The sequence below is a fragment of the Tsukamurella pseudospumae genome, from assembly GCF_001575205.1.
Classification (GTDB): domain Bacteria; phylum Actinomycetota; class Actinomycetes; order Mycobacteriales; family Mycobacteriaceae; genus Tsukamurella; species Tsukamurella pseudospumae.
On sequence record NZ_LSRE01000010.1, the window covers coordinates 56,664 to 112,019 of the forward strand.

Annotated in this window: 57 protein-coding genes (2 of these 57 running past the window's edge); 32 read left to right on the forward strand and 25 right to left on the reverse strand. The window is 71.3% G+C overall.

Annotation, left to right across the window (positions count from 1 at the left end; genetic code table 11):
• On the forward strand, window positions 1-560 hold the 3' portion of the coding sequence (locus AXK61_RS07610) for an ACT domain-containing protein (RefSeq protein WP_068744606.1). The gene continues 94 nt to the left of window position 1, outside the view; the window shows 560 of its 654 coding nt (coding positions 95-654); its start codon lies off the left edge, out of view; it ends in the stop codon at window positions 558-560.
• Here the strand turns inward: AXK61_RS07610 and ligA are convergent.
• Both ligA and AXK61_RS07620 read right to left on the reverse strand, forming a co-directional pair.
• A complete protein-coding gene (gene ligA / locus AXK61_RS07615; protein WP_068744609.1) occupies window positions 553-2,679 on the reverse strand; it encodes an NAD-dependent DNA ligase LigA in 2,127 nt (708 codons plus the stop codon). The two genes, AXK61_RS07610 and ligA, sit on opposite strands and share 8 nt — an antisense overlap.
• Before the next feature lie 45 nt (window positions 2,680-2,724).
• Window positions 2,725-3,108, reverse strand: a complete 384-nt coding sequence (locus AXK61_RS07620) for a glyoxalase superfamily protein (protein WP_068744610.1) — start codon at window positions 3,106-3,108, stop codon at window positions 2,725-2,727.
• Between the two features lie 45 nt (window positions 3,109-3,153).
• On the opposite strand from AXK61_RS07620, the gene AXK61_RS07625 reads away from it, so the two are divergent.
• A complete protein-coding gene (locus tag AXK61_RS07625) occupies window positions 3,154-4,407 on the forward strand; it encodes an NAD(P)/FAD-dependent oxidoreductase (protein WP_068744612.1) in 1,254 nt (417 codons plus the stop codon).
• On the opposite strand, the gene AXK61_RS07630 is transcribed toward AXK61_RS07625, so the two are convergent.
• Entirely contained in the window at window positions 4,379-5,242 is an 864-nt protein-coding gene (locus AXK61_RS07630; RefSeq protein WP_068744614.1) for a TIGR03619 family F420-dependent LLM class oxidoreductase, read from the reverse strand. The genes AXK61_RS07625 and AXK61_RS07630 overlap by 29 nt on opposite strands.
• A 57-nt stretch (window positions 5,243-5,299) precedes the next feature.
• On the opposite strand from AXK61_RS07630, the gene AXK61_RS07635 reads away from it, so the two are divergent.
• Window positions 5,300-5,719, forward strand: a complete 420-nt coding sequence (locus AXK61_RS07635) for an MmcQ/YjbR family DNA-binding protein (RefSeq protein WP_068744616.1) — start codon at window positions 5,300-5,302, stop codon at window positions 5,717-5,719.
• Between the two features lie 6 nt (window positions 5,720-5,725).
• Here AXK61_RS07635 and AXK61_RS07640 read toward each other — a convergent pair whose 3' ends face one another.
• The 9 genes from AXK61_RS07640 to AXK61_RS07680 form a co-directional block, all read right to left on the reverse strand.
• Complete coding sequence (locus AXK61_RS07640) at window positions 5,726-6,247, reverse strand: hypothetical protein (RefSeq protein ID WP_068744617.1); 522 nt, start codon at window positions 6,245-6,247, stop codon at window positions 5,726-5,728.
• A 106-nt stretch (window positions 6,248-6,353) separates the two neighbouring features.
• Window positions 6,354-7,682, reverse strand: coding sequence for an ammonium transporter (locus AXK61_RS07645; RefSeq protein ID WP_068744618.1), 1,329 nt, complete (start codon window positions 7,680-7,682; stop codon window positions 6,354-6,356).
• A gap of 17 nt (window positions 7,683-7,699) precedes the next feature.
• Entirely contained in the window at window positions 7,700-8,707 is a 1,008-nt protein-coding gene (locus AXK61_RS07650) for a uroporphyrinogen decarboxylase/cobalamine-independent methonine synthase family protein (RefSeq protein WP_068744621.1), read from the reverse strand.
• Window positions 8,700-9,797 (reverse strand): tRNA 2-thiouridine(34) synthase MnmA, encoded by a 1,098-nt coding sequence (mnmA, locus tag AXK61_RS07655; protein ID WP_068744625.1) that lies wholly within the window; start codon window positions 9,795-9,797, stop codon window positions 8,700-8,702. Before mnmA ends, AXK61_RS07650 begins: the two co-directional genes overlap by 8 nt.
• Window positions 9,797-11,002 carry a cysteine desulfurase family protein gene (locus AXK61_RS07660; protein WP_068744627.1) on the reverse strand — a complete coding sequence of 402 codons (1,206 nt, stop codon included), beginning with the start codon at window positions 11,000-11,002 and terminating at the stop codon, window positions 9,797-9,799. Before AXK61_RS07660 ends, mnmA begins: the two co-directional genes overlap by 1 nt.
• A gap of 63 nt (window positions 11,003-11,065) precedes the next feature.
• Complete coding sequence (locus AXK61_RS07665; protein WP_068744628.1) at window positions 11,066-11,947, reverse strand: lysophospholipid acyltransferase family protein; 882 nt, start codon at window positions 11,945-11,947, stop codon at window positions 11,066-11,068.
• 3 nt (window positions 11,948-11,950) lie between these two features.
• Window positions 11,951-12,751: a GNAT family N-acetyltransferase gene (locus AXK61_RS07670; protein WP_068744629.1), complete on the reverse strand. Its 801-nt coding sequence runs from the start codon at window positions 12,749-12,751 to the stop codon at window positions 11,951-11,953.
• Window positions 12,752-12,853: 102 nt separating this feature from the next.
• A complete protein-coding gene (locus AXK61_RS07675; RefSeq protein ID WP_068744631.1) occupies window positions 12,854-13,669 on the reverse strand; it encodes an NUDIX hydrolase in 816 nt (271 codons plus the stop codon).
• A 39-nt stretch (window positions 13,670-13,708) separates the two neighbouring features.
• Window positions 13,709-14,038, reverse strand: a complete 330-nt coding sequence (locus AXK61_RS07680) for a hypothetical protein (RefSeq protein ID WP_156485601.1) — start codon at window positions 14,036-14,038, stop codon at window positions 13,709-13,711.
• 94 nt (window positions 14,039-14,132) lie between these two features.
• On the opposite strand from AXK61_RS07680, the gene AXK61_RS07685 reads away from it, so the two are divergent.
• Window positions 14,133-14,555, forward strand: a complete 423-nt coding sequence (locus AXK61_RS07685) for a MarR family winged helix-turn-helix transcriptional regulator (RefSeq protein ID WP_082789268.1) — start codon at window positions 14,133-14,135, stop codon at window positions 14,553-14,555.
• Between the two features lie 102 nt (window positions 14,556-14,657).
• On the opposite strand, the gene mftR is transcribed toward AXK61_RS07685, so the two are convergent.
• On the reverse strand, window positions 14,658-15,275 hold the full coding sequence (mftR, locus tag AXK61_RS07690; protein WP_156485602.1) for a mycofactocin system transcriptional regulator: 618 nt from the start codon (window positions 15,273-15,275) through the stop codon (window positions 14,658-14,660).
• Window positions 15,276-15,427: 152 nt separating this feature from the next.
• On the opposite strand from mftR, the gene mftA reads away from it, so the two are divergent.
• The 13 genes from mftA (at window position 15,428) to AXK61_RS07755 (ending at window position 29,129) form a co-directional block, all read left to right on the forward strand.
• On the forward strand, window positions 15,428-15,520 hold the full coding sequence (gene mftA, locus AXK61_RS07695) for a mycofactocin precursor MftA (protein ID WP_156485603.1): 93 nt from the start codon (window positions 15,428-15,430) through the stop codon (window positions 15,518-15,520).
• Complete coding sequence (gene mftB, locus AXK61_RS07700) at window positions 15,520-15,876, forward strand: mycofactocin biosynthesis chaperone MftB (RefSeq protein WP_068744644.1); 357 nt, start codon at window positions 15,520-15,522, stop codon at window positions 15,874-15,876. The genes mftA and mftB overlap by 1 nt, the downstream gene beginning before the upstream one ends.
• Complete coding sequence (gene mftC, locus AXK61_RS07705) at window positions 15,873-17,111, forward strand: mycofactocin radical SAM maturase (RefSeq protein WP_068744645.1); 1,239 nt, start codon at window positions 15,873-15,875, stop codon at window positions 17,109-17,111. Before mftB ends, mftC begins: the two co-directional genes overlap by 4 nt.
• Window positions 17,112-17,128: 17 nt before the next feature.
• A complete protein-coding gene (gene mftD, locus AXK61_RS07710; protein WP_068744753.1) occupies window positions 17,129-18,346 on the forward strand; it encodes a pre-mycofactocin synthase MftD in 1,218 nt (405 codons plus the stop codon).
• Between the two features lies 1 nt (window position 18,347).
• The gene (gene mftE, locus AXK61_RS07715) at window positions 18,348-19,064 is read left to right on the forward strand and encodes a mycofactocin biosynthesis peptidyl-dipeptidase MftE (protein ID WP_068744646.1); all 717 of its coding nucleotides are present in this window, start codon (window positions 18,348-18,350) and stop codon (window positions 19,062-19,064) included.
• Window positions 19,065-19,102: 38 nt separating this feature from the next.
• Entirely contained in the window at window positions 19,103-20,488 is a 1,386-nt protein-coding gene (gene mftF / locus AXK61_RS07720; RefSeq protein WP_231855471.1) for a mycofactocin biosynthesis glycosyltransferase MftF, read from the forward strand.
• The gene (gene mftG / locus AXK61_RS07725; protein WP_068744648.1) at window positions 20,485-21,801 is read left to right on the forward strand and encodes a mycofactocin system GMC family oxidoreductase MftG; all 1,317 of its coding nucleotides are present in this window, start codon (window positions 20,485-20,487) and stop codon (window positions 21,799-21,801) included. Before mftF ends, mftG begins: the two co-directional genes overlap by 4 nt.
• A gap of 158 nt (window positions 21,802-21,959) precedes the next feature.
• On the forward strand, window positions 21,960-23,231 hold the full coding sequence (gene mdo / locus AXK61_RS07730) for an NDMA-dependent methanol dehydrogenase (protein WP_068744650.1): 1,272 nt from the start codon (window positions 21,960-21,962) through the stop codon (window positions 23,229-23,231).
• 18 nt (window positions 23,232-23,249) lie between these two features.
• Window positions 23,250-24,299 (forward strand): MadB family AAA-type ATPase, encoded by a 1,050-nt coding sequence (locus AXK61_RS07735; protein ID WP_068744652.1) that lies wholly within the window; start codon window positions 23,250-23,252, stop codon window positions 24,297-24,299.
• A complete protein-coding gene (madC, locus tag AXK61_RS07740) occupies window positions 24,286-25,791 on the forward strand; it encodes a MadC family VWA domain-containing protein (RefSeq protein WP_068744654.1) in 1,506 nt (501 codons plus the stop codon). Before AXK61_RS07735 ends, madC begins: the two co-directional genes overlap by 14 nt.
• A 178-nt stretch (window positions 25,792-25,969) precedes the next feature.
• The gene (locus AXK61_RS07745; protein ID WP_068744756.1) at window positions 25,970-27,142 is read left to right on the forward strand and encodes an iron-containing alcohol dehydrogenase; all 1,173 of its coding nucleotides are present in this window, start codon (window positions 25,970-25,972) and stop codon (window positions 27,140-27,142) included.
• The gene (locus AXK61_RS07750) at window positions 27,139-28,473 is read left to right on the forward strand and encodes a MadS family sensor histidine kinase (RefSeq protein ID WP_068744656.1); all 1,335 of its coding nucleotides are present in this window, start codon (window positions 27,139-27,141) and stop codon (window positions 28,471-28,473) included. Before AXK61_RS07745 ends, AXK61_RS07750 begins: the two co-directional genes overlap by 4 nt.
• A complete protein-coding gene (locus AXK61_RS07755) occupies window positions 28,470-29,129 on the forward strand; it encodes a MadR family response regulator transcription factor (protein ID WP_068744658.1) in 660 nt (219 codons plus the stop codon). Before AXK61_RS07750 ends, AXK61_RS07755 begins: the two co-directional genes overlap by 4 nt.
• On the opposite strand, the gene mftM is transcribed toward AXK61_RS07755, so the two are convergent.
• Entirely contained in the window at window positions 29,126-29,926 is an 801-nt protein-coding gene (gene mftM / locus AXK61_RS07760; protein ID WP_068744758.1) for a mycofactocin oligosaccharide methyltransferase MftM, read from the reverse strand. The genes AXK61_RS07755 and mftM overlap by 4 nt on opposite strands.
• Window positions 29,927-30,076: 150 nt before the next feature.
• A complete protein-coding gene (locus AXK61_RS07765; RefSeq protein WP_068744661.1) occupies window positions 30,077-30,577 on the reverse strand; it encodes an HXXEE domain-containing protein in 501 nt (166 codons plus the stop codon).
• Window positions 30,578-30,599: 22 nt separating this feature from the next.
• Between AXK61_RS07765 and AXK61_RS07770 the strand changes: the two genes are divergently transcribed.
• Entirely contained in the window at window positions 30,600-31,223 is a 624-nt protein-coding gene (locus AXK61_RS07770; protein ID WP_068744663.1) for a TetR/AcrR family transcriptional regulator, read from the forward strand.
• On the opposite strand, the gene AXK61_RS07775 is transcribed toward AXK61_RS07770, so the two are convergent.
• On the reverse strand, window positions 31,180-32,388 hold the full coding sequence (locus tag AXK61_RS07775) for a DUF418 domain-containing protein (RefSeq protein ID WP_068744665.1): 1,209 nt from the start codon (window positions 32,386-32,388) through the stop codon (window positions 31,180-31,182). The two genes, AXK61_RS07770 and AXK61_RS07775, sit on opposite strands and share 44 nt — an antisense overlap.
• Before the next feature lie 80 nt (window positions 32,389-32,468).
• Window positions 32,469-34,088, reverse strand: a complete 1,620-nt coding sequence (locus tag AXK61_RS07780; protein ID WP_068744668.1) for a multicopper oxidase family protein — start codon at window positions 34,086-34,088, stop codon at window positions 32,469-32,471.
• A 161-nt stretch (window positions 34,089-34,249) separates the two neighbouring features.
• On the opposite strand from AXK61_RS07780, the gene AXK61_RS07785 reads away from it, so the two are divergent.
• Entirely contained in the window at window positions 34,250-35,365 is a 1,116-nt protein-coding gene (locus AXK61_RS07785; protein WP_068744759.1) for a sensor histidine kinase, read from the forward strand.
• Window positions 35,366-35,372: 7 nt separating this feature from the next.
• On the opposite strand, the gene AXK61_RS07790 is transcribed toward AXK61_RS07785, so the two are convergent.
• The 3 genes from AXK61_RS07790 to AXK61_RS07800 form a co-directional block, all read right to left on the reverse strand.
• Complete coding sequence (locus AXK61_RS07790; protein ID WP_197466770.1) at window positions 35,373-36,017, reverse strand: response regulator; 645 nt, start codon at window positions 36,015-36,017, stop codon at window positions 35,373-35,375.
• Between the two features lie 76 nt (window positions 36,018-36,093).
• Window positions 36,094-37,050: an electron transfer flavoprotein subunit alpha/FixB family protein gene (locus AXK61_RS07795; RefSeq protein ID WP_068572089.1), complete on the reverse strand. Its 957-nt coding sequence runs from the start codon at window positions 37,048-37,050 to the stop codon at window positions 36,094-36,096.
• 36 nt (window positions 37,051-37,086) lie between these two features.
• Window positions 37,087-37,866, reverse strand: a complete 780-nt coding sequence (locus AXK61_RS07800) for an electron transfer flavoprotein subunit beta/FixA family protein (protein ID WP_068744669.1) — start codon at window positions 37,864-37,866, stop codon at window positions 37,087-37,089.
• A gap of 206 nt (window positions 37,867-38,072) precedes the next feature.
• Between AXK61_RS07800 and AXK61_RS07805 the strand changes: the two genes are divergently transcribed.
• The 5 genes from AXK61_RS07805 (at window position 38,073) to AXK61_RS07825 (ending at window position 42,546) form a co-directional block, all read left to right on the forward strand.
• Window positions 38,073-38,819 carry a class I SAM-dependent methyltransferase gene (locus tag AXK61_RS07805; RefSeq protein ID WP_068744670.1) on the forward strand — a complete coding sequence of 249 codons (747 nt, stop codon included), beginning with the start codon at window positions 38,073-38,075 and terminating at the stop codon, window positions 38,817-38,819.
• 44 nt (window positions 38,820-38,863) lie between these two features.
• A complete protein-coding gene (locus AXK61_RS07810; protein ID WP_068744761.1) occupies window positions 38,864-40,369 on the forward strand; it encodes a 1,4-alpha-glucan branching protein domain-containing protein in 1,506 nt (501 codons plus the stop codon).
• Between the two features lies 1 nt (window position 40,370).
• Window positions 40,371-41,678 (forward strand): glycosyltransferase family 4 protein, encoded by a 1,308-nt coding sequence (locus AXK61_RS07815; RefSeq protein WP_068572086.1) that lies wholly within the window; start codon window positions 40,371-40,373, stop codon window positions 41,676-41,678.
• A gap of 74 nt (window positions 41,679-41,752) precedes the next feature.
• The gene (locus tag AXK61_RS07820; protein ID WP_068572085.1) at window positions 41,753-42,016 is read left to right on the forward strand and encodes a hypothetical protein; all 264 of its coding nucleotides are present in this window, start codon (window positions 41,753-41,755) and stop codon (window positions 42,014-42,016) included.
• Window positions 42,017-42,018: 2 nt separating this feature from the next.
• Entirely contained in the window at window positions 42,019-42,546 is a 528-nt protein-coding gene (locus AXK61_RS07825) for a GNAT family N-acetyltransferase (RefSeq protein WP_068744671.1), read from the forward strand.
• A gap of 15 nt (window positions 42,547-42,561) precedes the next feature.
• Here AXK61_RS07825 and AXK61_RS07830 read toward each other — a convergent pair whose 3' ends face one another.
• Complete coding sequence (locus AXK61_RS07830) at window positions 42,562-43,317, reverse strand: acyltransferase (RefSeq protein WP_068572082.1); 756 nt, start codon at window positions 43,315-43,317, stop codon at window positions 42,562-42,564.
• Between the two features lie 106 nt (window positions 43,318-43,423).
• On the opposite strand from AXK61_RS07830, the gene AXK61_RS07835 reads away from it, so the two are divergent.
• Window positions 43,424-44,752 (forward strand): outer membrane protein assembly factor BamB family protein, encoded by a 1,329-nt coding sequence (locus AXK61_RS07835; RefSeq protein WP_197466771.1) that lies wholly within the window; start codon window positions 43,424-43,426, stop codon window positions 44,750-44,752.
• Window positions 44,753-44,773: 21 nt separating this feature from the next.
• Here the strand turns inward: AXK61_RS07835 and AXK61_RS07840 are convergent, their stop codons facing one another.
• From AXK61_RS07840 to AXK61_RS07850, 3 genes are read right to left on the reverse strand one after another with little or no spacing between them, the layout of a single operon-like run.
• Entirely contained in the window at window positions 44,774-45,409 is a 636-nt protein-coding gene (locus AXK61_RS07840; RefSeq protein ID WP_068744673.1) for a 3-oxoacid CoA-transferase subunit B, read from the reverse strand.
• Entirely contained in the window at window positions 45,406-46,101 is a 696-nt protein-coding gene (locus AXK61_RS07845) for a 3-oxoacid CoA-transferase subunit A (RefSeq protein WP_068572076.1), read from the reverse strand. Before AXK61_RS07845 ends, AXK61_RS07840 begins: the two co-directional genes overlap by 4 nt.
• Window positions 46,098-47,282 (reverse strand): thiolase family protein, encoded by a 1,185-nt coding sequence (locus AXK61_RS07850; RefSeq protein ID WP_068572074.1) that lies wholly within the window; start codon window positions 47,280-47,282, stop codon window positions 46,098-46,100. The genes AXK61_RS07845 and AXK61_RS07850 overlap by 4 nt, the downstream gene beginning before the upstream one ends.
• A 71-nt stretch (window positions 47,283-47,353) precedes the next feature.
• Between AXK61_RS07850 and AXK61_RS07855 the strand changes: the two genes are divergently transcribed.
• Window positions 47,354-48,241, forward strand: coding sequence for a LysR substrate-binding domain-containing protein (locus AXK61_RS07855; RefSeq protein ID WP_068572072.1), 888 nt, complete (start codon window positions 47,354-47,356; stop codon window positions 48,239-48,241).
• 6 nt (window positions 48,242-48,247) lie between these two features.
• On the opposite strand, the gene AXK61_RS07860 is transcribed toward AXK61_RS07855, so the two are convergent.
• The gene (locus AXK61_RS07860; protein WP_068572842.1) at window positions 48,248-49,273 is read right to left on the reverse strand and encodes a helix-turn-helix transcriptional regulator; all 1,026 of its coding nucleotides are present in this window, start codon (window positions 49,271-49,273) and stop codon (window positions 48,248-48,250) included.
• 198 nt (window positions 49,274-49,471) lie between these two features.
• Between AXK61_RS07860 and mhpA the strand changes: the two genes are divergently transcribed.
• The 6 genes from mhpA to AXK61_RS07890 all read left to right on the forward strand — a co-directional run.
• A complete protein-coding gene (mhpA, locus tag AXK61_RS07865; RefSeq protein WP_068572070.1) occupies window positions 49,472-51,082 on the forward strand; it encodes a bifunctional 3-(3-hydroxy-phenyl)propionate/3-hydroxycinnamic acid hydroxylase MhpA in 1,611 nt (536 codons plus the stop codon).
• Window positions 51,079-52,134: an alpha/beta hydrolase gene (locus AXK61_RS07870; protein WP_231855473.1), complete on the forward strand. Its 1,056-nt coding sequence runs from the start codon at window positions 51,079-51,081 to the stop codon at window positions 52,132-52,134. The genes mhpA and AXK61_RS07870 overlap by 4 nt, the downstream gene beginning before the upstream one ends.
• A complete protein-coding gene (locus AXK61_RS07875; protein WP_068572068.1) occupies window positions 52,131-53,186 on the forward strand; it encodes a maleylacetate reductase in 1,056 nt (351 codons plus the stop codon). The genes AXK61_RS07870 and AXK61_RS07875 overlap by 4 nt, the downstream gene beginning before the upstream one ends.
• 8 nt (window positions 53,187-53,194) lie before the next feature.
• The gene (locus AXK61_RS07880; RefSeq protein ID WP_068572066.1) at window positions 53,195-54,124 is read left to right on the forward strand and encodes a dioxygenase family protein; all 930 of its coding nucleotides are present in this window, start codon (window positions 53,195-53,197) and stop codon (window positions 54,122-54,124) included.
• A gap of 151 nt (window positions 54,125-54,275) precedes the next feature.
• Complete coding sequence (locus tag AXK61_RS07885) at window positions 54,276-55,238, forward strand: acyl-CoA thioesterase (protein WP_068572064.1); 963 nt, start codon at window positions 54,276-54,278, stop codon at window positions 55,236-55,238.
• 17 nt (window positions 55,239-55,255) lie between these two features.
• Window positions 55,256-55,356: the start of a helix-turn-helix domain-containing protein gene (locus AXK61_RS07890; RefSeq protein WP_068744675.1), read on the forward strand. The gene runs 166 nt beyond the window's last position; 101 of the gene's 267 nt are visible here — the first part of the coding sequence; it begins with the start codon at window positions 55,256-55,258; its stop codon lies off the right edge, out of view.

A 55,356-nucleotide genomic window follows, 5' to 3' on the forward strand; every position in this document is an offset into this window, starting at 1 on the left:
CGCTCGACGTCGTGGAGCGCGGTGAGGGCTTCGCCGTCGACGACATCGTCGTCGACCTGGGGCCGCAGTCGCTGCCGGACACGCTGATCACCGCAGCGGAGGCGCTCGACGGCATCACCGTCGACTCGATCCGCCCGTACGCGGACGTCTTGGACACGCACCGCGAGCTGGAGCTGATCGACCACGTGGCGGCCGCGAAGCACGACCAGCTGCAGATGCTGGTGGACCAGGTCCCCCGCGTCCTGCGCGTCGGCTGGTGCGCCGTTCTCACCAACAGCCCCGACACACCGTGGCCCGCCCACGGCTCGTCCGGCCTGCCCGAGACGCCGCCGACGGACTTCGGCTTCCTCCCGCTGAGCGGCCCCGTCGCCTTCGACGGCGAGGCCGACTGGGTGCCGCAGGCCTGGCAGCAGATGGACACCAAGCTGGCCGCCGCGCCGCTCGGCGCCATCGGCAAGGTGGTGCTCGTCGGCCGCCCGGGCGGACCCGACTTCCGCCCCTCGGAGGTCGCCCGGCTCGGCTACCTCGCCGGGATCGTGGCGACGGTGCTGGTCAAGTAGCGTCCGGCTGCTCCGCGGCGTCCGGCTCCTCCGCGTCCGGCTCCTCCGCGTCCTCCGGCCGCACCGCCTCCGGCCCCTCGGCCAGCAGCTTCGTGAAGCCCGCCTCGTCGAGGATCTGCACCCCGAGCTGCTCGGCCTTCTCGGCCTTGGACCCCGGCGCGTCACCGATCACGACGAACGCCGTCTTCTTCGAGACGCTGCCGGCGGCCTTGCCACCGCGCACCAGGATGGCCTCCTTCGCCTCGTCGCGCGAGAAGTTCTGGAGCGAACCGGTGACCACGATCGACAGGCCCTCGAGCGTGCGCTGCACGGACTCGTCGCGTTCGTCCTCGAGGCGCACGCCCGCGGCGCGCCACTTCTCCACGATCTCGCGGTGCCAGGCGACGGTGAACCAGTCGATGACCGCCTCGGCGATCGTGCGACCGACACCGTCGACCTCCGCCAGGCGGTCCACGTCGGCCTCGGCGATGGCGTCGAGGCTGCCGAACTCCTGCGCGAGCGCCCGCGCGGCCGACGGGCCGACATGCCGGATGGACAGGGCGACGAGCACGCGCCACAGCGGCTTGTTCTTCGCCACCGCGAGATTGGCCAGCAGGCGCTGGGCGTTCGCCGACAGCGCGCCGCCGTCGTTGGTGAACAGCGGGACCTGCAGCAGCTCCTCGGCCGTGAGCGAGAAGACATCCCCCTCGTTGTGCAGCACCGGCGAAGCGGTGAGCGCCGACGCCGCCTCGTAGCCGAGGCCCTCGATGTCGAAGCAGTTCCGCCCGGCCAGGTAGAACAGCCGCTCGCGGAGCTGGGCGGGGCAGGTCTCCGTGTTGGGGCAGCGGATGTCGGCGTCCCCCTCCTTGGAGGGGGCGAGGGTCGCGCCGCACTCGGGACAGGTGACGGGCATGACGAAGGGACGCTCGGTGCCGTCGCGCAGGTCGACTACGGGGCCGAGCACCTCCGGGATCACATCGCCGGCCTTGCGGATGGTGACCGTGTCGCCGATCAGGACGCCCTTGCGCTCCACCTCGGAGGCGTTGTGCAGCGTCGCGAACTCGACCGTGGAGCCGGCCACGGTGACCGGCGCCATGTAGGCGTACGGCGTGACCCGCCCGGTGCGACCCACGTTGACGCGGATATCGAGGAGCTTGGTCGTCACCTCCTCGGGCGGGTACTTGTAGGCGATGGCCCAGCGCGGCGCCCGGGACGTGGCGCCCAGGCGGCGCTGCAGGGAGATCTCGTCGACCTTCACCACCAGGCCGTCGATCTCGTGCTCGGGGTCGTGCCGGTGCTCGCCCCAGTAGAAGACGCGCTCGACCACCGCGTCGGCCCCCGACACCTGCTTCGTGTACTGCGAGACCGGCAGGCCCCACGCGCCGAGCGCCCGGTACGCGTCGTGCAGGCTCGACGGTGACCACTGCCCCTCGATCCGGCCGAGGCCGTGGCAGATCATGCCGAGCCTGCGGCGGGAGGTGATCTGCGGGTTCTTCTGCCGGAGCGATCCCGCGGCGGAGTTACGGGGGTTGGCGAAGGGCGGCTTGCCCTCGGCGACGAGCCCGGCGTTGAGCTCCTCGAAATCTGCCAGCCGGAAGAAGACCTCGCCGCGCACCTCGAGGACCTCGGGTATCGGGAACTCGTCCGACGGGGTGAGGACGTGCGGCACGTCCCGCAGGGTGCGCGCGTTGAGCGTGACGTCCTCGCCGGTACGACCGTCGCCACGGGTGGCGCCGCGCACCAGGGAGCCGTTCTCGTAGACGAGGTTGAGGGCGACGCCGTCGATCTTGAGCTCGGTGAGGAAGACGACCTCGCCCCCGACGTCCTTCTGGACGCGGGCGACCCAGTCGCGCAGCTCCCCCTCGTCGAAGACGTTGTCGAGCGACATCATCCGCTCGAGGTGGTCCACCGCCGTGAACTCGGTGGAGAAACCGCCGCCCACCAGTTTGGTGGGCGAATCGGCGACGGCGAGCTCGGGGAACGCCGTTTCCATCTCCTGGAGGCGGCGCAGCAGTGCGTCGAACTCGCCGTCGGAGAGCACCGGCGCGTCCTGCACGTAGTACCGGAACTGGTGCCCGCGCACCTCCTCCGCGAGCTCCTGCCACGCGCGGCGGTCGTCCTCGGTCAGCTCCTTCGACATGGGAGCCAGATTAGTCGAGGGCACCGACAGCTCCGCGCCGCCGATTCACCGCTCCTTCTCACGCGGAGGCTGCGCGAAGCGCAGCTCGTTGCCGGACGGGTCGATGACGGTCACCGTCGGGCCGCCGGGGCCGCCGGGGTCGAGGCCGGGCCGGGACCGGGGATGACGGTGCGCCGCCAGCTCGGCCTGCAACGCGGCGGCGTCGGCGACCGGGATCCACACGACCGAGTTCGGGCTGCCGTCGCCGAAGTGCTCCGACAGGTGCAGTACCACGCCGCCGCGGCGAACCGCGACGTACGCGGGGAGGTCCGGCTCGAACCGGTGCTCCCACGCCAGCGTGAAACCCAGGTAGGCAGTGTAGAACTCGACCGCCGCGTCCCGGTCGAACATGCGCAGCACCGGCACCGCGGGCCCGCCGAACTCGGTCATGGGACCAGACTACGCACGCCGCGGGCCGTCGACTCGGCGAGCGTGATGTCCCATTCGTGCCGATTCGCCTCCGGGGCCGGGATCGTCGGCCTGTCCACCGCTTTCAGCCTGCAGCAGCGGGGTGTGCAGGTGACTGTCGTGGACCGGATCGGTCCCGCCGCGGGCGCGTCCTGGGGCAACGCGGGCTGGCTGAGCCCGGCGTTCACCATCCCACTTCCCGAGCCGGCGCTCCTCAAGCAGGGACCGCGCGCGCTGCTGTCGCCGTCGTCGCCGGTGGCGCTGGCACCGTCGGCGGACCCGGCGGTGGCCAGGTTCATGGCTGCGTTCGCCCTGAACTGCACGCCGCACAAATGGGCCTCATCGATGCGGACCTACGCCACACTCAACGCCCACATCTACGACTCCTTCGAGCGGCAGATCGCCGCCGGCGTCCGCGGCGAGCTGCACGCGTACGACATGACGGTGGGCTTCGCGAGCCTGCACGACGCCACCGGGATCCTCGACGAGCTGGCCCGCGTCTCCGCGGCCGGCCAGCAGATCGACGTCACCCTCCTCGACCCCCGATCGGCCCGCGAGTACGAGCCGCACCTCACCGAGAACGTCGCTCTCGCACTGCGACTGCGCGGACAGCGATACCTGAACCCCGGCGCGTACGTGCAGGCGCTCGCCGACGCGGTGATCGCGGGCGGTGGAGAGCTGCGCACCGGCATCGACGTCACGGAGGTCCGGCGCGACGGCGCCCGCGCCCGCGTGATCGGCACGGGGATCGACGAACTGACCGACGCGGCGGTCCTGTGCTCCGGCGCATGGCTGCCCCGGCTCGCGTCGGCGCACGGTGTGCGGATCCCCCTGTTCGCCGGCCGCGGCTACAGCTGCTCGGTCCCCATCGACACCCCGCTGCAGGGCGCGACCTACTTCCCCGCGGCGCGTGCGGCGATCACGCCCCGGCCCGACGGTGCCGACGGCCGACCCCGCATCCGAGTGGCCGGGATCATGGAGTTCGCCGACCCCGACAAGCCGCTGAACCCCAAGCGGATCCGGGTGACCAACGACGCCGTCCGGCCGCTGCTGCGCGGGATCGACTGGTCGGGCATCGACGAGCAGTGGGTGGGCTCACGCCCGCTCTCGGCCGACGGCCTGCCGCTCATCGGCGGCACCGCGACACCGGGCGTCTACGTCGGCGGCGGGCACGGCATGTGGGGGCTGACGCTCGGCCCGCTCACCGGCGAGCTGCTGGCCGAACAGATCACCACAGGCCGCACGCCCGCGCTCACCGCGGGCCTGGACCCACTGCGGTAGCCAGCCGCTCGAGGTACGCGGTGGCCGCCTCGACACTCGAATCATCCACCGGGAAGAGCACATCGGTGATGCCCGCCGCGCCCCACCGGGCGAGGCGGTCACCGTCGGGCACGGAATCGAGGGCGACGATGCGGGGCGCGCCCGAACGGCCGTGCTCGCGCCAGATCTCCTGCAGGCGTACGGCCGCGGTGGTGATCCCGCGGTCGCGCGGGGTGGTGATCCAGCCGTCGGCGTTCTTGGCGATCCACGTGAAGTTCTTGTCGGTCGCGCCGGCACCGACCAGGACGGGCACCGCACCGGGCGGCTTGGGCCAGGTCCAGCTGGGGCCGAAGGAGACGAATTCGCCCTCGTAGGAGGCCTCCTCGTCGCGCCACAGGGCGCGCATCGCCTCGAGGTATTCGCGGAGCATGGTGCGGCGACGACCGGCGGGGACGCCGTGGTCGGCGAGTTCATCGAGATTCCAGCCGAATCCGACGCCCAGGGAGACCCGTCCGCCGGACAGGTGGTCGACGGTGGCGATCGTCTTGGCGAGCGTGATCGGGTCGGACTGGACCGGCAGCGCCACCGCCGTCGACAGCTCGATCCGCTCGGTGACTGCGGCCGCGGCGGCCAGCGAGGTCCACGGGTCGAGCGTGCGCAGGTAGCGGTCGTCGGGCAGCTCCGCCGTGCCGGTACCCGGGTGCGCGGCATCGCGCCGGGTGGGGATGTGGCCGTGCTCGGGGACGAAGTACGAGGCGAAGCCCGCCGCCTCGATGAGCGGCGCCAGCCGGTGCGGGGGCACCCCGCGGTCGGAGGTGAACTGGACGATGCCGACCCGGACTTCCTGCGTGATCACCCTCAAAGTAGAACACGTTCCATCGACGGGCGCGGGTATTCCGCCTACGTTGAAGGAATGCCGCACCCGATCATGTTCGCCGACGACGACCCCGTCCTCGCCCGCGTCCGCGCGATCGCTCTCGCCTTCCCGGAGGCGACGGAGAAGGTGGCGCACGGCCGTCCGACCTTCCGCTGCGGCAAGATGTTCGCGATGTACGGCGGCGGCACGAAGAAGACCGAGCACCGCCCGCACGAGCAGCGGAACACGAGCGTGCTGTTCATCGCCGACCCGGCCGAGCGCGCCGCGCTGGAACAGGACGAGCGGTTCTACCTGCCCGCCTACATGGCATCGGCGGGGTGGCTGGGCCTCGACCTGACGATCGGCACCGTCGACTGGGACGAGGTGCGCGAGCTCGTGGACGCGAGCTACCGGACCATCGCACCGAAACGGGCCCTCGCCCTGCTCGATGAGCAGGGCGAGGGCCCGTCGGACTAGACCTCGCTACAGCTGCGGCCCCTGCTCGCGCAGGTCGTCCACGTCCTTCATCGCCTTACGCAGCTCGCCGAGCCAGTCGTCGGCGTGGTCGCCGACCAGGCGCACGCACCAGGCGAGCGCGTCGGCCCGCGATCGGGCGACACCGGCGTCGACCAGCGTGTCGAGCACGAGCCGCTCGGGCTGCCGGAGCCGCGACATCACCGGTACCGCCTGATGCGTGAACAGGATCGTCTCGTCGCCCGCCGTCACGCCCCACGACACTCGCCGGCGGTAGCGCTCCTGTGCCTCGTCGGCGACCCGCATGCGCTGCTCCCGAGTGTCCTCGCGGAACCGGGCGGCGCGCCCCTCGCGCTGCGCGGCCGACTGCTCCCCGTCCGTGGGGAGCTGTCCCACCACCACGATCTCGTCGCGGTCGACGGTGACCCGCGGCGCACTGTCGAACCAGTCGTCCGGGAGCCGGCCGGCGAACCAGTCCCCCGCATCCTTCGCGTCCGGCACCTCGGTGCGCGGGCCTCGTCCTGCCATCATGTGCGACCTCCTCGATCGGCCTTGATTACATGATTACATGATTACGCCGAGCGCGCGGAGATGTCGAGGGGTGATCGCCCAGGGCGAACGACGCGGACGCTCGAGGTCACCGTCCGGGTTCGAGCCGCCCGCCGCGGACCACGTGGAAGTCGTAGGCGGACTCGGCGTGCAGCCCGTCGTCGAGGCCGTCCGCCTCGTGCTGCGGGTCGGCGCGCAGTCCGATGGTGGCCTTGAGCGCGAGGCCGATGACCAGCGTGACCGCCATCGCGTAACCGAGCACCACGATGACCGCCACGGCCTGGCGCCACAGTTGGTCCAGGCCGCCGCCGTAGAGCAGGCCATCGCGCCCCGCCGGGGCGGAGGCGCTGCCGACCAGGCCGATCATGAGCATTCCCACGACCCCGCTCACGAAGTGCACGCCCACCACGTCGAGCGAATCGTCGTACCGCCAGCGGTACTTGAGCTCGATCGCGTAGGAGCTGATCGCACCCGCCGCGGCGCCCACGGCGAGCGCCCCGATCGGCGTCACCGCCGAGCACGACGGGGTGATCGCCACCAGCCCGGCCACGACTCCCGAGGCCGCGCCGAACGAGGTGGGCTTGCCGTGCCGGACCTTCTCCACGATCAACCAGGTCACCATCGACACCGCTCCGGCGCCGAGCGTGTTCGCGACGATCAACGCAGCCGACCCGTTGGCGGCGAGAGTGGATCCGGCGTTGAAGCCGAACCAGCCGAACCACAGCAGGCCCGCGCCGAGCATGACGAAGGGCAGGTTGTGCGGGCGCATCGGGTCGCGCGGCCACCCTGCGCGCCGCCCCAGCAACAGCGCCATGACCAGCGCCGAGGCGCCCGAGTTGATCTCCACGGCGGTGCCGCCGGCGAAGTCGATCGCCTTCAGGTGCTCCGTGATCCACCCGCCGTGTTCGGCCGTCAAGCCGGGCACCGAGAACACCCAGTGCGCGACCGGGAAGTAGACGAGCGTGGCCCACAGCCCCGCGAACACGAGCCAGGAGACGAAGCGCATGCGGTCGGCGACCGCACCCGCGATGAGGGCGACGGTGACCATCGCGAAACCCGCCTGGAAGGCGACGAACAGCAGCGCGGGGACGTGGCCGACCAGCGGCACCGCGCCGGAGTCGGAGCCGTCCGCGGCGAACGTCCCCAGCAGCCCGCGCAGACCGGCGAAGGTGGTCGGATCGCCGACCACGCCGCCACGGTCGGGCCCGAAGGTCATCGAGTAGCCGAAGACCACCCACAGCAGCCAGACCACCGGGATCGCGGTCAGGCACATCATCATCATGTTGAGCACGCTCTTGCTGCGCACCATGCCGCCGTAGAACAGGGCGAGGCCCGGCGTCATCAGGAGGACGAGCGCGAACGCGGCGAGCAGCCAGGCGGTGTCTGCACCATCGACTGGTCCGGTGTGCGGGAACATCGCCGAAGTGTAGCGACCTACTCGACCGAGGCCTCCGCGAGGACAGTCCGAATCTCCTTGCACGCGTCCAGAATCGGGCGAATCCCGGGCGAATCGGCCAAACCGCACACGGGAGTGACGGTGGCGCGGGTCAGATCGCGGCGCGGCAGGCCGATCTCGTCGTACACGCGCAGCGCGGGCGCCGCGAGGTCGGCGGGCGAGCGCCGGCCGGGCACCGTCGGGGCCACGCCGAGGCCGATCACCGGGCGCGACTCGACGAGCTCGCCGAACCCCTCGTAGTCGGCGGCGGCGATCCGGGTGACGTCGACGAACGCACCGTCGACCGGTACCCGGCGCACCACGTCCCAGACGACGCGGCCGCACAGGTGAACGAGGACCGGCGCACCCGCGTCGCGGACGGCGTCGACCACCGCGGCGAGCAGCTCCGCGGCCTCGATCGCGGGGACCGCCCGCACCGGGTCGAGCTTGGTCAGCGCCGGGACGGTGCCGTGCACGACCGCCCACATCGACGGCTCGTCCAGCTGCAGCACGACGTCCGCACCGCACCGTCGGCGCAGGTCCGCGACGTGCCGCACCAGGCCCTCCGCGAGCGAGGCCACGATGTCGCGCATCGCCCCGCGGTCGCGGGCCACCCGGTGACCGTTCGGCAGCTCGAGGCCCGCGGCCAGCGTCAGCGGGCCCGCCACCTGCGCCTTCACCGTCCCCGAGCCGCGCCGACGAGCGACCTCGTAGGCCTCCTCGAAGGCGTCGAGGTCCCGCTCCAGGTAGTCGCCGGCGAGCCGCGCGACGCGGCCGTCGGGCACGCCGATCCGATAGCCCGTGGTGGAGACGTCGAACCCGATGTCGACCAGCAGGCCCGCGCTGCGGCCGATCATGTCGGCGCCGATCCCCCGGTTCGGGAGCTCGGGCAGGAAGGGCACCTCCAGCTCGCCGACGACGGTGGCCGCCGCCTCCCGCGGGTCCGTGCCCGGCACCGAGCCGATCCCCGTGACGCCGCCGACCAGCGGTGCGAGGGGATCAGACATGTGCCGCGTCGTGCGCGGTCGAGCGGATCGTGCCGGAGCCGAGCACCAGGTCGCCCTGCGCGGCGTCGACGGCGTACAGCACCGCGGCCTGGCCGGGCGCCACGCCGCGCAGCGGCTCGAGCAGGTCGAGGATCAGACGATCGCCCTCGGCGCGCGCGATGACCGGTGCGAGCCCGCCGTGCGCGCGGACCTGCACCATCGCCTCGACGGGGCCCTCGGGCGCAGCCCCGCAGGTCCAGACGGCACCGTCGGCGACGATCCGCGTGACGTCGAGCTGCTCGCCGCTGCCGACCCGGACCTCGCCGGATTCGGCGTCGATCGCGGTCACGTACCGGGGCGCGCCGTCGGGTCCCGGTCCTGCGAGCCCCAGGCCCTTGCGCTGGCCGATGGTGAACTCGTGCACACCCGCGTGCTCGCCGAGGCGCTCGCCGGTCGCGGCATCGACGACGGCACCGGGCCGGACGCCGATGCGGGCGCCGAGGAAGGCCTGCGTATCGCCGGACGGGATGAAGCAGATGTCGTGGCTGTCCGGCTTGTCGGCGACGGCCAGGCCGCGGCGGGCGGCCTCCTCGCGGATCGCCGGCTTGGGGGTGTCGCCGACGGGGAACATCGCACGGGCGAGCTGCTCGGCGGTGAGCACGGCGAGCACGTAGGACTGGTCCTTGTCGGCGTCGACGGCGCGGCGGAGCTCGCCGCCGGAGAGCCGCGCGTAGTGGCCCGTGGCGACGGCGTCGAAGCCGAGGGCGTAGGCCCGCTCGGCGAGGGCGGAGAACTTGATCTTCTCGTTGCAGCGCAGGCACGGGTTCGGGGTTTCCCCCGCGGCGTAGGCGGCGACGAAGTCGTCGATCACGTCCTCGCGGAAGCGATCGGCGAAGTCCCACACGTAGAACGGGATGCCGAGCACGTCGGCCGCGCGGCGGGCGTCGCCCGCGTCCTCCTTGGAGCAGCATCCGCGGGAGCCGGTGCGCAGCGTGCCGGGCGCCTCGGACAGCGCGAGGTGCACGCCGACCACGTCGTGCCCCGCCTCGACGGCCCGCGCCGCCGCGACCGCCGAGTCCACGCCGCCGCTCATCGCGGCCAGGACGCGCATCAGCGGGTCCCGGTGGAGGCCAGGCCCGCCGCGCGGGCGCGGTCCACGACCTGGCCGAGCGCGTCGAGCACCGCATCGATGTCGGCCTCGGTGGTCTCGGGGCCGAAGGAGAAGCGCAGCGATCCACGGGCGGTCGCCGGATCGGCGCCCATCGCCTCGAGGACGTGGCTGACGCGGGCGACGCCGGCGCTGCAGGCCGAGCCCGTGGCGCATTCGATGCCGCGGGCATCGAGCAGCATGAGCAGCGAGTCACCCTCGCAGCCGGCGAAGGAGACGTGCGCGATCCCCGGCAGGGCGGGGATGCCATGCGCGGCACCGCCGTTCGCGATCGCACCCTCGAACCGGCGGACACCGTCCAGCAGTCGGTCGCGGAGCGCGGCGCGGCGCGGCGACTCGTCGTCCATCCGGGCCACGGCCACCCGCAGCGCCGCGGCCATGCCCGCCACGCCCGCCACGTTCGGGGTGCCGGAGCGCAGATCGCGCTCATGGCCGCCGCCGTGCGCCAACGGCACGAGGGCCACGTTGCGGCCGATGAGCATCGCGCCGACGCCCTGCGGGCCGCCGAACTTGTGCGCCGCATTGGTCAGCACCGCCAGCCCGCTGGCGTCGAAGTCGATCGGTACGTGGCCCGCCGCCTGGGTGGCGTCGGAGTGCATCGGCACACCGTCGCGAGCGCACTCGGCGGCCAGCTCGGCGATCGGCTGCAGCGTGCCCACCTCGTTGTTCGCCCACATCACGCTGACCAGGGCGACGGTGCCGACGGCCTCGTCGAGCGCGGCCCGCAGGTCCGAGGGGTCCACCAGGCCGCGGTGGTCGACGGGCAGCAGCACGACGTGTGCGCCCTCGTGCTCGCCGAGCCACTCGACCGCGTCCAGCACGGCGTGGTGCTCGATCGCGGAGGCGATCACCGTGACGGCGGCCGGGTTCTCGGCCCGGCGGGCCCAGAACAGCCCCTTGACGGCCAGGTTCACGGCCTCGGTGCCGCCACCGGTGAAGACCACCTCGGACGGGCGCGCGCCCAGGTCGCGGGCGATCGACTCGCGCGACTCCTCGAGGATGCGACGCGCGCGCCGACCGGAGCCGTGCTGCGAGGAGGCGTTGCCCGGACGCGCGGCGGCCTGCGTCATCGCCGCCAGCGCCTCGGGCACCATGGGGGTGTCCGCGGCGTGGTCGAGGTACACGGGGTTCTCGCGGTCGGGAGTCATCGCGTCCCAAGAATACGCGGACAACGCGCGGTAGCGTTATTCGCACGCATACCCCTTTGACACCTAAGCGGCGAGCGGCAGCTGCACCTCGGGCCCGCAGAACTCGGCGTCGGCGAAGACCGACGCCTCGGCCCGCGCGGCCAGGGCCCCGCGGCCGGCCATCGCCCAGTCACCCGCGGCGATCACCTCGGTCGCGTGGACACGCACCGCCACGCCGCGCGCCGCGATCACGCGGGAGAGCGTCGTGACCTCGGTGTCGGATCCGACGTACGCGGCGACGGCGCTCTGCCGCGCGCCCCGCGCGGGGCCGGGCAGCCGCATCGAGTACCGCAGCGAGACCGGCACCACGTCGGCGCGCGCGTCGATCGCCGCTTGGAAGAACGCCGGCCGGAACTCGCCACGATGGAATCCGCAGTACGTGGTGCCCTCGGGGAACAGTGCCACCGTCCGGCCGGACCGCAGCAGACCGGATACGTGCTCGACGGTCCGCGGCAGGTCGCTCAGACGCTCGCGACGCAGGGGGATCGCGCCGAAGGCACGCATCAGGACGGCCACCGCCCGCGCGTCGAAGATGTCCGCCTTCGCGACGAACGCCGCCGGCGCGATCGAGGCGATGGCCACGATGTCGAGCAGCGACTGGTGGTTCGCGACGACCAGCGATCGCAGCGGTACGTTGCCCACCGGCTCCACCCGCATCCCGAGCGACCACAGCATCGCGCGGGCGCCGCAGCGGATCACGACGCGGCGCGCGGTCGCGCCGCAGGGGTAGGCGATCGCGAGCGCGACCAGGCCCAGCACGACGACCGTGATGAACGCCGTCCAGCGGACCGCGCGGAGCCAGAACGCGGCCTCCCGGGGCTCGTCGGCGGAGCAGGCACCGTCGCACGGTGAGACCTGCTGCCAGGGGTTTCTGGGCAGCTCCCGCAGCGGAACCGGGGGGATCATGATCTAGAGGCTCCCCGCGGCCTGCTGCAGCCGTTCCAGGTAGCGCACGTTGAACCGGGTGCGGTCGATGATCATCGGGAAGTCGGCGACGTCGAAGACCGGATCGAAGCTCGGCGCGCCGAGGATCTCGGCGTTCATCCGGAGGTAGCCGGTGACGAGCGGCGGGAAGGTCCGGCGCGACGCCGGGGCGGCGGTGATCTCTTCAACACTGTTGCGGGGCGTCACCGTCCACTCGGCACGATGCTTGGCGTCGACCAGTTCGCGCACCGCGCGGACCGTCGCGCCGCGGTCGTACCCCTCGTACTGCATCGGGACACTGACCGCGCCCACCGCGTAGCGGATGTCGCGCAGGTCTCCGTAGGCCAGGAGACCGGCCCACATGAGGCACAGCACGCCGCCGGTGCGGTGATCGGCACGGACGCACGCACGCCCCATCTCCATCATCTCGGGCCGCAGGTGGTCGAGCTCGCCGAGCTCGAACTCCGTCGCCAGGTAGAGACCGCCCGCGGCGATGGCGCCGGGCGGCGGCAGGATCCGGTAGCAGCCGACGACGGTGCCGCTCGGCTTGTGCCGGATCATCAGGTGGTCGCAGTACTCGTCGAACCCGTCGGCGTCGCGGCCGTCGACGATCGCGGCCATGGACGCCTCGAATCCCGGCTCGGTGCCGAAGACCTCGTAGCGCAGGCGCTGCACCGTGTCGACATCCTCGGCCCGGGTCGTGAGCACGACCTCGTAGTCGGCACCGTCGATCAGGGTCTCGCGGGCGGGTGTCCGGCCGGTGAGCAGTGTTCCCGGTGTACTCATGGGCTCACAGTGGGCGCGCGAGACGACGGGGCGGTGAACCGCGACCGAGCGGGTCGGTGAACCCTTGCCGAACGAGGGTGAATTCCGGGCTACGCCCCGGTGCTACAGCACCGGCGGAGGGGTGTTCGAGGGCATCGCCGCCAGGTAGTCGGCCGCCTCGGCGAACTGCAGCGAGTCGATCGCGCCGCCCAGCGGCAGCTCGGGCTCGACGGGCTCGATCACGCGCTCGGCCGCCAGCAGGTCGGCGACGGTGCGGTACTCGGCCACGGCGCGCAGTTGGGACCAGGTGGGCGGGAGCAGGAAGCAGCGGCCCGCGGAGAAGTCTCCGAGGGCCTGCGCGGCGGTCCGCCAGCCGGCCTCCTCGACCTCGCTGGTGCTGTCGTCGGCCCGTTGGCCCTCCGGGAGGGCGGCGAGGAAGAACCGGGTGTCGTAGCGACGCCTCTCGTTCTTCGGCGTGATCCAGTGCGCGAACGGCCGCAGCAGATCGGCGCGGAGCACGAGGCCCTCGTCACGAAGGAACTGCGCGAGGGAGATCTCCTTGGCCTCGAGCCGTTCCCGGGCAGGAGCGAGAGCCGCAGCGTCGGGAGCGGCACCGTCGGCCTCGCTGACCAGCAGGACGCCGCACTCCTCGAAGGTCTCGCGGACGGCGGCGCAGACCAGCTGGCGGGCGTCGCGCTCGGAGGCGTCGAAACGTTCCGCCCACCAGGACGCCGCAGGCCCTTCCCAAGCCAGGTCGGCGTCGCCGTCGCGGGGGTCGACGCCGCCGCCCGGGAACACCGTCATCCCGCCCGCGAAAGCCATCTGCTGCACGCGGCGCTGCAGGAAGACCTCGATCCCGTCCGCGCCGTCGCGGACGAGGACGACGGTGGCCGCGTCCCTCGGGACCGGCGGGGCGGGATTGTCGGCGTGGGAGGTCATTCGGTCACCGTAGCGGACGCTGCGGCGGCACCGGCCGACTCAACCGAGTTCGAGCGCGCGGTCGAGGTCCGTCGTGAGGGAGCGGGTGTCCCGGAGCAGCGCGTCGACGGCATCCGGGCCGGTCAGGGCGTCGATCGCGGCGTCGACGGCGCGGAGGTAGGCGCACTCGTATCCCGCGCCGTAGTCGTTCGCGGCGGCCGCGAGACGGTCACGGGACGGCGCCGGGGCCGCGACGCCCTCGAGGATCCGCAGGTACAGGTCGCCGACATCGCCGCCGGTCGCGACGGGTCGCGCGAGGTCGCCGGCGGTGATCTCGGAGACGGAGGCGGCGAGGTCGCGGGCCGCGTGGCGCAGTGCTGAGGTGTCCAATGATCCCCCGTAGGTTCGTGGCGAGAGCGTGACGAAGTTCATGCACCACGGTAGACGATATTGATCTACCGCGGTAGATCAATAGGAGGTTCACGTGCCCGACGCACCGCCGAGCGGACCCGACCTGGCCGCACTGCTCGCCCGCCTGTTCCCCCGCCTGATGGCGCTCGAGGAGCCGATCCTCGCCGCGGCGGGGGTCACGATGTGGGAGTACGCGATCCTCAGCGAACTCGTCGCGGACACGGCGCTGTCGCAGGTCGAGTTGTCCCGGCGGACCGGGCGCGACACCACGAGACTCGGAAAGCATCTCATCGCCCTGAGTGAGCGCGGCCTCCTCGAGCGAGACCGCGCGAGCGACGGGCGACAGCGCACCGTCCGGCTGACCGGCGAAGGGCGGACCCTGCAGGCTACTGCGAAGCGCGCGATCCGATCCGCCGAGGACGGCCTCCTGGCCGCATCCCTGTCCCCCACAGAAGCATCCGAGCTGCGTCGCATGCTCACCGCGCTGGGGCGATGACAGCTCCGTCGACCGTGCATCGGCGACAGCAGGGCCGGCCCGGCAGCCTGAGCCCCGACCGGGCAGCAGGTCCAACGTCTTGCCGGCACTCCCTCCTTGACCTCAGGTCAAGAACCGTGCCGATCCGCCCACGGCATTGATGAGGAGATCGCCACCATCGCGCAAGAGCGCCTCGAGGTCAGCGTCCGGCTGCTGGAGCCACTGATCGTACGCGGCCAGCGCCACCCCCAGCGCCATCCACGCGATCGTCTGCGGAGCATGATCAGACGCCTCGACACCGAAGTGGCGCGCGACGTGCTCCGCAATGACCTGTCGCCAATCCGCATACATGAGCATCGAATGCGCCTGTAGTGCCGGCACAGTCAGGAGCAGGTGCATACGCCGCCGATGGTGCTCGCGTTCCGATTCCGGAACGCGGTTGAAGGCGATGATCGCATCGCGCAGCTCGGTGCCGAGCGTGCCGGTACCGGCCGCCTCGTCGAGCAGCCCGCGCAGACCCGCCAGATGGTCGTCGAACTCGCCCCAAGCGAGCGAGTTCTTCGACGGGTAGTAGCGGAAGAGAGTTCGTCGGGCTATCCCCGCGGCGGCGGCGATGTCATCGACGCTGGTCTCGTCGAAGCCGTTCTCGATGAACAGGTCGACCGCGATGTCACTGAGGTGGCCGCGCGTGGTCGCGGAGGGACGCCCGCCGAGTGGTCCGCTGCGTCCGCGAGGAGCCACGTCGTCTGCCTTCTTTCTGCACGTTCCCACCGGTCGGGCACTGTGCGTGATCGTACGTCAGGAACAATTCCGCCGATTCCCTATGATTTTGCACCGAGTGCCATTACTGTGTGACGAGTCCCACATCAGCAAGAACGAGGAGGTTGGTTCACATGCCCGACAAGGAGACCGCGACGCAGGATGAGCTCGTGACGGAATCGTTGGTGGAGGAAGTGTCCATCGACGGCATGTGCGGCGTGTACTGATGACCGTCGCGCACGCGCCGGCTCCCGGCGGCCCTGTGGCCGCCGGGGCCGACGCCCCCACCGATGACGTCGTGCCCTTCGACCCCGACGCCGCATGGTCGATCAACCCCCGCGTCGCGGTCCGCCCCGAGCCCTTCGGTGCGCTGCTGTACCACTTCGGCACCCGGAAGCTGTCCTTCCTCAAGAACCTCGTCGTCGTCGACGTGGTGCGGTCCCTGCATGAGCACCCGAGCGCTGCGGCCGCGCTCGACGCCGCGGGCATCGCCGCCGACCGACCCCTGTACCTCAGTGCGCTCGACGCGCTCGCCCGCTCCGGGATGATCGTCCCGGTCACCGATCAGGAGCAACAGACATGACCACCCTCGAAAGGCCCCGCCCCGCCCCTGTCGGTCGGCTCGTCGACCAGTTCGAACGCGGCCTCGACGCCCCCATCTGCCTCACCTGGGAGCTCACCTACGCCTGCAACCTCGCGTGCGTGCACTGCCTTTCCAGCTCGGGCAAGCGCGATCCGCGCGAGCTCAGCACCGAGCAGTGCAAGGCCATCATCGACGAGCTGCAGCGCATGCAGGTCTTCTACGTCAACATCGGCGGCGGCGAGCCCACCGTTCGTCCGGACTTCTGGGAGCTCGTGGACTACGCCACCAGCCACCAGGTGGGCGTGAAGTTCTCCACCAACGGCCTCCGCATCACCCCCGAGGTCGCGCAGCGGCTCGCCGCCTCGGACTACGTGGACGTCCAGATCTCCCTCGACGGTGCCACGGCCGAGGTCAACGACGCCGTCCGCGGGCCCGGCTCCTTCGCCATGGCGATCAAGGCCCTCGAGAACCTCTCCGCCGCGGGCTTCCGTGACGCCAAGATCAGCGTCGTCACCACAAGGCAGAACGTGGGCCAGCTCGACGAGTTCAAGGCCCTCGCCGACCGCTACGGCGCCACCCTGCGCATCACTCGGCTGCGCCCCTCCGGCCGCGGCGCCGACGTGTGGGACGACCTGCACCCCCTGCCCGAGCAGCAGCGCGAGCTCTACGACTGGCTCGTCGCCCACGGTGAAGGTGTGCTCACCGGGGATTCGTTCTTCCACCTCTCCGCGTTCGGCGGGAACGACGGTGCCGGTGCTCTGCCCGGCCTCAACCTGTGCGGCGCGGGACGGGTGGTGTGTCTCATCGACCCCGTCGGCGACGTGTACGCCTGTCCCTTCGCCATCCACGAGAACTTCCTCGCCGGAAACATCCTCGCGAACGGGGGATTCCAAGAGGTCTGGCAGCGCTCCGACCTGTTCCGCTCGCTCCGTGAGCCGCAGAGCGCGGGCGCATGCACGCAGTGCAGCTTCTTCGACTCGTGCCGCGGCGGCTGCATGGCCGCGAAGTTCTTCACCGGACTTCCGCTCGACGGGCCCGACCCGGAATGCGTACAGGGCTACGGCGAATCACTGCTCGCCGGCGAGCGCAGCAAGCCGACCGCCAACAAGGACCACTCTCGCGGCGTCCCCTTGAAGCTCATGACCCGCCCGCCGTCACGCGACTGCGACGAGAACCCGCTCGCCGGGTTCGCCCCGACGACCAGTAGCGGATGCTCGGCATCCGGCTGCTCCTGACATCCGAGGAACCCATCATGTCCCGACTGTCCGCACTCGCCGAGCGCAACCCGTGGCGGCGCAATCCTTGGTTCGAGTCCGTCCACGAGGCCCAGAACCGCGCACGCAAACGCCTGCCGCGCACCGTCTATTCGTCGCTCATCGCCGGCACGCAGGGTGGTGTCACGCTCAATGACAACACCCGCGCCTTCACCGAGCTGGGCTTCGCGCCGCACGTGGTCGGCGCGAAGGCCGAGCGCGGCCTCACCACGAAAGTAATGGGGCAGGAGCTCTCCCTCCCGGTGATGATCTCCCCGACGGGCGTCCAGGCCGTCGACCCCGACGGCGAGGTGGCGGTTGCCCGTGCGGCCGCCGCCCGTGGCACTGCGATGGGACTGTCCAGCTTCGCCAGCAAGCCGGTCGAGGAAGTGACCGCGGTCAACGACAAAGTGTTCTTCCAGATCTACTGGCTCGGTAGCCGTGAGGAGATCCTGGCACGCGCGCAGCGCGCAAAGGAGGCCGGCTGCACCGGTCTGATCGTCACCACCGACTGGGTCTTCAACATCGGCCGTGACTGGGGCAGCCCCGAGATCCCTGAGAAGGTGGATCTCAAGGCCCTCGCGCGACTCGCCCCCGAGGTCGTCGTCAAGCCGCGGTACGCGCTCGACTGGATTCGTGACGGCCGCATCGTTGTCCCCGACCTGACCACACCCAACCTGGTGGGCCGCGGCGAGACCGGCCCCACCTTCTTCGGCGCCTACGGCCAGTGGATGAACACACCCCCTCCCACCTGGGAGGACCTGCAGTGGCTGCGCGAGCAGTGGGGCGGCGAGTTCATGGTCAAGGGCATCACCCGCATCGACGACGCCAAGCGCGCCGTCGACATCGGCGCCACCGCCATCTCCGTGTCCAACCACGGCGGTAACAACCTCGACGGGACGCCCGCGACCATCCGCGTGCTCGGTCCGATCGCCGACGCCGTCGGCAACGACCTCGACGTCCTGCTCGACGGCGGGATCCGCCGCGGCAGCGACGTGGTCAAAGCGCTCGCCCTGGGCGCCAAAGCCGTCATGATCGGTCGCGCCTACCTGTGGGGTCTGGCGGCCAACGGTCAGGCCGGCGTCGAGAACGTCCTCGACCTGCTGCGCATGGGCGTCGACTCCACCCTCCTGGGGCTGGGCGTCGGCGACGTCGCGGAGCTGAGTCGGGATGACCTGATCATCCCTGAAGGCTTCGATCGAGTCCTCGGCGCGTGAGATGACCGAGCTCGCCGCGCTGTCCTGGCCGGAGGTTCCTCCGGCCGGAGTGGTGCTGGTCGTGCCGGTCGGCTCCGTCGAACAGCACGGTCCGCACCTGCCACTCGACACCGACACCCGGATCGCCGCCGTGATCGCACGGCGTGCCGTCGAGCTGCTCGCCGTCCGACCTCGAGCCGACGGCGCCGTCGTGCTCGCCCCGGCCCTGCCCTACGGCGCCTCGGGCGAGCACGAGGGCTTCCCGGGAACCGTGTCGATCGGTTCGGCTGCGTTGGAGTTGATCCTGGTCGAGTTGGGGCGCAGCGCAACTCGGTGGGTCTCCCGGATAGCCCTCGTCAACGGGCACGGCGGTAACCTCGATGCGTTGCGCGCTGCGGTCGCGCTGCTCCGTTCCGAGGGCCGCGATGTCGCCTGGTTCCCCTGCGCCTTCCCGGGAGGCGATGCCCACGCGGGCGAGACGGAGACCTCCGTCCTCCTCGCTGAGGACCCCGGCGGCGTTCGTACCGATCGGATCGCGCCCGGGGTCACAACGCCGATCGGCGCCCTGCTCGATAGGCTGCGCGCCGAGGGCGTCGCCGGGGTGGCGCCGAACGGTGTCCTCGGCGATCCGACCGCCGCCTCGGCTGAGCGCGGCGTTCTGCTCGTCGACGCGCTCGCTACGCACCTGAGGACGGCCGTGGCGCAGTGGAACCCCGATGACACCGGGCGGCTGCGGTGAATGGGGCCGGGGTTCAGGATCTTCCTGATGGCTTCACCGTGCGGATCGCGCCGAGCTGCGCCCGTCGCGGGCGCTACCTCGTCGGCGGCTCACCGCTGCGCGTACTCACCCTCTCCGCGCGTGCAGCCGACATGATCGACGCCGGGGGAATCCTGCGCGTCACGGGCGACGGCGAGCGTCGGCTCGCCCGCAAACTCCTCGACGCCGGGGTCGCAGACCCCGTCCCGGCAGCGTCATCGGGCACCGGCGCCGTCTCGGATCCGAGGGTGACGGTCGTGATCCCGGTGCATGCCAACCAGTCCGGCATCGACCGACTGCTGCGGGCACTACCCGAGCTGCCGGTGATCGTCGTCGACGATGCCTCCCCGCAGCCGATCACGGTGCCTGATTCCGCGCTGACCCGTGTCCTGCGTCTGCCCCGCAACGAGGGGCCCGCTGCCGCGCGCAATCACGGAGCCGCCCTCGCAGCTACCGAGGTGGTCGCGTTTCTCGACTCAGATACCGTCCCCCGTCCCGGATGGCTGCGGAATGCGCTATGGCACTTCGCGGATCCCACGGTCGCTCTGGTCGCCCCGCGGATCGTCGGGCTCCGTCGCCCGGGTCGATACTCGCCGATGACGCAATACGCCGATCGTCATTCGAGTCTGGACATGGGGCCGCGACCGGCCGCCGCGGCACCGGGGCGGCCCCTCTCGTACGTTCCCTCCGCAGCGCTTCTCGCGCGGCGTGCGGCGCTCGATGCGGTCGGTGGCTTCGAATCGTCCCTGCGTGTGGCGGAGGATGTCGACCTGTGCTGGCGGCTGGCCGCATCGGGGTGGACAGTCCGGTACGAACCCGCGGCACACGTGGCGCACGAACACCGGTACACGTTGCGAGAGCTGTTGGGCCGCCGCCGGTTCTACGGTACCGGCGCCGCAGAGCTGGCCTCCCGGCACGGCGCCGCTGCGGCGCCGGTGGTCTCCACGCCGACAGGGATCGCCGCCACAGTGGGGCTGCTCTCCTGCACCACGAGCGGCACGATCGTGGCGGCGGGGGTGTACCTGTGGATGTTCGTACGCCTGCGCGCGGCGTTGCGCGCGGTGCCCGGTGGTCGCGCCCTGGCGGCCGTGAACGTGGCCCGCGCCGCGTGGTTCGGGACGCTCCAGGGCTGGTCCTCGATGCTCCGGCACCACTGGCCGATCGCCCTGGTCGCCGGCCTCGTACTGCCCCGATTCCGGCGTCGTCTGCTGGCCGCCGCGGCGGCTGAGGCCGCAGCAACGTGGGCGGCGCAGATCATCACCGAACCGCACGCGCACCAACTCGACCCGCTGTCCTGGGCAGTGCTGCACCGGTGCGACGACCTGGCCTACGGCCTGGGAGTGTGGCAGGGCGCGCTCAGACACCGCGATCCCGCGGCGTTGTATCCGGTGATCATGGGCAGATGAACGCGCCGGATGTGGTGGTGATCGGCGCGGGGAGCGCCGGCTGCCTCGTCGCGGCACACCTAGCGCGCGACCGAACGCGCCGGGTGCTCCTTCTCGAGCGCGGCCCGCTGGCCGTGCCCGAACAGGCGATCACGGAATTGACCACCCTGCCGATCGGCCCGGGTGCCGAGAGGGTTCTGCGCCGCCAAGAGACGCGCGGTCGGGACATTGTGCGCGGCACAGGAATCGGTGGCTCATCTGTCGTGAACGGCGGATACTTTCTGAGGGGCCACCTCGACGACTATCGCGCGTGGCCGTGGTCGCTCGATGAGATCACTGCCGGCTTCGAAGAGCTCGAGCCACAGATGCGGGCATCGCCGTTCACCGACGACGAGCTCGGTGAGGTCGCCACCGCCTTCGAGAAGTATTGGCGGGCCCGCTCCCCGCGCGATGTCGGCGCCCCGACCGGATATGCGAAGCCTGCCCAGAGGGCGCGAACCACACCCGACTCCAGTGCGTGGCCCACAGTGGGGATCAATCGGGTTCGCTCGAATCGAACAGGTGGACACCGCTGGACGGTGGCCGATGCCTTCCTCCGGGGCGGCGCCTCCGGCCCGGAGCTCCGACGCGGAGTCGGCCTCGCTCTGCTCGGCACCCCGGGACGAGTCACCGGGGTGCTCACCGACGGTGGCCGGATCGACTGCGGCGAGATCGTTCTCGCTGCCGGCACGCTCGGTTCGGGAGCCCTGCTGGCGCCCCTGCTGGGGCCACTGATCACCCACGAGCATCCGGAGACCTTGGTGCGGTTCGCGCCGATGGGTCCGCTGCGCCGCAACCCCTTGCTTCAGACCGTCCTGCACACCGATCCAGGGATCGAGATTCGTTGTTATTCAGATGACTTCGCGCGCTACGTCGCTGGACTGCCGGCGAGCGGAGTATGCGTCGGAGTCGCTGATATGACGCATCCGACGATCGGCACGATCCGGCCGGGAGGCAACGCCGACGCGGTCGAACTCGACCTCGGAGTGCCGGACGAGAACTCCCGTGCGCGCATGGCGGACGCAGCCGCGCAGGTGGTCGACATGCTCGAATCCCCGGAGTTCGCGCACCTCGTCCGTCCGGGCACCGTGGCAGTGGACCAGTCTCCCGGAATGTCCTCGCACGCCTGGGGAACCGTGCCGCTGGGGACCCACTCCGCGCAGGACGGATCGGTCTTGGGCGTCACCGGACTGCGGGTCGTCGACGGCTCGGTACTGCCGGGTCCGCTGCGCAGCGGACCGCATGCGAGTGTGCTCATGACTGCGGGGCGGATCGCGCAGCGCTTGGTCTCCTGACCGTCCGGGCGAGGGTGGGACCTGTCCGTTCGGACGGGATGGGTGTGGTCGACCGTACGGTTGTCACTCCAGCTCTTTCCGGGCCATGGCCCAGCGGGCCAGAGTGGCTCCTGTGAGGCGCATCACAAGCCTCCGCCCCCGACTCAAGGAGCCACGTCATGGCCATCGAACTGAACCAGATCTGGGACTTCCCGATCAAGGAGTTCCACCCCTTCCCGCGTGCACTGATGGGCGTCGGCGCCCACGACATCATCGGTGTCGAGGCGAAGAACCTCGGCTTCAAGCGGGCGCTGCTGGTGACCACCGGCCTGCGCGGCTCCGGCATCATCGAGGAGCTCATCGGCAAGATCGAGTACCAGGGCGTCGAGGTGGTCCTGTTCGACAAGGTGGAGTCGAACCCCAAGGACTACAACGTCATGGAGGCCGCGGCCACGTACCAGAAGGAGAAGTGCGACAGCATCATCTCCGTCGGTGGCGGCTCGAGCCACGACGCCGCGAAGGGCGCCCGCGTGGTGATCGCCCACGACGGCCGCAACATCAACGAGTTCGAGGGCTTCGCGAAGTCGACGAACAAGGAGAACCCGCCGCACATCGCCGTCTCGACCACGGCCGGCACCGGCTCGGAGACCTCCTGGGCGTACGTCATCACCGACACCTCCGACATGGAGAAGCCGCACAAGTGGGTGGCCTTCGACGAAGCCTCCATCGTGACGCTGGCGATCGACGACCCGCTGCTGTACTACACCTGCCCCCAGCACTTCACCGCGTACTGCGGCTTCGACGTCCTCGCCCACGGCAGTGAGCCCTTCGTCTCCCGCCTGGACTTCGCCCCGTCGCTGGGCAACGCCTTGTACTCGATCGAGCTGGTCGCGAAGAACCTGCGCGAGGCCACCTTCGAGCCGCGCAACCTCAAGGCGCGCGAGGGCATGATGAACGCGCAGTACATCTCCGCGCAGGCCTTCAACTCGGGCGGCCTGGGCATCGTGCACTCGATCTCGCACGCCGTGTCGGCCTTCTTCGACAGCCATCACGGCCTCAACAACGCCATCGCGCTGCCCCGTGTGTGGGAGTACAACCTGCCCTCGCGCTACGAGCGCTACGCGCAGATCGCCACGGCCATGGGCGTGGACACCCGCAACATGACCACCGTGCAGGCCGCCGACGCCGCCGTCGAGGCCGCGATCCGCCTGGCGAAGGACGTGGGCATCCCCGACAACTTCGGTGAGATCCGCACGGACTCGTACGACAAGAACCAGATGAACACCAAGAAGTACGCCGGGCGCGGCGAGACCATCCCCGGCGACGAGAAGACCGTGCTCGCGATCTCCGAGCACATTCAGGACGACTGGTGCACGCCGGGCAACCCGCGTGAGGTGACCGTGGCGTCGATGCTGCCGGTCGTCGACCACGCCATCAACGGCAAGTACTAGTAGCAGGAACGAGGAGAGATGACCACCGTGGCCACCGAACGGACGAACACACCGCACTTCGTGGACGGTGCCGCCCTGCGCGACGCCCTCTGCGAGAGCGACTACATCGCGGACGACGAGCTGGCCACCGTGGTCCATCTCGCAACGGTGCTCGACCGGCCGTTGCTGCTCGAGGGCCCGGCCGGCGTCGGCAAGACGGAACTGGCCAAGACCCTGGCCGAGGTCTCGGGGCGGCGGCTGATCCGGCTGCAGTGCCACGAGGGCCTCGACGACAGCCGGGCCCTGTACGAATGGGACTACGCCCGCCAGCTGCTGCACGTGCAGATGCTGCGGGACCGGATCGGGGTCGAACTCGCGGAGTTCGAGACCCTCCCCGAGGCCTCGGCGCACCTCGCGGCGCAGGACTTCGGCCTGTACTCCGAGACCTTCCTCGCCGCCCGGCCGCTGCTCGCCGCGATCCTCTCCGAGGAGCCGGTGGTGCTGCTGGTCGACGAGGTGGACCGCACCGAGGAGTCGATGGAGGCCCTGCTGCTCGAGGTGCTGGCCGAGAACCAGGTGACGGTGCCCGAGGTGGGCACATTCACCGCCCGCACCCGGCCGTGGGTCGTCCTGACCTCCAACGACACTCGCGAGCTGAGCGCCGCCCTCAAGCGCCGCTGCCTGCACTACCACCTGGGCTACCCGACCGCCGAACGCGAGCGGAACATCGTCGGGGCCCGCGCCCCGGAGGTCGAGACGGCGGCGGTCGCCGAGGTCGTGGAGCTCGCGGGCAAGCTGCGCGAGCTGCCGCTGCGCAAGAGCCCGTCCATCTCCGAGGTGATCGACGCGGCGCGGATCGCGGCCGTGCTCGCCGCCACGGGCCGCAGTGCCTCCGACTCCCCGGAGCTGCTGTACTCGGCGCTGCTCAAGTACTCCTCCGACGTCGACCTGGTGCAGGGCCGCGGTGCTCCTGCCAAGGCTCCCGAGGACGACCGGGCCGTGCCCCGCCCGACGGTGGCCGCACGCCCGGCGAACACCACCACCAACGTCTTCCGCGGACACGGCGGTAAGGGCCATGGCCGGAGCTGAGCTCCCTCGCACCGGCGCGGCCGGAATCCTCGACGTGGTGGCCGCGGCCTTCGGCGTGCGCCTGCGGGCGCACGGCGTGAGCGCCTCCCCCGCCGAGGTGATCGAGGTGCGCCGCGTACTCGGGATGCTGGGCGCGCGGCACAAGAGTCGGCTCGCCGCGGGACTGCGCGCCACGTGCGTGAAGTACTCGCACGAGAACCCGGGCTTCGACGCCGCGTTCACCGAGCTCTTCGACCGCACCGCCGAAGAGGCGGAGGACGAGGAGCGGGAACCGTCGCGCGCGGGACTGACCGGCGCCCTGCCCGACGACCTCGAGCTCGCAGAGGACGCGGAACTGGGCCGCTACGCCGACTACAACGAGCGTGCGGCCGAGGTCGGCGAGCTCTTCGACACCCCCGACGCGGAGAAGGGCTTCAACCCGCACAAGGACGACGACGACTTCTCCGTCACGGCCGCCGACGAGAGCCTGTCGGTGAACGGCTCCGACGACAGCCGCCGGCGGGGCGTGAGCTACACCCTCGACGTCGACCGCGCGGGTACCTCCGAGGTCGGGGGCCTGGCCGACGGTGCCACCGTCGCCACCTCGGGGACCCTGAAATGGGACGATCCGGCGTCGATCCTGGCCTGGCTCGACGCCTACGACCCGAACAGCCTCTACTCCGACAGCGGCGCAGAAGAACTGACCCAATCGCAGGCCGAGCGGCTCGCCGCCGCGCTCGCGGCGTTCGTCGGCGCACTCGCCGAGGTCGGCTCCCCGGCGCCCGGCGCGCCGGGCAGCGCCGAGTCCCGCTCGCACGCCGAACTCGAGCTGGCGGTGCACGAGGTGCTGCGTCGGATGCGCGGCGCACCGCGCGAGCGGGTGCGGTACCACGGTCGCGGCCGACTCGACATGCGCGCCACCTCCCGCGCCGCCCTGGGCACCGACGGCGTGCCCTTCCGGCTCGCGACCCGCGTGCCCCGGCCCGACCGACTGCGGGTTCTGATCCTGGCCGACGTCTCGCTCTCGGTGCGACCCGTCACCGCGTTCACCCTGCGCATGGCGCAGGCGATCCGCCGCCGCACCAGCCGCTGCGAGGTGTTCGCCTTCGTCGATCACCCCGTGAACGTGACCGACGCCCTGCTCGCCGGGACCGGCGACGAGGCCCTGGCCCGGGTGCTCGCCGACCCGGAGATCGACCTCGAGGCCTCCAGCGACTACGGCCGCGTGTTCTCCGAGCTCCTCGCGGCGCCGACCTCCTTGGGTAAGCGCACCTCGGTGCTGATCGTCGGCGACGGCCGCTCCGGAGGCAGGCCCGACGGCGCCGATGACCTCGCCGAGCTGCGCCGGCGCGTGCACCGTCTGGCCTGGGTCACACCCGAGTCCGAGCGGTACTGGCGCCAGGCCACCTGTGCGATGCCGCAGTACCGCGAGCACTGCGACGACGTCGTGGTGGCCCGGGACGCCGATCAGCTGATCGAGCGCGCACGCGAGCTCGGCAACGCGCTCCGGTGAGGGTGCGCGGCACGCCGCGCTCGCGAAAGGCGGGACTGTACCTACCCGATCGGGTAGGTACAGTCCCGTGCCTAGGGACTGCTCCGAGCCCCGTCCGGGCTTGTAACATGGGTCACACAGATCCGTTGAGGAGCAGCCCGTGACCCACCTCGACAGTCGCACGGTCGACGAGCGTTCCGTGCCGTTGATCGGCCGCGAGGTACCACGCACCGTGAAGTTCCACGCGCCCGAGATCGTGTTCGGCGTCGGCGCGCTCGGAGAGGCGGCGCACGCCGCCGTCCGTCTGGGCGCCGTTCGGCCTCTGCTGGTCACCGACCCCGGCCTGATCGAGGCCGGCTGGGTCGCCGAGCTCACCGAACACCTGCGCGCGGCCGGGCTTCGACCAGAGGCCTTCAGCGACGTCACCTCCAACCCCAAGGACCACGAGGTTGCCGCCGGGTTCGAGCAGTACAAGGCCACGGGCTGCGACGTGATCGTCGGGATCGGCGGCGGCTCCGCGATGGACGCCGCGAAAGGCATCGCGATCCTCGCCACCAACGGCGGCGCCATTCTCGACTACACCGGGGTCGACCGGGTCACACGGCCGGTGCCACCGATGGTGATGGTGCCCACCACCGCGGGCACCGGCGCGGACGTCTCGCAGTTCTGCATCGTCACCGACACCGCTCGGGCCACGAAGGTCACGATCCTGGGCCGCACACTGGTGCCGGACGTCACCGTGATCGATCCGCGGCTGCTCACCACCATGCCCCGGTGGCTGGCCGCCGCGAGCGGGCTCGACGCGCTCACCCACGGCGTCGAGGCGTACGTCTCGCTGGCGCACAACCCACTCACCGATCACCACGCACTACGCGCCATCGGGCTGGTCACCGGTTCCCTCGCCGACAGCATGGCGCACCCCACCCGGATGTCGGAACGGCTGGTAATGGCCCAGGCCAGCCTGGAGGCCGGTATGGCCTTCACCAACGCCATTCTCGGTGCGGCACACGCGATGAGCCACCAGGTAGGAGGGCTACTGGACAAGCCGCACGGTGTGATCAACGGAATCCTGCTGCCGCACGTGATCCGGTTCAACGCCGAGGCCGACCCGCGACCGTACGTGGCCATCGCCGCAGGGATGGGACTGCCCGAGCAGCACGCACCCGCAGCGGAGGCGGCCGCGGCCGTCGCCGACCGGGTCGAGGCCCTCGCCCGCGAGGTCGGCGTGCCCAGCGGCCTGTCCGAACTCGGTGTCCCCGGGGAGGTCCTGCCCCGCCTCGCCGCTCAAAGCCTGCTCGATTCGTGCATGACCACCAACCCGCGCGCCGCCACCGTCGGCGAGATCGCCGCACTGTTTCGGGCGGCGATGTGACCGCGGAGTCGGATCTGGCCGCACTCACCGGACTCCGGTCGGGCAAGAGCTCCTTCTACTCGCAGTACCGCGGGGCGCAGGAACGGGCCGAGCGGGTCCTGCACGCGCTGGACCTGATCGCCGGTGCCCTGGTGCGCACGGTCGACGGTCCGGAAACGGTGGTCAGCTCCGCTGCGCAGGCCGCTCGCGAACATCTCCAGGCGGACTGGGTGGTGTTCGCGCTCACCGAAGGCAGCCTCCCCGCGGCCGGCCTGCGCCGCTTGGTGCTGGGGCCAGACGGAATTCCTTTCCTCGTGGGCCGGGTCACGGGGCCTCCGCTGCCCTACGAGGTGACCGAATGCCTCGAGCGGATCCGCGACGCGGACACAGTGACCGGAAAGTCGGTCCTGCAGGGTCGGCATGCCTATGTTCCGCTGGTCCTCGACGGTACGGTGGTCGGGGCGATCGCCGCATGGACCCCCGTGGGGCGTGAACTCGACGGGACCGACGGCGCAGTGCTGAACATCCTGGCCAGTCAGACCGCCGTGGCGCTGCATAACGCCTCGCTGTACGAGGGCATCACCACCTTGCTCGACCGGTCCGAGCAAGCGCACGCACAACTGCGCCGCACGGCTGCGGATCTCGCAGTGCGCAACGCCGAGCTCACGGGCATGCAACGCGAACTGGGGGCAGTTCAACGGCACCGAGCGCTCGACGACGAGCGGCACCGGATCGCCCGTGAGTTGCACGACAGCGTGACCCAGGCGGTGCTGTCGGCGGGCATGCAGATCGAGGTGTGTCGCAGTGAGATCCCCGATTACGAGCGCACGGAGCGTTTGGACCTGGCGAAGGAGATGACCCGCCGGGCCGTGGAGCAGCTACGCTCCGCGATCTACACCCTCAACAACAGCTCGGACCGGCACACGGACGGACTACCCGAAATGCTGCGTCAGCTGGGCGTGGTGCACGAACCAGATGAGCTGAAAGTTACTGTGCGGGTGCGCGGCGAGATCCGGGAGCTGTCCGCAGAGGTCGAGCATGCACTGCTGCGGATCGCCGGTGAGGCCCTGTTCAACGTCGCGGTCCACGCCGACGCCGACCGCGCCACGGTGACACTGCGCTACGGCAGCGGACACATCGACCTCGCCATCGACGACGACGGCTCCGGCGACCCGGCCGCGCTGCGGGAGCGGTTACGGGAGAGCCGCGGGCGCGATGTCGACGGGCACGGCCGGGGGCTGGCGAACATGGCCGACCGGGCGGCAGAGTGCGGAGGCAGGCTGGTCATCCGGCGGTCGCGACTGCACGGTATCCGTATCCAGGTGAATCTGCCGGTCGAGGAGGTGGCGTGAATCAGGACACGAAGCGACCATCCGTCGATTCACGCATCGTGCTGGTGGACGATCACGCGATCCTCCGGGAGGGCCTGCGGTCGGTCCTCGACCGCGAGCCCGACCTGGAGGTGGTGGGCGAGGCCGCGACCCGCGCGGAGGCCCGAGCGGTGGCGGACTCGATCCGCCCGAACGTGATGGTGATCGACCTCAAGTTGTCCGGCGGTTCCGAGTTGGAAGGCCTAGTGCTGTGCCGCGAACTCGCGGCCGCGCACCCCGAGATCGGGCTGTTGGTCCTCACCACGTTCCTGGACGAGCGGTTGGTAGTGGAGGCCGTTCAGGCCGGAGCGCTCGGTTACGTGGTCAAGGACGTCGACACCCGCGAATTGGTCAGCGCCATCCGCTCGGTGACCCGTGGACAGAGTGCCTTCGACTCCCGCACAGCCGTCGCGGTGGTACGGACCCTGGCCAACGGGCCGGCCGGGGAGGACCTCACAGCTCGCGAGCTCGAGGTGCTCCGACTGCTGGCGAAAGGTAACTCCAACAGCGGGATCGGAGATCAATTGTTCATCTCTCCCACCACGGTGAAGTTCCACGTGAGCAACGTTCTGCGCAAACTCGGGGTGAGCCGCCGCGCGGAGGCCGCGTACGAAGCCAGCAAGCGTGGCATCATCTAGAGGTCGATCACCAGCCACGCGCCGTGGCGCTCGAAGCTACGGCAGCGCAGCCCGCGATCCGCGGCCAGGGCCTCGAGACCGGCCACGGTGAAGGTGCGCACGTGTCCGTACCGCGCGTCCGGCTCGTCCTCGATCGGGACCGCGAGAATCACCCGGGTCCGCGCGAGGCGCAGCGCCTCGTCGAGAACCGCAGCGCCGGCTTCGGCCGACACGTGTTCGAGTAGATGCAGGGCGGTGACGGTATCTGCGCAGCGGTCGGGCAGCCGGGTATCGGTTGCATCAGCCACCCGAGTGGTCAACGGGATCTCCATGGCCCGCGCGACGGTGTTGAGCAGGGTCATCGTCCCAGCGCACAGGTCGGTGGCGGTAACACTCATGCCTGATCGCGCAGCCCGGAGCGCGAAGAAGCCGAAGCAACTGCCGAGGTCCAACAGTGAATCCCCGACCAGCAGCTCGACCGCGGTCTGGTGCACCGGCGCGAAGTCGGCCACACCGGACTCCAAGTCGTCCATGGAGTTCCGGTAGTAGCAATCCCACGCCCGAGCAGCGCTCGCAACGGTCGTGCGGACCACTCCTACCAACATGCGCTCGAACTCCTCCACCGCGCACGGTCCGGCCTCCGCCGCGATCCGCAACGCGAGCGCGTCACGCAGATCGTCCGGCCCCAAGCGGTGACGGACCGACCACCCGCACCCGCGTCGCCGGACGGACAAGGCCCGGCCCCGCCGGACTCGGCGCACCACCACCCCTCCGTCCGACCACAGACGGCCCAAACCCGGTGCGAGAGCGTCGATCATGCTCACCGACTCTATTGCCACCCGACGCCCACGAGCATCCTCCGGACGAGCAGTTCCGCCCTACCCGATCGGACAGGGGACCTGGAACAGCCGGAGATCGTCGATGCGGCTGATCGGAGCTCCTACGAACCGTACCCCGACCACGAGCAGTCACCGTTCCAGCATCCTGTCGTCGAGGTGCCGGTTGAACAGCGCCGCCGCACCGTAGGAGACCCCCAGCCCGCCGACGAGGGCAGCCGCGGCGTGCGGCGCGAGTTCTCGCCCGGGGCGGCGAATACCCGCCCGCTCCAATCGCGATGACGCCCAGAGCCAGAAGGGCACAACCGCCACCGGGACGGTCGCCACGCCGGGCGAATAGCCTCGCACCCCTATGGAGTTCGCCGCGTGCGTGAACCCGTGCAGTCCGTACGCCAACAGCACCGACTGGTACAGCGTGGACCGACCGTTCGTGCGGGCACCGTCGATCGCAGCGCCTGCGACCAGAACACCCATCACCGCGATGGCGGTCCGGGCCATCCTGTCCGACATCGGAATCCCCCGCGCGCGGGCCCACGGGGCCGTCGTCAGCCATTCCTCCGCGTCGTGAACCGCCCACGCGGCGAACAGTCCGACGGTGGCCGCCAGTGGCACCGCACTATTACGTTCCGTCATGTAACGAAACTATACTGTCCCCATGCCGACGTCCAGCCCGGGCAGACCCCGCAGCGCCGCCACCGAGCGGGCCATCGTCGATGCAACACTCTCGGAGCTGGAGGCGGTCGGGTATCAGGCGCTCACGATAGAGGCGGTTGCGCGCCGGGCCGGGGTCGGGCGTCCCACCATCTACCGCCGCTGGCCGGATCGCGACGCTCTGGTCGTCGGCGCCCTGACGGCGACGGTGCCGCAGGCGGCGGCACCGTCGACCGACGACCCGGTGGCCGACCTGCGAACGTTGGTGACCACGTTCATCACCGACATCTCCCGATCCCCCGCGGCACGTGCGGTTCTCGCGGTCCACGCCGCGGGGGCGAACAGGCCGGAGCTGCGGGCGGCGCTGCACGAGCACTACCTCGCACCGCGGGGCGAGGCCCTCGCATCCGCCGTTGGACGCGCCCGGGCCATCGGCGCGATCGGCACCGGCGTGACGGACGAGCAGGTCCGCGATCTCCTGGTGGGACCCGCGATCTACCGCTGGCTCGTGATCGGCGACGTGCCGGACGCCGGCGAACACGAGGTCCTGCTGGACCTCGCGCTCGCCGCGATCGCTCGGGATGTCAGCGGCCCCGGTTCTCCAGGCGCGCGGGGAGCCGGCGCATGATCCCTTCGAGCGGCCCCGCGCTGCGGCTGCGGAACCAGAGCGTCGCGAAGACGAAGGCGCCGACGGTGAACGCGAGCCACATCGCGGTACCGCGCCAGTCGGTTTCGAGCCACGCCTCCTGACGCGAGTCCTGCACGGTGTGCAGCAGCACGAACACCGCGGCGATGTGGAGGCAGTACAGCGACAGGGACATCCGGCCCATCCGAGCGATCGGGGCGAACAACCTCGGCGCCGCGGCGCCGACGAGGAGGCACGTGCCGATCAGCGTGAGAGCGAAGCCGATGTTGCCGATGATCTCCAGCTGGGTGCCGGAATGCGGCTGTGCCCCGAGGTATCGGTAGGCATCGCTCCAGGCCCAGCCCCAGGCGTCGCGGTCGGCGTCGCCGGCTGCGGGCACGCCGCCCGCGGTGACGACCGCACCGAACCCGTCGAAGACCGTGCCCGTGATCGCGCCGAGCACCCACGCCACCGGGTAGGCGAGCATCAGTGCCGCGCCGGCCGCCAGCATCCGGCGCGCCGTGTCCCGCGAGTCGAGCGCGAGCCGTCCGATCGCGATACCCGCTGCGAGATAGGCGATCCAGATCAGAACCGGATAGTTCCCGGTTGCGAGCAGCTTCGAGAACTCCGCATCGGGATCGCCGAATCGCGTGATCAGCGCCACCGCAGCGGCGTTCGCGAACGGGCCCACCAGAGCCGCACCCACCGCGACGGCGACGAGCGCCCTCCTGCTCAGGGAGAACAGCGGCAGCGCGAGCCAGAACAACACCGCGTACGTGGCGAGGATGATCGAGATGTGCACGCCGAGCGTGACGAGCACACCGCCCACGAAGAACAGGAAGACGCCGCGGTAGACGATCTCCCGCCGCCGGGTCGCGAGGGCGTCGCCGGTCCGGCCGCGGGTCATGAGGCCCAGGCCGAGCCCGGACAGGATGACGAAAAGCGCCGAGGAACGCCCGACGACGATGCCGTCCCAGGTGGACGCGTCCAGGAGTACGAACTCCTGCTTGCGGCCGACGTGGGCGTAGAACATGCCGATCACGGCGAGCGCGCGGGCGAGGTCGAGGCCGATCATCCGCGCGGCGGACCGTCGGGGCTCGGCGCTGAGACGGGGCGCGGCAACCGGGGCCGTGGGGCGGCCGGCGACCGGGATGGTGTTCGTGGTCATGATGTTTCACTTTCTGCGGGCGCACGGATGAGCCCGCGTCGGATCGTTCCGGGTGGCGGTACGGGGTTCTCGGGTGGCGGTCAGTGGCCGCCGTGGGGCGCGGCGGACGCCCCGGAGGGCGCCGCGGACGCGGACGACGACGGCATCGACATCCCCGGCATGCCGGGCATCTCCAGCCGGGTGGGTGCGGACTGCCCCTTCGCGGCGACGACGAATTGGCCCATCATTCCCTTGTCCTCATGGAAGAGCAGGTGGCAGTGGTACATGTAGGGCATCGTCAGGTCGGTGTAGTCGGTGAACCGCATCGCGAGCGAACACGTGTCGCCCGGCGCGAGATAGACGGTGTCCTTCCACCCGCGCAGGTGCGCCGGCGGGGTCTTCCCGTTGAACGCGGTGATCTGGAACTGCACGTCGTGGACGTGGAAGTTGTGCGGCCAGTTGTCCTTGTTGCGCACCGTCCAGACCTCGGTGGTGTCGACGACGGGCGCCAGGTCGATGCGGCTCATGTCCATCCGCTCGCCGTTGATCATGTACCACTGCAGATCGAAGGACCGCGACGCGGGAACCGGCGCCGTCGCACCCGCCGCGAGCGGCGCGATGGTGCTCAGCACACGAGGCACCGGACCCGCGCCCGCCTCGAACACGTCGGCACCCACGAGTTCCAGGACGTCCAGGGTGTCGTCCTGACCGTACTGGCGCGCGATCCCACCGGACATCCTGCCGCGCTGGGAGATCGGGTACGAGCGCAGCATCGTGCGCTCCCCCGCGGTCACGGTGACGACGATCTCCGCCCGTTCGCCCGGGCTGAGCATGAGCCGGTCCATCGGTACTGGGGCCGCGAGCAGCCCACCGTCGGAGGCGATCGTCTCGAACCGCCGACCGTCGGCGAACCCGAACTCGAAGCAGCGCGCCGACGCACCGTTGAGCAGTCGCAACCGCATCCGCTCGCGACGCGCGAGCAGGCTCGCGCCCGCGACGCCGTTGGTGATCGCCGTGGGCCCGAGGAGACCGGTCTCGCCCGGCTCCGTCTCGTCCAATTCGCCGTCGGGCGTGAACTTCCGGTCCTGCACGACGACGGGGATGTCGTCGACGCCGTACTCGGACGGCAGGCCCAGGCGGTCCTGCTCGTCGTCGTCGAGGAGGAAGAAGCCGGAGAGCCCGCGGTACACGTGCTTCTCGGTGACGCCGTGCGGATGGGGGTGGTACCAGAGCGTCGAGGCCCGCTGGTGCACCGTCCATTCCGCGTTCCAGGTGCTTCCGGGTTCGACCATCTGGTGCGGGCCGCCGTCGGCGCGGGCCGGGACGTGCATGCCGTGCCAGTGCACGCTCGTCGCCTCCGCGAGGCGGTTGCGCACCGTGACCGCGACCTTCTCGCCGTCGCGGGCGCGCAGCGTGGGGCCCAGGATGTCGCCGTTGAAACCCCAGGTGGCACTCCGCTTCCCGGCGACGATCTCCGAACCACCCGCCTGCGCAGTCAATTCGAACCGGCGCACGCCGTCGGCACCCACCACTGACCGCGCCAGCGGCGGGACGGGCAGGGCACGACGCCCGCCCGGCAGCGACGGTGCCGCCGGCACGGCTGAGGTGCGGCACGCCGTGAGTGCGGCGCCGGCGAGGGGCGCGGCGATCAGGGCGGTCAGGAAGGTCCGGCGGGTACTGCCGGCGACGGCTCGTGGCCGCTCGGCGATGTCGTTGGTCATGCCTTCCAGCGTCGTCGGCGGCGACGCCGCGCGACTCCGCCCTTCGGACAAGCTTTCCGGGCAGCGGACTAGCCGGGAGGGGGTTGACATCGGTGGACGCGGCAGTTATAGACGCAGGTCGTGGCTTTCCGGTGGGCCCGACGGTGCCGTACGGTGCTGCCATGTCACGCACCAGTTGGACCGTCGGTGTGCGGGTCGCTCCCCTCGTGGTCGTGCCCGTGCTACTCGCGGTCAGCGTGTACCCCGGACGCTTCCACGCCTCCCCCGCGTACATCGCCGGATCGATGCTCGCCGCAGGGCTGTTCGTCCTCGGCGGCCGCGCCCCGTTCGCCGTCTCGCTCGTGCTGTCCGTGCTCTGCGGATGGCTGCTGTCCGTGGAGGCGTGGGGACCGGCAGGACTAGTCCCGTACCTCGCCGCGCTGGCCCTCGCCGAACTCGCGGCGTCGCGACGTCCCCGGTGGCAGGTCGCTGCGGCGACCGCGGTCTGGGCCGCCTCCTATGTCATCGGCTCGGTCCTCGACGACCAGCAGCACACCCTGATCCGGGTGCTCGCCGAAACCATCAGTTTCGTCGGACTACCGCTCGTCGGCGGTCTGTACATGCGGGAACGGTTCACCCAGGCCGAGCGCGAACGACGCGAGCTCGAACTCGAAGCGCTGCACGCCCGCCGGGACGAGCGCGCCGCCCTCGCGCGGGAGCTGCACGACCTCATGGCCCACCACATGTCGGCCATCTCGCTGCGGGTGGGCGTGGCGCGCACCGTCTACGCCGGGATCGATCCGGGCCTCGACGAGGTCCTGTCGGACATTCACGGGACCGCGACCGACTCCCTCGCGGACATCCGCCGGCTCCTCGCGGCACTGCGCGAACGGGATGCGCTCCAGGACCGGACGATCGACGACACCAAGACGGAGATCCGACGCGCCGTCGAACGCACCGTCGACGCCGGTTTCGACGTGCGGACGACCATCGACCTGGGCGACGACGAGCCCGCCGCGATCGACGCGCTCACGCTGGTGCGGGTGGTCCAGGAATCTCTCACGAACATCATGAAGCACGCGCCGCGCGGTGCGGCGGTCACCGTCGACGTGGGCAGGTCCGACGGTGCCTGGCGGGCCCGGGTGGTCAGTCCCCTTCCTGCACAGGCGCAGCGCGGGCACGGCTACGGCTTGGCCGGGATGGCCGAGCGGGCGGAACTCGCCGGCGGAAGCATCACCGCGGGCCCCGAGGGCGATCAGTGGGTCGTCGCGCTCACCCTGCCGACCCGTGCGACGTAGGTGAGTCTCAGCCCCGAGTGGCGAAGCGCGCCAGCTCGACCCGCGAGCCGGCACCGGTCTTCTGCCGGAGGTTCGCGATGTGCGCCTTGACGGTCGACTCGGCCACGTGCAACCGGCCCGCGATCGCCGCGTTGCCCAGTCCCTCGGCGACGAGCGCCAGTACCTCGGCCTCGCGATCGGTGAACGGCACAGCGGGTTCTTCCGCCGGCGCCGCCGGGGGCGCCGTCCGGGCGCGGAGGGCATCGTCGAGCACCCGACGTGCGGGCCCGGGCGACATGGGCACCTCCCCGCCCAGCGCGCGCCGCAGGCCGTCCAGCAGCGCCTCGGGCGCGATGTCCTTGACCAGGAACCCGACCGCGCCGGCGGCCAGGGCCGGGTACATGTGCTCGTCGTCGTCGAAGGTCGTCAGCACCACGATCCGCGCGGCCGGGTCCGCGGCGATGATCTGCTCGATACCCCGGACACCGTCGACCCCCGGCATCCGCAGGTCCATGAGCACGACGTCGGGCGCGAGCTCGCGGTAGGCGCGCGCCGCCTCGTCGCCATTGGTCGCCTCGCCCGCGACATAGAAGTCCGGCGCCGCGGTGAGCAGCATCGTGAGGCCGTCGCGGATCAACCGCTGGTCGTCGACGATCAGGACGCTGCTGTTCACGGCACGATCCTAGACACGAACGAGCCCCGCCCGGAGATCCGGACGGGGCTCGCTGCGCTGGAGCGGGTAACGCGACTCAGCCCTTGTGCGCCTTGACGGCCTCGGTGAGCTGCGGGGCGACGTCGAACAGGTCGCCCACGATGCCGTAGTCGGCGATCTCGAAGATCGGGGCCTCTTCGTCCTTGTTGACGGCCACGATGGTCTTCGAGGTCTGCATGCCGGCGCGGTGCTGGATGGCGCCCGAGATGCCCAGGGCGATGTACAGCTGCGGCGACACGGTCTTGCCGGTCTGGCCGACCTGGAACTGGCCCGGGTAGTAGCCCGAGTCGACGGCGGCGCGCGAGGCGCCGACGGCGGCACCCAGCGAGTCGGCGAGCTCCTCGACGACCGAGAACTTCTCGGCCGAACCCACGCCACGACCACCGGAGACGACGATCGTCGCCTCGGTGAGCTCCGGACGGTTTCCGCCCTGGATCGGCTGCTTCGCGGTGATCTTCACGGCGTTCTCCGCCTCGGCCGGAACCGCGACGTCGACGATCTCACCGGCGCCGGCGACACCGTCGGCCTCGATGGCGCCCGGGCGCAGCGAGGCGACCGGGGTGTCGCCACCGGCGGTGGCGTCGACGGTGAACGCGCCACCGAAGATCGAGTGGGTGGCGGCGCCACCGGGGCCGAACGCGATCGCGTCGGCGACCAGGCCGGAACCGAGGCGCGCGGCGACGCGGCCGGCCACCTCCTTGCCCTCGAACGTGGCGGCGGTGAGAACCGCTGCGGCGCCCTGGCTCTCGGCGAGCTCGGCGAGCACGCCGACCTTCGGGGTCACCAGGTAGGCGTCGGCCTCGGCCGACTCCGCGCGGTAGATCTTGGCGGCGCCGGCGGCCTTGAGCTGATCGGCGATCGCGTCGGTGGTGCCGGGGGCGCCCACGACGACGGCGGCCGGCTCACCCAGGGCCTTGGCGGCGGTCAGCAGCTCGGCCGTGACCTTCTTGAGCTTCCCGTCGACCTGCTCGACGAGGACGAGTACGTCTGCCATAACGGCTTCTCTCCTTAAGAGTGGGGGACGAGGGTCTTAGATGATCTTCTGGCCGATGAGGAACTGCGCGACCTTGCCGCCGCCGTCACCCTCGTCGACGACCTTCTCGCCCGCCTGCTTGGCCGGCTTCGGGGTCACGCCCGAGACCGTGGTGCCGGCGTTCGCGCCGCCGACCTCGTCGAGCTCCACGCCGATCTCCGCGAGGGAGAGCACGTTGATCTCCTTCTTCTTCGCGGCCATGATGCCCTTGAAGGAGGGGAAGCGCGGCTCGTTGATCTTCTCGTTGACCGACACGATGGCCGGCAGCGACGCCTCGAGCTCGAAGATGCCCTCGTCGGTCTCGCGCTCGCCCTTGATCGAGTCGCCCTCGACGATGAGCTTGCGCATGTGCGTGAGCTGGGGCAGGCCCAGGTACTCCGCCAGGATGGCCGGCACGGCACCGACGCGACCGTCGGTGGCCTCGTTACCGGCGATGACCAGCTCGACACCCTCGATGGTGCCCAGCGCGCGGGCGATGACCCACGAGGTCTGGATGGCGTCCGAGCCGTGCATGGCATCGTCCTGCACGTGGACGGCCTTGTCGGCGCCCATGGACAGGGCCTTGCGGATCGCATCGGTGGCGCTCGCGGGGCCGACGGTCAGCACGGTGACCTCGCCGCCGTTGGCCTCCTTGATCTGGAGCGCCTCCTCGACGGCGCGCTCGTTGATCTCGTCCAAGTACGGGTCGATCGACCGGTCGAGGGCGAAATCATCGGCGAGCTTGCGCTCGGAACCCGTGTCGGGGACCTGCTTGATCAGTACGACTACGTTCGTCATTGGTCTTCGTCGACCTCCTGGATCATCGGATACTCGTAGGGCACATTCTCACACTGCCGGGCGGGCACGGAAATCCCGCCCCACCACAGTGAAGCGACTCGAACTTAGCACCGCCTCACGACATTGTTTAACTGCAGAGTAAGTTACCCGGAGGTAACTGTCCATGTGGGCTGGCCCACGGCACTGCGACGACTAGGCTGGGAAGAATGTGTGACCCGCTGCCCCTGACCGGCGAGCGAACCGTCCCCGGGATCCCCGAGGAGAACTACTGGTTCCGCCGGCACGAGATCGCGTACCTCGCGATCGTCGACCGTTACGCCGGGACGTCGGTCTTCGAGGCCGGCAGCGGCGAGGGCTACGGCGCCGCGATGCTGGCCGACGGCGGCGCAAGCGTCACCGCCCTGGACTACGACGAGTCGGCGGTCGCGCACGTCCGCGCCACCTACCCGAAGGTCACCATGCTGCACGGCAACCTCGCCGAGCTGCCGCTGGACGACGCCTCGGTGGACGCCGTCGTCAACTTCCAGGTGATCGAGCACCTCTGGGATCAGCCCCAGTTCCTCCGCGAGGTCGCGCGGATCCTGCGCCCCGGCGGCGAGCTGGCCATCTCCACCCCCAACCGCGTCACCTTCTCCCCCGGCCGCGACACCCCGCTCAACCCCTTCCACACCCGCGAGCTCAACTCCGCGGAGCTGGTCGAGCTGCTCGAGGAAGCCGGCTTCGAGGTGACCGAGAAGCTCGGCGTCTACCACGGCGCCCGCCTGGCCGAGCTGGACCGCCGCCACGGCGGCAGCTTCATCGACGCGCAGATCGAGCGGTCGCTCGCCGGCGAGCCCTGGCCGGAGGAACTCTCGAACGACGTGGCCGCCGTCGCGGCCCAGGACTTCGACCTGCGCGCCGACGAGCCCGACAGTCTCGACCTGTTCTTCTACGCCCGGAAGCCCGGAGCGTGAGCGCACCGTCGGGCAGCCCGACGGTGACCGGCCGCGAGCCCGGCATGATCGCGTTCGTCCTGCACTCGCACCTCCCCTGGCTCGCCCATCATGGCGCCTGGCCCGTGGGCGAGGAATGGCTGTACCAGTCCTGGGCCGCGTCGTACCTGCGGATGGCCGAGATGCTCGACCGCCTCGCGGACGAGGGGCGCACCGACCAGCTCACGCTCGGCGTGACGCCGGTGCTCGCCGCGCAGCTCGACGATCCGTACTGCCTCGAGGCCATGCACCACTACCTCGGCAACTGGCAGCTCCGCGCGCACGAGGCGGCGCTCTCGGGCCGCCCCTCCTCGGCCGAGCTCGGCGCCCGCGAGCACCGGAACTCCGCGCACGCCCTCGATCTCTTCGAGACCCGATGGCGCCACGGCGGCACCCCGGTCCTGCGGCGCCTGGCCGACGCGGGCACCGTCGAACTGCTGGGCGGGCCCCTGGCGCACCCGTTCCAGCCCCTGTTGCACCCGCGGCTGCGCGAGCTGTCGCTGCGGGAGGGCCTCGCCTACGGGCGGGCCCGGCTCGGCTCCCCCGCCCGGACCGGGATCTGGGCGCCCGAGTGCGCCTACAAGCCCGGCATGGAAATCGGATACGAGACCGCGGGCGTCACGCACTTCATGGTCGACGGCCCCACGCTCGGCGGCGACACGGCCCTCGCGCGCCCCGTCGGCGACTCGTCCGTCCTCGCCTTCGGGCGCGACCTGCCCGTGAGCTACCGCGTGTGGTCGCCCAAGTCCGGCTACCCGGGGCACGCCGCCTACCGCGACTTCTACGCCCACGACCACGCCACGGGCCTCAAGCCGAGCCGGGTGACGGGCAAGAACGTCGCGGAGGCCGACAAGGCGCCCTACGATCCGGAACGGGCCGACGCCGCGATCGACCGGCACGTCGCCGACTTCGTCGACACCGTCGTCGCCCGCGTGCGGTCCGAGAGCGCGCGGATCGGCCGGGACGCCCTGGTGGTGGCAGCGTTCGACACGGAGCTCTTCGGGCACTGGTGGTACGAGGGCCCGATCTGGCTCGAGCGCGTGCTGCGCGCCCTCCCCGAGGCCGGTGTCCGGGTGGGCACGCTGCGCTCCGCCACGGAGGCCGGATACGTGGGCGCACCGCGCGAGATCCCGGCCAGCTCGTGGGGCTCGGGCAAGGACTGGCACGTCTGGGACGGCCCGCAGGTGCAGGAGTTCGTCGAACTCAACGAGGAGATCACCACGACGGTGCTCCGCGTCCTCGACAAGCGGGCCGGGCGGACCCGCGACGTCGTGAGCGACCAGGTGCTGCAGGAGGCGCTGATGTGCCTGCAGTCCGACTGGCCGTTCATGGTCTCCAAGGACACCGCCGCCGGCTACGCCCGCGACCGCGCCTACAAGCATGCGCACGCGCTGCGGGAGATCGCCGAGGCGGCCGAGCGTGGCGACGAGGCGCGCGCCGTCGCGCTGGCCCGCACCTGGCGCCTCGCCGACGACCCGTTCCCCGGGCTCGACGCGCGCCGCCTCCCCGCGACGGCGCAGGAGGAGTACTGACATGCGCGTCCTGCTCGTCTCCTGGGAGTACCCGCCGGTCGTCGTCGGCGGTCTCGGCCGGCACGTCCACCACCTCGCGCTCCAGCTGCGCGACCAGGGCCATGACGTCGTGGTCGTCTCCCGGCAACCCACCGGCACCGACCCGCGCAGCCACCCCACCTCGGACACCGTCGTCGACGGCATCCGCGTGATCATGGCCGCCGAGGACCCCCTGGCCCTCGACTTCGGCACCGACATGATGCCGTGGGTGCTCTCCATGGGGCACTCGATGCTGCGAGCGGGGCTGCGCCTGGCCGGGTACAACCCGACCGCCGGCGAGGACGCCCTGCACGGCGCGAGCACCGTCGGGCGGCCCTGGGTCCCCGACGTCGTGCACGCGCACGACTGGCTCGCCGCCCACGCCGCCGTCGGGCTCGCCGAAGCCTTCGACACACCCCTCGTCGCCACGATCCACGCCACCGAGGCGGGTCGGCACAGCGGCTGGGTGTCCGGCCCGGTGAACCGGCAGGTGCACTCCACCGAGTGGTGGCTCGCCAACGAGGCCGACGCGGTGATCACCTGCTCGCGGTCGATGTCCGACGAGGTCGGCCGTCTGTTCGGGCCCGGACTCGCTCAGCTGCACACCATCGCGAACGGCATCGATTCGTCGTTGTGGCCGTACCGGGACCGGTCCCGGAAGGCTGTCCGACGGGGCGCGCCCCGTCTGCTGTACGTGGGCCGGCTCGAGTACGAGAAGGGCGTGCAGGACCTCGTCGCCGCGGTGGCCAGAGTGCGCCGCACGCACCCCGGGACCACACTGACGGTGGCCGGCGACGGCACGCAGGCCGCGTGGCTGCGCGATGTCACGCGCGAACATCGCGTGCTGCGCGCCGTCGAGTTCACCGGCGCCCTCGACCACGAGGAGCTCGTCGCGCAGCTGCACTCGGCCGACGCACTGGTGATCCCGTCGCGCTACGAGCCCTTCGGCATCGTCGCCCTCGAGGGTGCCGCGACCGGCATCCCCGTCATCGCCACCACCGCGGGCGGCCTGGCGGACTTCATCCGGACCGGAGAGACGGGCGTGTCCGTCGAACCCGCCGATGTGCCGGGCCTGACCGCGGCGATCCGCGAGGTTCTCGACGATCCGGCCGCGGCGCACCGTCGGGCCGCGGCGGCGCGCGCCGAGGTCGAGGAGTTGACCTGGGACGCCGTGGCGCGCGAGACCGCGCAGGTCTACCTCGCCGCCAAGCGCCGGCCCCGCACCCCCCTGGGGCGGCGCGTGATCGACGAACGTCCCCTGCCGGAGCGGGACCCGACGAACCCCCTGTAGTCGTGTCACCGCTCGCAAAGACAGACTGACCAGCAGAAGGTGCACGATCACAAACCTTGTGGCACGGTCGATTCATGACCGTACGACCGGAAGACGTGCTGCCCGACGATCAGGATTCCGCCGATTTCGGCGGTCTCGCACTGCGCAAGGGCACCGTCGCGGCGTTCGTGCAGAACGCGAAACTCCTGGACGCCACCGCCGACGGCACGCCCGAGGCCGGTGACCTGACCGCGGCCCTGGCCGCCGCGGTACCGCAGCTGCGAGCGATCGGCGTGCTGGACGTCTTCGCCCCCGTCTCACCCCGCGTCCGCGCGATCATCGACGCGGTGGAGGGCTGAGCGTGCTGGTACGGAACGAGACCGCCGACGACCGCGCGGCCGTTGCGGACGTGCACCGCAGCGCGTTCGCGCCGATGACCCCGCCGGGGCGGACGGAGCCGGTCGAGGTGGTCCTGGTCGAGGCGCTTCGTCTGTGCGGCGCGTGGATCGACGAGCTGTCCTTCGTCGCCGAGGACGACGACGGCGCGGTGGTCGCCCACATCTGCCTGACCCGGGCCACCGTCGGCGACGTGCCCGCGCTCGCCCTGGGACCGCTCGGGGTTCGGGCGGACGTCCAGGCCCGGGGCACCGGCTCGGCCCTGATGCTGGCCTCCCTGGGGGCGGCGGATGCGCTCGGCGAACCGCTCGTCGCGCTGCTCGGGCACAAGGACTACTACCCGCGGTTCGGCTTCGTCCCGGCCGCCGACCTCGGCGTGACGCCGGATGTCGCGGAGTGGGCGGGCGACTCGTTCATGGTGCGCACGCTGGGGGCGTACCGGCCGGAACTGCGCGGCGAGTTCCGCTACCCCAGCCCGTTCTACCTGTTGTAGCCCGACGGTCCGCCGTCAGGAGTTCCCGGGCAGCCCGCGGGCCTCGGCCTTCTTGCGCTCGATGTCGGCGAGGGCGCGCTCGAGCTCGGCGCGCTCGGCGATCGACGCCTCCCACATGTCCTTGCGGTTCTTGACCACCCGGGCGGGCGAGCCGACGGCGATCGAGTAGGGCGGGATCTCGCCCCGGACCACGGCGTGCGCGCCGAGGACGGTGCCGTGCCCGATGAGGGTGTTGCGGGTGACGGTGACCTTGGTGCCCACCCAGGTGTCGCCGCCGATCCGGACGGGGCCCTTGACGATGCCCTGGTCCTTGATGGGGATGTCGATGTCGTCCATCTTGTGGTCGAAATCGCAGATGTAGCACCAGTCCGCGACCAGCGACGCAGGGCCGAACTCGATGTCGAGGTAGCAGTTGACCACGTTGTCGCGACCGAACACCGACTTGTCGCCGATGCGCAGGGAGCCCTCGTGGCAGCGGATCTTGTTCGAGTCGCCGATGTGCACCCACCGGCCGATCTCCATCCGGCCGAGGCCCGGTGTCGCGTGGATCTCGACGTTCTTGCCGAGGAAGACCATGCCCTTGAGCACGATGTGCGGGTTGGCCAGCCGGAACTTCAGCAGGCGGAAGTACCGCACCAAGTACCAGGGCGTGTACGCCTTGTTCTTGAGGACCCAGCGCAGCGACGCGGGCGTCAGGAACCGCGCCTGCTGATCGGCCTGCCGGGCGTGACGCCACCGCGATCGATACGGGGCGTTCCACATGCTCGTCATGCCCGCGAGCCTATCCGGCGGGTGCGCCCCGCCGGTCCGGTACGCCTCCCGCGCTAGTCTGTGGGGCGGTCGGACGTCCGAGCCACAGGTCGAGCAGAGGAGACACATGCGGTTGGGTAGGCGCGTGCGCACGCTGGGCGCGACGGTGGCCGCCGCGGCGGTCCTGGCCTCGTGCACGCCGGACACCACCTGGGTGTACGCGGACGATTCCGCCGCCTGGCCCGGCATGTACGGCGACTCCCGCAACAACTCCTACGCCGACCGGGACGCCGCGTCGTCGCTCGTCCCGGCCTGGACCCGCGATCTCGTCGGCCCCAACACGGTGCAGCCGGCCATCTCCAATCGCGGTGTCCTGTCCGTGACCGCCCGCACCGACGCCGGGTGCACCACCTTCAGCCTCGAGCTCACCGTGGGCCGCAAGACCTACTGCCGGCGCGACGCCGCGGGCGCCGACCTGCAGGCACCCGTCGTGGACCAGTTCGAGTACACGTACCTCGGCGTCCCCGGCTGGCTCTACAGCTTCAACCCCGACAACCAGGTCCGCTGGCGCTATCCCACGGCGGGCACGCCCCTGTGGATCAAGCTCGCGGGCGACAACACGGTTCTCGCGGTCACGCACCTCGGGCAGATGGTGCTCGTCGACACGCACGACGGCACCGCCGCCGGCGCCGCGATCGGCCTGCTCCCACAGGTCTCCGCCAACGACAACGGCGGCGGCATCGAGGACTGCGCGACGAACGGGCCCGGCTGCCCCGTCTCCGGGCCGCCCGCCGTCGACACGACCGCGGAGCGCGCGTACGTCGTCGTCGGGGCGAACGGCGCACCGTCGAAGGTGATGGCGGTCGACTACGGCAAGACCGGAAGCAGGCACGACCTGCGGTACGCCTGGGAGCGCAAGGACCTGCCCGACGGTGCCGTCGGCTCACCGTCGCTCTCGGCGGACCGGTCCACCCTGTACGTGAACCTGCGGGGCAAGAAGCTGGCCGCGCTCGACGCGAAGACCGGCGAGACGAAGTGGACCCACGACCTCGGGTACCAGAGCGCGGTACCGCCCTCGGTATCGCCGGACGGGATCATCGTCCCCGCGGCGCCCGGTCTGCAGCGCGGCTCCTTCATCGCGCTGCAGGACGAGGGCAAGAGCGCCCGTGAGGTGTTCAAGCGCACCGATGTGGCGATGATCTCCCCGGCGACGCAGATCCGCGGCGGCATCGGCTACGCGGTCGTCCGGTCCTGGGCGGGCGTGCAGTCGCAGCTCATCGAGTTCCGCACGGACACCGGCACGACGCTGCGCACCTTCGACCTGCCGGACTCGGTCAAGTCCGCCTCGGGCGTCTCGATCGGGCCCGACGGTGAGCTGGTCACCGTCGGCAACGACGGCACCGTCTACGCCTTCACGTCGGGTCGCCGCACGGGCGACAGCGTCGTCAAGGAGTAGGCGCCGGACGTTCGGACCCGATCAGACCAGGTCGACGGGCAGGAGCTCGCGGAGCTCGTCCGGATCCATGCCGAAGGTCTCGAGAATGCGGGCACCGTCCGGCCCGGTCTCGAAGACGGCCACGTCGGTGTAGATCCGGTTCACGCAGCCCAGCCCGGTGAGCGGGTACGTGCAGGCCGGCACGAGCTTGGACGCGCCGGCCTTGTCGAACAGCGACATCATCACGTACACCTGCTTCGCCCCGATCGCGAGGTCCATCGCGCCGCCCACCGCGGGGATGGCACCCTCGCGCCCGGTGTGCCAATTGGCGAGGTCGCCGCGCTCCGAGACCTGGTACGCGCCGAGCACGCACACGTCGATGTGACCTCCGCGCATCATCGCGAAGGAGTCGGCGTGGTGGAAGTACGCGGCGCCCGGGAGCTCCGTCACCGGGACCTTGCCGGCGTTCGTGAGGTCCGGGTCGACGAGGTCGCCCACGGCCGTGGGGCCCATGCCCAGCATCCCGTTCTCGGTGTGGAGCACGACCTCGCGCTCCGCGGGCAGATGGTCGGCGACCTTGGTCGGTTGACCGATCCCGAGGTTGACATAGGCGCCGCGCGGGATGTCGTGGGCGACGCGGGCCGCCAGATCCTCCATCGACAGACGATGCGTGGTCATCGTGCTCCCTCCACGGTGTAGTGCCGGGCGTCGACGGCGACGATCCGGTCGACGAAGATGGACGGCGTCACGACCGCCTCGGGGTCGATAGCGCCGAGCGGGACGACCTCGTCGACCTGGACGATCGTGGTCGCGGCGGCGGTCGCCATGACGGGTCCGAAGTTCCGGGCGGTCTTGCGGTAGACGAGGTTGCCCCACGGATCGGACCGGTGAGCGGCGATCAGCGCGTAGTCGCCGTGGATCGGGTACTCGAGCAGGTACGTGCGCCCGTCGATCTCGCGGGTCTCCTTGCCCTCCGCCAACGGCGTGCCGACGGCCGTCGGGCAGTAGAACGCCCCGATACCCGCACCCGCCGCGCGCATCCGCTCGGCGAGGTTGCCCTGCGGGACGACCTCGAGGTCCACCTTTCCCGCGTGGTAGAGCTCGTCGAAGACGTAGGAGTCGCTCTGCCGGGGGAAGGAGCAGACCACTTTGCGGACACGGCCGGCCGCGAGCAGCGCCGCGACGCCGACGTCGCCGTTGCCGGCGTTGTTGGACACCACGGTGAGGTCGCTCGCGCCCTGCCGGATGAGGGCGTCGATGAGGTCGAAGGGCATGCCCGCCAGGCCGAAGCCGCCGATCAGGACCGTCGAGCCGTCCTCGATGCCGGCGACGGCGTCGTCGACGCCGTCATGGACCACTGCCCTGCTCATGCCCGGACCTCCGTGTTCTCGACGACGATCGCGAGGCCCTGGCCGACGCCGATGCAGAGGGCGGCGACCCCGTAGCGTTCGCCGCGGCGCCGGAGCGAGGTCGCGACGGTGCCGAGCAGCCGGCTGCCGGACGCGCCGAGGGGGTGCCCGAGCGCGATCGCCCCGCCGTGCGGATTGACGATCGCGGGGTCGATCCCCCACGCGTCGATGCAGACCAGCGACTGCACCGCGAAGGCCTCGTTGAGTTCGACGACGCCGACCTCGTTCCACGAGATCCCGGCACGCGCGAGCGCGCGGTTCGCGGCCTCCACCGGCGCGTATCCGAACATCTGCGGCTCCACCGCCGCGGCACCGCGGCCCGCGATGCGCGCGAGCGGATCGAGTCCGATCGTCCCCGAGGCCGCGGCGGATCCGAGGAGGACCGCCGCGGCGCCGTCGCTGAGCGGGCTGGCGTTGCCCGCGGTGATCGAGCCGTCGGGCCGGAACGCGGGGCGCAGCGCACCCAGCTTCTCGACGGTGGTCTCGGGCCGGACGTTCTCATCGCGCTCGAGGCCGTCGACGGGGACCACGAGGTCGGCGTAGAAGCCCTCCTCCCAGGCCGCGTGCGCCCGACGGTGCGACAGGTCCGCGAAGTCGTCCTGGCGCGCGCGGGAGACGGCGAACTTCTCGGCCAGCTGCTCGTTCGCCTCGCCCAGGCTCACGGTCCACTCGGCGGGCATCGCGGGGTTCACGAGGCGCCAGCCCAGGGTCGTGGAGACGGCAGTGACATCGCCCGCCGGGAAGGGTTTCGCGGACTTGGGCAGTACCCAGGGCGCGCGGGTCATCGACTCGACGCCGCCCGTCATGACGATGTCCGCGTCGCCGGTCTCGATGGACCTGCTGCCCATCATGGCGGCGTCGAGCCCCGAGCCGCACAGCCGGTTCACGGTGGTGGCCGGCACCTCGACCGGGACGCCCGCGAGCAGGGCCGCCATGCGCCCGACGTTGCGGTTGTCCTCCCCCGCGCCGTTGGCGTTGCCCCAGACGACCTCGTCGATCCGTGCTCCGGCGCCGAGTCCGGAGGCACGGTCGAGAACCGCCCGGATCGCAGTCGCGGCGAGGTCGTCGGGGCGGGCGCCGGCGAGCGCGCCGTTGAATCGGCCGAACGGCGTGCGTGCGGCGGCGTAGACGTAGGCATCCATACGGTCGACGGTAGGACGATCGATCGAGATATTGAAGTACCGAAATCAACGGTAATTGATATCGTCTCCATATGAATCTGCGGCAGCTCCGCTACTTCGTCGCGGTCGCAGAGGAGCGGCACTTCGGCCGCGCCGCGCAGCGCCTGCACATGGCGCAGCCGCCCCTGTCGCACCAGATCCGGCAGCTGGAGAGCGATCTCGGCGTAGAGCTCCTGCACCGCACCACGCGCCGGGTCGATCTCACGGACGCGGGGCGCGCCTACCTCGAGCGGGCGCGGGCCATTCTGTCCTCCGTCGACGACGCGGCGCAGCACGCGCGTCGCGTGGCGGCCGGCGCCACGGGGCATCTGACGATCGGCTGCGTCGGCACCGCGACGTACAGCCTGCTCCCGCCGCTGGCGCGGCGGCTCGCGGAGGAACTCCCGGGGATCGACTTCGCGTTCCGCGGCGAGATGCTGGTGCCCGACCAGGTCGAGGCGCTGCGCTCCGGGGCGATCGACATCGCGCTCCTGCGGCCGCCGGTGGCGGATCAGTCCCTGCGGATCCGCGTCGTGCGTCGCGAGCCGTGGGTCGTCGCGCTGCCCGCCGACCACCCTTTGACACGGAGGGAGCGGCTGCGGGTGTCGGACCTGGCGGGCGCGGCGTTCATCGTCCATTCGGCGGACCGTCGATCCGCGATGTACGACCGGGTCGCCGCGCTCCTCCGCGAAGGCGGTGTCGCACCGACGATCCGGCACGAGGTGGGCGAGACCTCCACGCTCGCAACGCTCGTCGCCGCCGGTCTGGGTATCGCCGTCGCCCCCGAGCCGATCACGGCACTGCGTCTCGACGGCCTCTCCTACCGCCCGCTCGACGGAGCGGGCACCGGCGTCGACCTGGCCGTCGCACACCTGGCAGACCGGGAGGACCGCCATCTGGCGCGCGTCGCGGACCTCATCGTCGACCTCACCGCGGTCTGAGTTCGGTCACCGACCGGCGACCCGCGCCCGGGTCTGCGAAGGAGTCTCGCCGAACCGGCGGCGGTACATCCCGGCGAACCGCGAGGGGTGGGTGAACCCCCAGTCGTAGGCGGTCTCGGTCACGGTGCGGCCGGAGTCCGGAGTCACCAGCTCGGCGCGGACGCGGTCCAGTCGCTCACCCAGGATGTATGCACTGGGCGAAAGCGCGAGCCGGTCCTGGAAGGCGCGCTGCAGCGAGCGCACGCTGACCCCGACGTGCGCAGCCACGTCGGGCACCGAGAGCGGCCCGCTCAGCCCCGCCTCGATGTGATCGAGCGCCCGTTGGAAGGTCCTCGGGTGCACCCGATCCGCGTCGCGGTCGTGGAGGAGCTCGGACTGATTGTGCCGGTGGGAGACCAGGAGCCCGGTGATGAGCAGGTCCCGCCAGTGCCGGGCCATCACCGGATCCGTGGCGAGTCCCGCCTCGTCGTCGAGGTCCCGCAGCAGCGAGCGCAGTGCTCCCGACCAGCTCCGGAGCCCGGGCGCGCCGAGGTCCATCCCGACCTCGAAGACGACCGGACCGCCGACGGGGCGGCCGGCGAGAGCTTCCAGTCGCTCCTGGACGGCAGCACGTTCGAGCCGCAGGTGCAGTTGGCGGTAGGAGCCGTCCATCCGCATCCGTGCCCGCATCGCGGGCGACAGCACGGCGGCCACTCCGCCCTCGATCACCGCTCCGCCGTCGGCCCCGACGAGTTCGAGCCGGTTCGACCCGGCCACCGCGATCATGAGGTCGTAGTAGTCGATGCGGTCGAGGATGTCGACGTCGATCGGAGTCCCCTGCTCCAGGTAGACCACGCCGAGGTCCGCGACCGCTGCGGACCGGACCGCGCCACGGAAGGGAGTCGCGGGGTCGCGCGGCACCGCGATCGAGTGGGTGCTGAGCAGACCGCCCGCGGCACTGCGGAAGGCGTCGACATCCGTGGTCCGCAGGCTGTCGAACCGGCCCAGCGGCGCGGCGGTCACCCCGCCACCGGCATCGGGACCGCCCCACATCGCCATCACCTCCGCACCCGACGGATCACCTCGACGAGGCCCTCACCTGCAGATTACACCCGGGCAGCGCCGGAACTGCGATCTGCGTCACCACATTCCGGCGCGATCCGGATAGCCCTGTCGCCACGCGGATAGTGGCGTCCGTCACCCGTTCGTAGCGTGCATCACATCGCCACAGTCCCGCGATGAAGGAGAACCGTGAACACCGAATCGACAACCACCACTGACTACGACGTCGCCGTCATCGGCTACGGCCCGACCGGCCTCGTCCTCTCGTCGATGCTGGCGCGGGCGGGCCACCGAGTGGTGGCCGTCGAGCGCTGGCCGGGCCTCTACGGCATGCCGCGGCTGACGCACATCGACGGCGAGACCGCCCGGATCATCCAGGCCGCGGGCGATGTCGACAGCGCCCTGCGCGACGCCGCTCCCGCGGCGGTGTACGAGTGGCGCAACGGTGCGGAGGAGTTGCTGATCGCCGTCGACTGGTCGGGCGAGTCCAGCGGTTTCGCCGCGCACTACTCGATGTACCAGCCGCACATCGAGTGCTCGATCGACGAGCGCAACCGCACGCGCCCGAACCTCGACGTGCTCCAGGGCACCATCCTGGTGAGCATGGAGCAGTCGGACGATCACGTGGAGCTGGTCGTGCGCCCCTGGTCGCGCGACCGGGACGCGCAATGGGCCGATGCGCCGGAGCGCACGCTCACCGCACAGTACGTGGTCGGCGCGGACGGCGCCGGCAGCACGGTCCGCCACCTCCTCGGCATCGACCGCTCCGATCTCCACGTCGACGATCGCTGGCTCAACATCGACACCGAATGCGTTCGCCCCCTGGGCGACCGGTTCGACACCGCCCGGCAGTACTGCGACCCGCGTCAGCCCCACATGTTCATGCCGATCGGGCGGAGCCGCCAGCGGTTCGAGGTCGCGGTCCGGCCCGAGGACGACGCCGACGAGATGGCCACCGAGGAGTTCGCCTGGCGGTGGCTCCGGGCGCAGCACGACCTGGGGCCCGACGACGTGAAGATCCTGCGCCACATCGTGTACACGTTCTCCGCGTGCACCGCCGACGCCTGGCGTGCAGGGCGGGTGTTCCTGGCCGGCGATGCCGCGCACACGATGCCCCCGTACATGGGCCAGGGCGCGTGCTCCGGCATGCGGGACGGGATCACGCTCGCGTGGAAACTCGACCTCGTTCTGTCGGGGAGGGCCGGAGAGGCGTTGCTGGACACCTACGAGGCCGAGCGCCGACCGCACGTCGAGGTCATCCAGAACTGCGCCGTCGAGCTGGGACGCGTGGCGAACCTCAAGGACCCCGTGGCCGCCGCCGCGCGCGACATCGCCTTCCAGCGCGGCGAGGTCCCTCCCCTGCCACCGTTCCCGACGATCGCCGCGGGCGTGATCGACGCCGACGCCGACGGGCTGCCGGTCGACGTCGCCGGAACTCTTGCGCCGCAGGGCGTCGTGCGCCTCGCCGACGATCGCTCCGGGCGGTTCGACGACCTGCACCCGTGGGGGTTCGCAGTGGTCTCCACGCGCGACGCGACCGAGATCCTGGGGCCGGATCGCCTGACCTTCCTGGCCGAGCTCGGCGGCACCGTCGTCACCCTGGAGCCGGGGCATCCGCACTCGATCGTCGATGAGCACGGCACCTACGCCGCCTACTTCGCGGACACCGGCGCCGACGCCTTCCTCGTGCGCCCCGACTTCCACCTGTACGGTGCGGCCGGCCTCGCCGACCTGCCGCGACTGGTGGACGGCCTCCGGGTGAAGCTGAGCGCCGCTCCGGCCGTGGCGGTCGCCCGGTGAACGCCGGCGTGATCGCCGCCAACGACGCGCACTGGCGTGCGATGGGTGTCACCCGGCTCCTCGACGCGGGGATGCGGTACGACGACGTCCTCGGCCTCCGGGCGGGTACCGACGCCGGCCGGATGTGGGACGAGGTCGCCGAGGAGCTGGGCGACGCACGGACCGCCCAGGCGCTCGCGGCCGCCGAGGCGGGCCGAGCGGTCACCGCCCACGAGAGTCACCGCGCGGCCGCGGCCTGCTACCTGTTCGCCCAGATGGCGTTCAACTTCGACACCGACCGCAAGCGCCGGCTGTACGCCCGGTTCGACGACGCCGTGGCGGCCGCGGCCGCGCACTCCCCGGTCCCGATGCGCCGCGTGGAGGCCGAATTCGGCGCCGGCGCCCTGACCGGCTGGCGCCTGCGGCCGGACGCGCCTCGGGGCACCGTCGTGGTCTTCGGCGGCCAGAGCGGCTGGGGCGCCACATACCTGCGCTACGCCGATGCCCTCGTCGCCCGGGGGCTGGCCGTGATCCTCGCGGAGGGCCCGGGGCAGGGGGATTCGCGACTGGTGCACGGGGTGCATCTCGATGTGGACGTGGCCGCCGCGTTCGGTGTGTTCGTCGACCTCGCGAAGTCGGACGGGCCGGTCGGGGTGTGGGGCAACAGCGTCGGGGGCCTGTTCGCGGCGCTCACCGCGGCTCGGCATCCCGGCGTCACCGCGTGCTGCGTCAACGGGTCGTTCGCCGCGCCGCGCCTGCTCGAGTTCCGGACCTTCGCCGAACAGGCGAAGGCGATGCTCGGCAGGGCCGACGACGATGCGGTCATCGCGAACTTCGCGCGCCTGCGGTTCGATCCGGCCGCGGAGGCGATCCCCTGTCCGCTGCTGGTCCTGCACGGCGGGGCCGATCCGCTGGTGGACCTCGCCGATCAGCAGCCCTTCCTCGACGCCGCGACCGATGCGACACTGCGGATCTGGGACGACGGAGAACACACCATCTACAACCACGCCGACGAACGGAACGCGCTGGCCGCGGACTGGTTCGCCGAACGACTCGACGGGAACCGCGCATGAACTTCACCCACGAGAGCCTCTCGCAGAAGATCCGATTCGGGTCGGGGACCGCCCGCGACGCCCTCAGCGAGGTCACCGCCGGCGCCGCGCGGATCATGTTGATCTGCTCGCCGCGCGAGGCGGAGCGGGCCGCCGAGATCACCGTGGACCTCCCGGTGGCGCTCCACCACCACGATGTCGCGATGCACGTCCCCGTCGAGGTCGCGGATCGCGGCCGCAGCGCCGCCGCAGAGGCGCGGGCTGACCTGCTGCTGTGCTTCGGCGGCGGCTCGGCGATCGGTCTCGCCAAGGCCGTCGCGTTGACCACGTCGATCCCGATCGTCGCCGTCCCGACGACCTACTCCGGCTCCGAGGCGACGTCGATGTGGGGCATGACCGACAACGGTGTGAAGACCACGGGCGTCGACCCGCGCGTCGCGCCGCGGGCGATCGTCTACGACGCCGAGCTCACGCTGGGGCTTCCCGCTGAGATCGGCACGGCGTCGGGCCTCAACGCCCTCGCGCACAGCGTGGATGCGATGTGGGGCCCGCGCGCCGACCCGATCGACCGGGTCCTCGCGGCCGAATCCGCCCGCGCGGTCCGCGAGGGCCTCCCGGCGATCGCCGCCGACGCGTCCGACCTCACCGGCCGGGAGCAGGTGCTGTACGCCGCCTACCTGGCGGCGACGGCGTTCTCGTCGGCGGGATCGGGCCTGCACCACAAGATCTGCCACGTCCTGGGCGGCGCCTTCGACCTCCCGCACGCGCAGACGCACGCCGCGGTGCTCCCCCACGTCCTCGCCTTCAACGCGCCCGCTGCGCCGGAGGCGCAGGCCCGGCTCGCCGGGGCGTTCGGTGCTCCCACCGCCGTCGAGGGACTCGCCGCCCTCTACGACGAGGTGCGCGCGCCCCGCTCGCTGCGGGACCTCGGCATGGCCGAAGCCGACATCGCCCCCGCCGTCGAGGCGGTCCTGCCGCTGGTCCCCGCCGGGAACCCGCGCCCGGTCACCGCCGCCGACCTCCACCGCATCCTTTCCGCGGCGTGGTCCGGCGCCACGCCCGAGCACATCTAGGAGCCACCGTGCACGACACATCCACGACCGATCGGACGGCGACCGACCAGACCGCCGCCGAGCAGACCCGGGTCGAGCAGGCCCTGGTCGAGCGGGTCCTGCGGTCCTTCGCCGACACCGAGGACCCGCGCCTCAAAGACGTGCTGGAATCCCTGGTGCGGCACCTGCACTCGTTCATCCGCGAGATCCGCCTCACCGAGGCGGAATGGACCGCGGCGATCGACTTCCTCACCGCGTGCGGCCGCATCACCGACGACCGCCGGCAGGAGTTCATCCTGCTATCCGACGTTCTCGGCGCGTCCATGCAGACGGTCACCGTCAACAACGAACTCGACGGCGACGCCACCGAGGCCACCGTCTTCGGCCCCTTCTTCGTCGACGACGCGCCGTCGATCCCCTTCGGCGGCGACATCGCCGGCGGCGCGACCGGCGAGCCCTGCTGGGTCGAGGGCACCGTCACCGGGACCGACGGTGCGCCGATTCCCGACGCCCGGATCGAGGTCTGGGAGTGCGACGAGGACGGCCTCTACGACGTCCAGTACGGCGACGAGCGCACCGCTGCACGAGCCCGGCTCGAGACCCGCGGGGACGGCACGTACGGATTCTGGGGACTGCGGCCCGTGCCCTACCCCATCCCTGCCGACGGCCCCGTCGGCCGCCTGCTCGCGGCGACCGGACGCTCGCCCCTGCGCGCCGCGCACCTGCACTTCATGGTCTCCGCTCCCGGATTCCGGACCCTGGTGACGCACATCTTCGTCGAGGGCGACGAGCAACTCGTCATCGGCGACAGCGTCTTCGGCGTCAAGGACTCCCTGATCAAGCGCTTCGAGGCGCAGGGCGCCGGCGCGCCGGTGCCGACCGCGCGCGACCTCGGCGGCGGACCGTGGTCGCGCACCCGATTCGACATCGTCCTCTCCCTCGATCCGTCCGCGCACTGACCGCGCGACCCGCGCGGTGTTACGGACGGGCGACCGGCGCGGTTACCGCGCGATCACCGATTCCTCACCGCGTTCCCCCGGCACCGGGTGCGTTCGCGGCTCGGCCCACCATGGTGCGATCCGTTCACCGCTCGCGAAGGAGCCCCACCTGATGCCCATCACCGATCGCCGGATCACCCTGCGGTTCCTCGCCGCCCCCACCGACGTCGCGACGGTGGGCGGCGGAGTCCGTGGAGGCCGCATCCTCGAGTGGATCGACAAGGCCGCCTACGCCTGCGCCGCGGCGTGGTCGGGCGGTTACTCGGTGACCGCCTACGTCGGCAACATCGGATTCGGCCGTGACATCGCCTCGGGCGACGTCGTCGAGGTGCGGGCCACGCTGGTCCTCACCGGTCGCAGCAGCATGCACATCCGGTGCGAGGTCGCCTCCGCCGATCCGCGGGTGGGCACCTTCACCGTCGCCAGCACGTGCCTGCTCGTCTTCGTCGCCGTCGACGAGGACGGGAAGCCGACGCCCGTGCGGCAGTGGCAGCCGGTCCTCGCCGAGGACGTGCGCGCGGCCGAGGAGGCCGAGGCCCGCGCCGACGTGCGGCAGCGGATCGCGGCGGCCATGAGCGGCGCGGACTACACGCTGCCGACCGAGACGGAACACCGCACCACACGCTTCCTCGCCGCACCCACCGACATCAACTGGGGCGGCAAGGCACACGGCGGCCGGGTGATGGGCTGGATGGACGACGCCGCCTACCTGTGCGCCGCGGGCTGGAGCGGCGGCGAGGCGGTCAGCGTCTACGTCGGTGGCGTGCGCTTCTACCGCCCTGTCCAGATCGGGCAGGTCATCGAGGTCTCTGCTCGCCTGCTGCACACGGGCCGGCAGACGATGCACGTCTCCGTCCACCTCTCCACCTGCTGGCCGCACGAGTACGCCCCCCAGCCCGCCGCCCACGCGCTGCACGTGCTCGCTGCGCTCGACACCGGCGGCGACGCGACGGCCGTGCGCCCGTGGACACCGCGGTTGCCCGGCGACATCGCGCTCGACGCGCACGCCCGCGAGCTGATCGCGATCCGCGGACGCCGCTCCGCCTCGGCCGCGACGCGGATGGTGGCCATCTGACCGGATAGACTTCTGCCATGGTCCGGCAGCCCCTCACCCCCGAACAGATCGCCGCGGGTCGGCGTCTCGGGGCGCGGCTGCGCACGGCGCGCGGTGCCCGCAGGCCCGACGAGGTGGC

What these genes read in the sequence shown, in the direction of transcription:
- ligA (WP_068744609.1), bottom strand. Translation starts at nt 2,679, where the DNA reads ATGTCGAAGGAGCTGACCGAGGACGACCGCCGCGCGTGGCAGGAGCTC.
- AXK61_RS07620 (WP_068744610.1), bottom strand. Translation starts at nt 3,108, where the DNA reads ATGACCGAGTTCGGCGGGCCCGCGGTGCCGGTGCTGCGCATGTTCGAC.
- AXK61_RS07625 (WP_068744612.1), top strand. Translation starts at nt 3,154, where the DNA reads ATGTCCCATTCGTGCCGATTCGCCTCCGGGGCCGGGATCGTCGGCCTG.
- AXK61_RS07635 (WP_068744616.1), top strand. Translation starts at nt 5,300, where the DNA reads ATGCCGCACCCGATCATGTTCGCCGACGACGACCCCGTCCTCGCCCGC.
- AXK61_RS07640 (WP_068744617.1), bottom strand. Translation starts at nt 6,247, where the DNA reads ATGATGGCAGGACGAGGCCCGCGCACCGAGGTGCCGGACGCGAAGGAT.
- AXK61_RS07645 (WP_068744618.1), bottom strand. Translation starts at nt 7,682, where the DNA reads ATGTTCCCGCACACCGGACCAGTCGATGGTGCAGACACCGCCTGGCTG.
- AXK61_RS07650 (WP_068744621.1), bottom strand. Translation starts at nt 8,707, where the DNA reads ATGTCTGATCCCCTCGCACCGCTGGTCGGCGGCGTCACGGGGATCGGC.
- mnmA (WP_068744625.1), bottom strand. Translation starts at nt 9,797, where the DNA reads ATGCGCGTCCTGGCCGCGATGAGCGGCGGCGTGGACTCGGCGGTCGCG.
- AXK61_RS07660 (WP_068744627.1), bottom strand. Translation starts at nt 11,002, where the DNA reads ATGACTCCCGACCGCGAGAACCCCGTGTACCTCGACCACGCCGCGGAC.
- AXK61_RS07665 (WP_068744628.1), bottom strand. Translation starts at nt 11,947, where the DNA reads ATGATCCCCCCGGTTCCGCTGCGGGAGCTGCCCAGAAACCCCTGGCAG.
- AXK61_RS07670 (WP_068744629.1), bottom strand. Translation starts at nt 12,751, where the DNA reads ATGAGTACACCGGGAACACTGCTCACCGGCCGGACACCCGCCCGCGAG.
- AXK61_RS07675 (WP_068744631.1), bottom strand. Translation starts at nt 13,669, where the DNA reads ATGACCTCCCACGCCGACAATCCCGCCCCGCCGGTCCCGAGGGACGCG.
- mftA (WP_156485603.1), top strand. Translation starts at nt 15,428, where the DNA reads ATGCCCGACAAGGAGACCGCGACGCAGGATGAGCTCGTGACGGAATCG.
- mftB (WP_068744644.1), top strand. Translation starts at nt 15,520, where the DNA reads ATGACCGTCGCGCACGCGCCGGCTCCCGGCGGCCCTGTGGCCGCCGGG.
- mftC (WP_068744645.1), top strand. Translation starts at nt 15,873, where the DNA reads ATGACCACCCTCGAAAGGCCCCGCCCCGCCCCTGTCGGTCGGCTCGTC.
- mftD (WP_068744753.1), top strand. Translation starts at nt 17,129, where the DNA reads ATGTCCCGACTGTCCGCACTCGCCGAGCGCAACCCGTGGCGGCGCAAT.
- mftE (WP_068744646.1), top strand. Translation starts at nt 18,348, where the DNA reads ATGACCGAGCTCGCCGCGCTGTCCTGGCCGGAGGTTCCTCCGGCCGGA.
- mftG (WP_068744648.1), top strand. Translation starts at nt 20,485, where the DNA reads ATGAACGCGCCGGATGTGGTGGTGATCGGCGCGGGGAGCGCCGGCTGC.
- mdo (WP_068744650.1), top strand. Translation starts at nt 21,960, where the DNA reads ATGGCCATCGAACTGAACCAGATCTGGGACTTCCCGATCAAGGAGTTC.
- AXK61_RS07735 (WP_068744652.1), top strand. Translation starts at nt 23,250, where the DNA reads ATGACCACCGTGGCCACCGAACGGACGAACACACCGCACTTCGTGGAC.
- madC (WP_068744654.1), top strand. Translation starts at nt 24,286, where the DNA reads ATGGCCGGAGCTGAGCTCCCTCGCACCGGCGCGGCCGGAATCCTCGAC.
- mftM (WP_068744758.1), bottom strand. Translation starts at nt 29,926, where the DNA reads ATGATCGACGCTCTCGCACCGGGTTTGGGCCGTCTGTGGTCGGACGGA.
- AXK61_RS07765 (WP_068744661.1), bottom strand. Translation starts at nt 30,577, where the DNA reads ATGACGGAACGTAATAGTGCGGTGCCACTGGCGGCCACCGTCGGACTG.
- AXK61_RS07770 (WP_068744663.1), top strand. Translation starts at nt 30,600, where the DNA reads ATGCCGACGTCCAGCCCGGGCAGACCCCGCAGCGCCGCCACCGAGCGG.
- AXK61_RS07775 (WP_068744665.1), bottom strand. Translation starts at nt 32,388, where the DNA reads ATGACCACGAACACCATCCCGGTCGCCGGCCGCCCCACGGCCCCGGTT.
- AXK61_RS07780 (WP_068744668.1), bottom strand. Translation starts at nt 34,088, where the DNA reads ATGACCAACGACATCGCCGAGCGGCCACGAGCCGTCGCCGGCAGTACC.
- AXK61_RS07785 (WP_068744759.1), top strand. Translation starts at nt 34,250, where the DNA reads ATGTCACGCACCAGTTGGACCGTCGGTGTGCGGGTCGCTCCCCTCGTG.
- AXK61_RS07795 (WP_068572089.1), bottom strand. Translation starts at nt 37,050, where the DNA reads ATGGCAGACGTACTCGTCCTCGTCGAGCAGGTCGACGGGAAGCTCAAG.
- AXK61_RS07800 (WP_068744669.1), bottom strand. Translation starts at nt 37,866, where the DNA reads ATGACGAACGTAGTCGTACTGATCAAGCAGGTCCCCGACACGGGTTCC.
- AXK61_RS07805 (WP_068744670.1), top strand. Translation starts at nt 38,073, where the DNA reads ATGTGTGACCCGCTGCCCCTGACCGGCGAGCGAACCGTCCCCGGGATC.
- AXK61_RS07810 (WP_068744761.1), top strand. Translation starts at nt 38,864, where the DNA reads ATGATCGCGTTCGTCCTGCACTCGCACCTCCCCTGGCTCGCCCATCAT.
- AXK61_RS07815 (WP_068572086.1), top strand. Translation starts at nt 40,371, where the DNA reads ATGCGCGTCCTGCTCGTCTCCTGGGAGTACCCGCCGGTCGTCGTCGGC.
- AXK61_RS07820 (WP_068572085.1), top strand. Translation starts at nt 41,753, where the DNA reads ATGACCGTACGACCGGAAGACGTGCTGCCCGACGATCAGGATTCCGCC.
- AXK61_RS07830 (WP_068572082.1), bottom strand. Translation starts at nt 43,317, where the DNA reads ATGACGAGCATGTGGAACGCCCCGTATCGATCGCGGTGGCGTCACGCC.
- AXK61_RS07835 (WP_197466771.1), top strand. Translation starts at nt 43,424, where the DNA reads ATGCGGTTGGGTAGGCGCGTGCGCACGCTGGGCGCGACGGTGGCCGCC.
- AXK61_RS07840 (WP_068744673.1), bottom strand. Translation starts at nt 45,409, where the DNA reads ATGACCACGCATCGTCTGTCGATGGAGGATCTGGCGGCCCGCGTCGCC.
- AXK61_RS07845 (WP_068572076.1), bottom strand. Translation starts at nt 46,101, where the DNA reads ATGAGCAGGGCAGTGGTCCATGACGGCGTCGACGACGCCGTCGCCGGC.
- AXK61_RS07850 (WP_068572074.1), bottom strand. Translation starts at nt 47,282, where the DNA reads ATGGATGCCTACGTCTACGCCGCCGCACGCACGCCGTTCGGCCGATTC.
- AXK61_RS07855 (WP_068572072.1), top strand. Translation starts at nt 47,354, where the DNA reads ATGAATCTGCGGCAGCTCCGCTACTTCGTCGCGGTCGCAGAGGAGCGG.
- AXK61_RS07860 (WP_068572842.1), bottom strand. Translation starts at nt 49,273, where the DNA reads ATGTGGGGCGGTCCCGATGCCGGTGGCGGGGTGACCGCCGCGCCGCTG.
- AXK61_RS07875 (WP_068572068.1), top strand. Translation starts at nt 52,131, where the DNA reads ATGAACTTCACCCACGAGAGCCTCTCGCAGAAGATCCGATTCGGGTCG.
- AXK61_RS07885 (WP_068572064.1), top strand. Translation starts at nt 54,276, where the DNA reads ATGCCCATCACCGATCGCCGGATCACCCTGCGGTTCCTCGCCGCCCCC.